The following is a 54,375-nucleotide window of genomic DNA, read 5'->3' as shown; positions in this document are numbered from 1 at the left end:
TGATCCTGATGGCGTTCGAGCGCGGGTCGCTCGACGACATCCGCCAGTTCCTGTCCCCCGATGTCTACGACAGCTTCGCCGAGGTCGTCGCCGCGCGCGAGGAGCAGGGCCTGACCATCGAGGCCGAGTTCATCGGCGTGCGCGAACTGACGCTGTCCAACGCGACCTTCGACACGACGAGCCGCGAGGCCGAGATCACCATGACCTATGTGGGCGAGCTGACCTCGGCCGTGCGCGACCGCGACGGCACGATCGTCGAGGGCAGCACCTCGCAGGTGAAGCGCCAGAAGGACACCTGGACCTTCGCACGCGTCATGGGCTCGGACGACCCGAACTGGCAGCTGGTCGCCACCGGGGAATGACACCCGGTCTGCGGGCGATCCTCCTCGCGGGGTGGACCATGGCGGCAACCTCCGCGAGTGGCGGCGAGGGCGGTTCCGACCCGATGCCCGTGCACCACACGATCATGCAGTTCGCCGATCTCGACGGCTGGGACCGGGACGACCACGAGGCCGCGCTCGAGACGTTCCTCGTGACCTGCCGCGACCTGAAAGATCCGGACTGGCGCGCGCTCTGCGCGGCCGCGACCGACCACGCTGGCAAAGCACGGCAGTTCTTCGAGCTGTTCTTTCGTCCCGTTCTCGTGACCGAAGGACCGCCGCAGGACGACGCCGCGCTCTTCACCGGCTATTTCGAGCCCGAGCTGACCGGCGCGCCCGAACCCGACGACCGCTTCCGCTACCCGCTCTACAGCCTGCCGCCCGAGCTTCCGGGCGTCGAGGGGCCGTGGCTCTCGCGTCGCGACATCCTGTCCGGGGACGCGCTGAACGGCCGCGGGCTCGAGATCGCGTGGGTCGACGATCCGGTCGAGCTGTTCTTTCTCCAGATCCAGGGATCGGGCCGCATCCGCTTTCCCGACGGGCGCATGATCCGCGTGGGCTACGGCGGCGCGAATGGCCACGAATACCGTTCGATCGGCAAGGAGCTGATCCGCCGCGGCACGTTCGAGCCGCACCAGGTTTCGGCGCAGGTCATCAAGAACTGGGTCCGCGACAATCCGCTCGAGGGCGAGGAGCTGCTGTTCCACAACCCCTCCTACGTCTTCTTTCGTGAAGTGAGCGAAGTGCCCGCCGACCGGGGGCCGCTCGGCGCGATGAACCGTTCCGTCACGCCCATGCGCAGCATCGCGGTCGACCCGGCATTCACCCCGCTCGGCGCGCCTGTCTGGATCGAGAAGGCGGGCGAGGCACCGCTCAACCGGCTGATGGTCGCGCAGGACACGGGCTCCGCCATCAAGGGGGCGCAGCGCGCCGACGTGTTCGTGGGTACGGGCGACGCCGCGGGCAAGCTCGCCGGGACCTTCCGTGACCCGGGCCGCATGGTCGTGCTCCTGCCGATCCAGCGCGCCTACGCCCTCTTGCCGGAACTCGTGCAATGAAGGGGCGTCGCCCCCGTCCGGAGGAACTCGAGCTCTGGTCCCAGGTCGCGCGCAGCACGAGCCGCCTGCCCGGCCGGCCCAAGTTCCGCGCCAGTGCGCCGCCGCCAAAGGCCGCGGTTCCGCGCATGCCGGAGGATGCGCCGCCCGCTGCCGAACCCCTGCCCGAGTTCCGCATCGGCGAGAAGGCCGGCGGCGGCGGCCAGAACGGGACCGCGATGCCGTCCTACCGCGCCGCGCCGCCCGCCATGGATGCCAAGGCCTATGGCCGCATGAAACGCGGCAAGCTGCATCCCGAGGCGCGCATCGACCTGCACGGCATGACCATCGAGCGCGCGCATCCCGCGCTCGTCGGGTTCATCCTCGGCGCGCAGGCGCAGGGCAAGCGGCTGGTTCTGGTCATCACCGGAAAGGGCGCCCCGCGCGAGCCGCACGACCCCGCGCCGCGGCGCCGGGGCGTGCTGAAACAGCAGGTGCCGCAATGGCTGCGCCTGCCACCCTTGGGTGGCGCCGTGCTGCAGGTGTCCGAGGCGCATCTGCGCCATGGCGGTGGCGGCGCCTATTATGTGTACCTGCGCCGGCTGCGCTGAGGGGTCAGGTGCGCGCTGCGGCCCGTTCGTTCCGCCTGAGGCGCGACAGGCCCGCGAGGATCCCGCCCGTCGCGGCGGCGAAATAGACGGCGATGCCCAGGTATTGCGCCTCGATCCCCACCTGCAGGTCGATCAGCGCCCCGGTCAGCCCGGGCCCGATGGCGGTGCCGAATACCATGATCGCGGTCCCCATGGACTTGATCGCGCCCAGGTGCCGCGTGCCGAAATATTCCGCCCAGAACGCGTTCGGCAGCACCGCCTGCGCGCCTTGCGTCAGCGCGAGGAAGGTCAGCCCCGCACCGGCCGACCAGAGCGCATCGCCCGCGCCGAACAGGGCGAAGGACGCGATGCAGGGCAAGAGGTAGAACGGCAGCACGCGCCCGAGCCCGAAACGGTCGATGGCGCCGCCTGACAGGAGCATCGCCGCGACGGTCACGAGGGTGAAGAGCGGCATGAATGCCACCAGCTCGATCAGGTCCCAGCCCTTCACCTCGGTGAAATGCACCTGCTGGAAGAAGAACGCGGTGCCAAAGGCGGGCGGGCCCAGAAGCGCCGGCACCATCGCCCAGAACAGCGGGTGCCGCAGCACCTCGCCACGGCGCCAATGGCGCCCGTCGAGGCCCGTGCTCTCGTCCTCGGAGGCCATGCTCTGCGGTGTCCGCTCCGCCGACAGGAGCCACAGCACCAGGGGGATGCCCGCAAGCGCGACGAGCGCCGAAAGGACCCAGAGCGTGCGCCAAGGAAGGATCGCCATCGCCGCGACGAAGATCACCGGCAGGACCGCCTGCCCCAGCGTGACGCCGAGCCCGGCGATTGACAGCGCGCGGCCCCGCGCGGCGATGAAACGGCGCGACATGGCGACCATGCCGATCAGCGACAGCATGCCCTGCCCGAAGAAGCGCAGCGCGAGGATCGCCACCGGCAGGAGCCATGTCGCGCGGTTGCCCGCCATGGCGCAGCATGCGATGGCGAGGCAGACCAGCGCCGCCGCGCCCAGGTGGCGCGAGCGGTAGCGGTCGGTCAGCGCGCCCGCGAAGACCATCAGCATCGCCGAGACGGTGGTGCCGAGCGAGTAGATCCCGCCCCACGCCGTGTGACTGAGCCCGTATTCCGCCCGGATCTCGCCCGCGAAGACCGAGATGAAGAACGTCTGCCCGAAGCTCGACAGGAATGTCAGGAGCGCGCCGGCGGCGAGCCAGCGGGCGTTGTCACGAAGAAAGACGAGTAGCGGCATGTGCCCATGACTCCGACGGCCCCGGGCCGTGCGCAAGGGGAATCGCCGCGGCTCAGGCCGCTGCGCGGCCGGCGAAGTCGCGCAGGTGGTGCGCCACGAGCTCCGGCGCCTCCTCGTGGGCGAGGTGTCCGAGCCCCGGCAGCATCGTGCAGGTCGCGTCGGGCATGCGGCGGGCGGCGTCCTCGGCCCCGCGGGCAGGCACGGTCCGGTCGTTGTCGCCCAGAAGGAAGAGGCTCGGCGCCCGGATGCCCGGAAGGTCGCCGATGAGCGCCTCGAGCGACCATTGCGACATCATGAGAAGCGCGCCCTCAACATGCGCGCGGTCGCCGAGGAGCCGCTGGTAGAGCCGGACGCCCTCGGCATCGAGGCGCGACCCGGTCCCGGCCAGCAGCGTTTCGGTGCGAGCGGGATTCACGAGACCCGCGCGCACGAGGTCGGTGGCGAAGGGGGTGAGCGCGATCATGCGCGCGGCCATGGGGAAGAGGACGCCCGCAAGCCCCCGGAAGGGTTCGAGCGCGGGGTTCACGGCGACGATCCGCGGGACCGGGTGCATGGTCGCCGCCATCCTGAGCGCGACCGCCGCCCCGGCGGAATGGGCAAGGATCACCTGCGGAGCCCAGCCCTCGTGGACGACGAGCCGGCGCAGGTCCTCGGCCATGAACGGCAGGGAGGACCGGAACCGGGTCGCGAGCCGCGAGAACCCGTGCCCGGGCAGGTCCACGGCGATGCAGCGATGGTCCCGCGCGAGAAGAGGCATCAGCCCGCGCCAGGAATGTGTGGCGCCGCCCGCGCCGTGGATCATCAGGAGGTCCGGACCCTCGCCCATGACCTGCACGTGCCAGCGGTGCGGCTTCACCGCGATCTGTCGTGACGCCTCTGCATGTGGCCAGCCGTCGAGGTCGCGCGGGAAATCCACGCTCAATCCCCGAGCGCGTCGGAGATCCCGGCCCGGACCGCGGCCGCATCCGAGCGCGGCAGCGCAAGTGCCGGGAGACCCATGCGCCCGGCGAGCGCCGCGAGATCCGGGTTGGGCCGCGTGCCGGTATCGATCACCGCGCCCGAAAGCTGCAACGCGCCGAGAAGCGCCGCCATGCGTTCTGAATCCGCGCGCGCGGCGGCGCGTCCCGAGCGGCCGTCGAGCGGCACGTTCGCCCGCCCGTCGGTCAGCAGCGCCACCGCCGGCGTCATGCCCTGCCGAGCCGCGCGGATCGCCAGCGCGTGCACGGCGGCGAGGCCCGCGGCGAGCGGCGTGCCGCCGCCCCCCGGCAGGCCTGCAAGGCGCCGCTTGGCCTGGACAAGCGACCGCGTGGGCGGCAGGGCAAGCTCGGCGCCGGTGCCGCGAAATGTGACGAGCGCCACGCGGTCGCGTTTCGCATATGCCTCCGCCAGCATCAGCTCGACGGCGCCCTTGGCCTCGGCCATCCGGGCCAGCGCGGCAGAACCCGAGGCGTCGACGCAGAAGATCACCAGCCGGTCGGCGCGGTCCTCGTACCGGCGCACGTGGATGTCGCCGCGCCGGACGATGACGCCCGGGCGGCCGGGCTGGCCTTCGCGCCGCAGTGCCTGCCAGGGCGCCGCCGCGCGCAGCGTCGCCACCAGGTCGATGCGCGCCTCGGACGAGGGCCGGCCGGGACGCGAGGGCAGGGGCCGCCCGCGTCGCGTGCCGCGCCGCCGCGCGCCTTGGCCCGATCCGGCGCCCTGCGCCGCCCGCGCCGCGCGCGCCTCGAGCACGCCGGGCGGCAGCAGGGCCCTGACCGCCTCGATCAGCAGCTCCTCGGGCAGGGCGTCGCCCGTCTCCTCCGGGGCGGCATCCTCCGGGCTTTCGGGCTCGGGCTGATCGTCGGCATCGTCCTCCTCGGGCTCCGGCAGCATGGTCGCGCGGGGTGCCAGCACCAGCTGCGCGGCGATCTGCAGGTCCTGTGCGCCGACGGCATCGCGCCGCGACAGCGCCGCATGCGCCCGCGCCGCCGCCGCGGCGAAAAGCACCGCGCGCAGGCCCGGCACGCCGAGCCGCGCGGCCGCGTGCACCAGGGCCTCGAGCGCGTCGTCCGCCAGCTCGACGTCCCGCAGGCGCCGCCGGGCCGATGCGATCTCTCCGTCCTCGAGCGCGATCTCGGTCAGCGCCGCCGCCCGCACGCCGCTCAGGTCCAGCGCGAAGGCCAGCCGGTCAGTCAGACCCTCGGGCGCAACCTCGGTGTCGATCCCCTCGTCGAGAAGGATCAGCGCATGGCCCGCGCGCGCGTCCAGCGCCTGCCCGAGGCGCGCGGCCAGTCCCCGGGGACAGCGTTCGGCCATCGACAGGACCAGCGTCGCGGGCCGGGCGAGCAGACCCGCCTGCGTGACACGCCGGCCGGCGGCGAGGCTTGCCGCGATGTCGATGCCGCCCGACAATTGCGCGTCGTCGATGCCGGGGGCGATGCGCCGTTCGGGGGGCAGGGCGGCGGGCAGTCCCGACAGCAGCCGCGCCCGCGTCTCGTCGGCCCGCGCCCGCACGTGCACCCCGCCGAGCCCGTCCGGGTCGATCGCGAGGAGTGCCAGCGCCAGCTGCCCGGCGACCCAGACCTCGAGCGCGTCCTGCCTCATGCGAAGACGTCGTCGACCGTGCGCGCGACGCGGGCACTCGATCCCGCCTCGTCCAGCGGATCGCGGCGCAGGCGGTGGCTGAGCGCCATGGGCGCGACGCGGCGCAGGTGGTCGCGATCGACGACGCGCGCGCCCTCGAACGCGGCCAGCGCCCGGCCTGCCCGCTGCAGCGTCAACTCGCCCCGGAGCCCGTCCGAACCGAGCGCCAGGCAGAGCTCGGCGCAGTCGCGCAGTGCCGCGTCCGGCGTCTCGACCTCCGGCAGGAGCCTGCGCGCGGCGAGGATCGCGTCGCGCACCTTGCCATCCTCGGTGCGCCACCGCTCGAGGAAGGCCTGCGTGTTCTGCTCGTAGGCGACGCGCCGGCGGATCACCTCGATCCGTTCCTCGATGTCCGTGGGCGAGGCGACCTCGACCGACAGGCCGAACCGGTCGAGAAGTTGCGGACGCAGTTCGCCCTCCTCGGGATTGCCCGAGCCCACGAGCACGAAGCGGGCGTCGTGGCGCACCGACAGGCCCTCGCGCTCGATCACGTTGCGCCCGGACTGCGCCACGTCGAGCAGCAGATCGACCACGTGGTCCTCGAGCAGGTTCACCTCGTCGATGTAGAGGTAGCCGCGGTTCGCGCGGGCCAGGAGGCCCGGCTCGAACGCCTTCTCGCCCCTCGACAGCGCACGCTCGATGTCGAGCGCCCCCACCACACGGTCCTCGGTGGCGCCGAGCGGCAGGTCGACGACCGGCGTCGGCACCTCGCGCAGCGCGCCCGTCACGGTTTCCCACTCGGCCTGGTCCTCGGGACGGGCGGCGTTCGTGGGGCTGCCCTCGACCACCGTGATCGGCGGCAGCAGCGCCGCGAGCGCGCGCACCGCCGTCGACTTGCCGGTGCCGCGGTCGCCGAAGACCAGCACCCCGCCGATGCCGGGATCGACCGCGGTCAGCAGCATCGCGCGCTTCATCGCGTCCTGTCCGACGATCGCCGAGAAGGGGAAAGGCTGTGTCATGCGCACTGCTCCTGTGGGAGAGGGGGAACGAGGATCCGCGGGCTCTGGCCTTCCCACGACCCGGTCTCGCCGTGGATTCGGAACCGGGCATAGAGCTCCTCGCGGAACCAGCCGCCCTCGCGGACGGCGCGGATGGCGCGCGCATGCGGTCCCGAGGACCGCGCGAACCGCGCCATGGAGTCGACATCCGGCCAGATCGAGAACGTCACCTGCTGCAGGAACGGCACCTCGCCGATGCCGATCTTGAACAGGACGTTGGGGTCGCTGCCGATGCGGCGCGAGATGTCGGGCTGGCGCCGCCAGAACCGCGCGGCGCGGGCCGGCCTCACCGTCGCGCGGGTGAGCGCCGCGATGGGCCCGGCCTGCGTGTCGGTCCCCGCGGCGAACGGCTCGGCGCCGGACCACCGGCCGCGGGCCGAGATCGGCGACAGGAACAGGGTCCAGTCCTCGGCCGCGCGCGCCCGGTAGCGCGCCCAGAGCGACGAGGCCGCAAGCTGCCGCTCGGCCGTCGCGGCATCCTGCCAGACGGCGAGGATCGCGTATACGCCGGTATTGGGGATGGGCGTGAAGCCCTCGCCGCTGCCCGACCCGCAGAGCTTCCAGAAGGTCAGGCCCTCGTGTCGGGGCAGCGACAGGCGTGCCGCGCCCATCATGCCGAGCGCCCAGAGGCGCGCGCTTGCCGTGTCGAAACGGAACAGGCTGAGACTTACGATCTGCATCCCGGACTCATGATCTGTAAACTAAGTCTGACACGATACGGCGCCAAAAGAAAGGGCAGGGGTTCACCTCACCGCGGATTGTCAGGTCATGTTGACAGGTGTACCGTCGGGACTCGATGACAAAGCTCGATCCGTCCCTTGCGACCTCGGTTCGCGACCAGGCCCGCCCCCACGCGGCGGTGATCGGTGCCGGCCTGGGCGGCCTGGCCTCGGCCATGCGGCTCGGCGCGATGGGCTACCGCGTCACGGTGGTCGACCGGCTCGACGTGCCGGGCGGCCGCGGCTCCGCGCTCTGGCGCGAGGGCCACAGGTTCGACCTCGGACCCACCATCGTCACCGTGCCGCAGGTCTTCGAGGATCTCTGGGCGGCCTGCGGGCGCACCTTCGCAGACGACGTTGACCTCCGTCCGCTTGATCCGTTCTACGAGATCCGCTGGCCCGACGGCTCGACCTTCGCCGCCCGTCAGGACACCGAGGCGATGCGCGCCGAGGTGGCGCGCCTGTCTCCGGACGATCTCGGGGGCTACGACCGGTTCCTCGCCGACAGCGCGGCGCGCTACTGGTTCGGCTTCGAGGACCTGGGCCGCCGGCCCATGCACCGCTTCCGCGACCTGCTGGCCGTGCTGCCGGACTTCGTGCGGCTGCGCGCCGACCGGTCGGTGCATGCCCATGTCGCCCGGCGGGTGCAGGATCCGCGCCTGCGCATGGCACTGTCGTTCCACCCGCTCTTCATCGGCGGCGATCCGTTCCGGGTCACCTCGATGTACATCCTCGTCAGCCACCTCGAGAAGGAATTCGGCGTCCATTACGCCATGGGGGGCGTCGCGGCGATCGCGCGCGCCATGGCCGACGTGATCGCGGGGCAGGGCGGTCTCCTGCGCATGGGGACCGATGTCGACGAGATCCTCGTCCGGGACGGCCGCGCCGCTGGCCTCAGGCTCGCCGGCGGAGAGATCCTGCGCGCCGACATCGTCGTGTCGAACGCCGATCCCGGCCACACCTACGATCAGCTCCTGCGCAAGGCGCCGCGCCGGCGCTGGACCACGCCCAGGCTGGCGCGCGCGCGCTGGTCCATGGGGCTGTTCGTCTGGTATTTCGGCACCCGCGGGACGCGCGGCATGTGGCGCGACGCGGGGCACCACACGATCCTGAACGGGCCGCGCTACGGCGATCTCGTGCGCGACATCTTCCGCCGCGGCGTGCTGGCCGACGACATGTCGCTCTACGTGCATCGGCCCTCCGTCACCGATCCCGGCGTCGCGCCCGAGGGCGACGACACCTTCTACGTGCTGTCCCCGGTGCCGCATCTCGGCCACGACGATCCCGTCGACTGGGACGCCATGCGCGACACCTACCGCACGAAGGTGGCGAAGGTGCTCGACGAGCAGCTTCTGCCGGGCTTTGCCGACCATCTCGGACCCGAGGAGGTCTTTACCCCGACCGAGTTCCGCGACCGCTACCTGTCGCCCCACGGGGCGGGGTTCTCGATCGAGCCCCGCATCCTGCAGAGCGCCTGGTTCCGTCCGCACAATGTCAGCGAGGAGCTGCCCGGCCTCTACCTGGCCGGCGCGGGCACGCATCCGGGGGCGGGGCTGCCCGGCGTCATCTCGTCGGCCGAAGTGCTGGCGAAACTCGTCCCGCATCCCGCCGAGGTGTCCCGATGATCGATCCCGACGACCTCGCCCGCTGCCACGAGATGATCCGTCACGGGTCGCTGTCCTTTCACGCGGCGTCGCGGCTCCTGCCCGCGCGGGTGCGCAACCCGGCGATGGCGCTCTACGCGTTCTGCCGTGTGGCCGACGACGCCGTCGACCTGCAGGCCGAGAAGGCCGCGGCGGTCCTGCGCCTGCAGGAACGGCTCGAACGGGTCTATGCGGGCCGGCCGGACAACGCGGCGCCCGACCGGGCCTTCGCTCAGGTGGTCGAGTCGTTCGACATGCCCCGCGCGCTTCCCGAGGCGCTGCTCGAGGGCCTGGCCTGGGACGCGATGGGCCGGCGCTACCGCACGCTGTCCGAACTGCACGCCTATTCCGCCCGCGTGGCCTCTGCGGTGGGGGCGATGATGTGCGTGCTGATGCGGGTGCGCGACCCGGACGCGCTGGCGCGGGCCTGCGACCTTGGTGTCGCGATGCAGCTCACCAACATCGCCCGCGACGTGGGCGAGGACGCGCTCGAGGGGCGGCTCTACCTGCCGCTCGACTGGCTCGACCGCGCGGGCATCGACCCCGAGGCGTTCCTGCGCGATCCTCGGCCCACGCGGGCGCTGCGCAAGATGGTGCGCGATCTCGTCCTGCAGGCCAACCGCCTCTACTACCGCGCCGAGGCGGGGATCGGGGCGCTGCCGCTCTCCTGCCGCCCGGGGATCTACGCGGCGCGGCACATCTACGCGGGCATCGGCGGCGCGGTGCTGGCGTCGGGATGCGATTCGATCTCGTCGCGGGCGCGGACCACGCGGGCGCAGAAGCTGTGGCTGCTCGGTGTCTCGGCGTTCCGCGCGGGCGTCACGACCTGCATGCCCCGCTCGGCGGTGCTGTATGCGCGTCCCCTGCCCGAGGTGGGGTTCCTGATCGACGCGGCGGCGGTGTCGTCGCCGGTCTGGCAGCGCGAGGACACGCTGTTCGAGGCGCTGAACGCGCTCGCCGCGCGACAGCGGGCGGAACGTGCGTCCTTGAACCGGGGATCCCTGCGCGCTAGCTGATCCCGCATGTTCTGGATCGTCTTCGCGATATTCCTCGGCGCCTGCTTCGCGGCAGGTTCGACCGGCGGCCTCTTCCCCCCGGGCGCGTGGTATCGCGGTCTCGACAAGCCTGCGTGGACGCCGCCCGACTGGGCATTCCCGGTGACGTGGACCACGCTCTACCTTTGCATGTCCTTCGCGGGCGCGCGGGTCGCGATGGCGGACGACAACGGCATCGCCATGGCGCTCTGGGCCCTGCAGGTCGCGCTGAACGGGCTCTGGACGCCGGTCTTCTTCGGGCTGCGGCGCATCCGGCTCGGCATGGTGGTGCTGGCCGCGCTCTGGTGTGCGGTGCTGGCCACGCTCGTCGCGCTCTGGCAGGTCGACGTCCTGGCGGGCGCGTTGTTCATCCCCTACCTCGTATGGGTCAGCATCGCGGGCGCGCTCAACTTCTCGGTCTGGCGTCGCAATCCGAACGAGGTCCCGGCGCCGGCCGAGTGACGCTCAGCGCGCCGGGTGGTCGTCGTTCCGGTCCGACAGGATCCGGTGCCGCGCGCCTTCCATGTCGTCGTATTGCGCGTGGCGCAGCGACCACATGAAGGCGCCGAGCCCCAGGAACCCGAGGAACAGCGACACCGGGATGAGGAAGACGAGGATGTTCATCGGCCGAGCCTCACGGCGTTGAGCGAGACGGTGATCGAGGATGTGGACATGGCGAGCGCGGCAAGGAGCGGTGTCGCCGCACCCATGAGCGCCACGGGAATCGCGACCACGTTGTAGGCGGCGGCAAGCCACAGGTTCTGCGCCATCCGACGGCGGGCGAGGCGTGCGAGCGCCAGCGCCTCGGGCACCACGGACAGGTCCTGACCCAGCAGGACGATGTCGGCGGCGCTGCGCGCGGCGTCGAGACCCGAATGCGGGGCGATGGAGGCATGGGCCGCGGCGAGAGCCGCGGTGTCGTTCAGCCCGTCGCCCACCATCAGCACGCGGTGCCCATCGGCAGCGAGCGAGTCGAGCGCAGCGACCTTGTCCGCGGGCAGGAGACCGCCGCGCGCATCCGCGATGCCCAACCGGGCGGCGATTTCCGCCACTGCGCCCGCGCCATCCCCGGAGAGGAGCATCACCCGGACACCCGCCGCCCTGAGCCCGGCCACGGCATCGGACGCGCCGTCGCGCAGGGTCTCGGCCAGCCGGATCCGGTGCGGGGCCTGCCCGTCGATCGCCAGCCACAGCGCGCTCGTGCCGTCGTCGCTGCCGCCGGTGAACGACGCACGGCCGAGCCGGACGCGGCGCCCCTGCCACGTGCCCTCGACGCCCTGGCCCGGCACCTCGCGCCGGTGTTCCACCGGCGCAGGCGACTCGCCCGCGCGCCGCGCATGCGCCGCAAGTGCGCGGGCGGCGGGGTGGTCCGATCCCTCGGCCAGCCCCAGCGCCACCCGCAGGTCGGTGCCCTGCGGCGCATCGGCGATGGCGGGCGTACCGGTGGTCAGCGTGCCGGTCTTGTCGAAGACCACGACGTCCACCTCGGCCAGCCGTTCGAGCGCGGTCGCCGACTTCACCAGCAGCCCGCGGCGGAACAGACGTCCGGACGCGGCCACGGACACCGCCGGCACGGCGAGGCCGAGCGCGCAGGGGCAGGTGATGATGAGGACGGCGATGGCGATGCCGAGCGCGTGCCACGCGTCGCCCGAGAGCGCCCACCACGCGACGAAGGCCGCCGCCGACAGGACGTGCACGAGCGGCGCGTAGATGCCGCCCGCCCGGTCGGCGAGGGAGACGTGGCGCGAGCGCGCGGTCTCGGCCGTGGCGACCAGTGCCGCCAGCCGGGCCAGCTGCGTGTCCTGTCCCGCGCGCGTCACCCGGACCACCAGTGCGCCTGTCAGATTGGTCTCGCCCGCGGCAACGGCATCACCCGGGGCCGCGGCGACGGGCAGCGTCTCGCCGGTCATGGCGGCGCGGTCGATGTCGGTCTCGCCCTCCACGATCTCGCCATCCGCGGGCAGGCGCTGGCCCGGCAGCACGCGGATCAGGTCGCCGGGCAAAAGCGCGTCGCTGCGCACGGCCTCGGGGCCTGCGGCACCGATCCGGGTCGCGGTGGCGACGTCGAGCGCCGAGAGCTCCGCCGCCGCCGACCGCGCCGCGCGCCGGCACGACAGGTCGAGGTAGCGCCCCGCCAGCAGGAAGAAGGTCAGCGACAGGGCCGCCTCGAACCAGGCATGCCCGCCCGCGCCGCTCAGCGCCTCGGCCGCGGACATGAGCGTGGCGAGCAGGATGGCGAGCGCGATCGGCACGTCCATCCCGAGCCGCCCCGCGCGCAGGGACCGCACCGCACCCGCGAGGAATGGCCGCGCGGAATAGGCGATCGCCGGCACCGCGATCGCGGCCGAGATCAGGTGGAAGAGGTCGCGCGTTGCGTCGCTCGCCCCGGACCAGACCGCCACCGACAGCAGCATCACGTTCATCATCGCGAAGCCGGCGACCCCGATCCGCAGCAGGAGGTCGCGCGCGCCCGCGTCCGGCCCCGTGGCGAGCCGACCGGTGTCGAGCGGGTGCGCAGGAAGCCCCGCGCGTTCGAGCGCGGTGCAGAGTTCGGTCGCGCCGATCGTGCCGTCGGTCGTCACCAGCGCGCGCTTGAGGCTCAGGTTCACGCGGGCCGACAGCACCCCGGGCTCCGCGCCAAGCGTGCGTTCGGCCGTGGCGATGCACGTCGCGCAGTGGATCGTCGGCAGGTGGATCAGGATGTCGGGCAGCACAGTCGCGCCCGTCTGGGGGCGCTGGGCGGCGATGCCGCCGCAGGCGCAGGCGGCGGCGGTCATGACGGCGCCCCGTTGTGCAGCGTGACGCGGTGCCGCCAGGGCGTCCCGTCGGCGGCCGTGGCCTCGAGCTGCAGCATCCAGGCGCCGGGGCCGGGCAGCGGGCCCGCGCGCCAGCCGGTCCCGTCCCGGGTGAGGGGCAGTGCGCGGTCCTCGGCGTCGGTGGTGGGCCGGCCGAGCGTCAGGTCCAGCGCGGCCCCCTGCACGGGGTCTCCTTGCGCGTCGGTCAGGGTCACGCGCAGCGTGCCGTCCGGGGCGATCTCGGCTCCCGCGCTCCAGCCCAGTCGTTCCTGCCGGGCGCGTTCGGCGTCGAAGCTCTGGCTCGCCACGTAGGAACTCGCCACTTCGAGGCCCGGGAACGTGTGCACGGCATTGACCGCCAGCGCGACGTTCACCGCGATGACCGTGCCGAAGCCCAGCCCGAACATCGCCAGCACCTTGGGTCCCGTGATCGTCGTCGGCATGTCAGTCCTCCCGTCCGTTGAAGACGCTGTCCTTGTGTGCGCGGTCGCCGGAGGCGAGGTCCTCGGCCCAGAACCGCAACGCCGTCTCGGCGCGCGCCGCGGCCGGACCCCCGGGCCGGGCGCTCACGTAGACGCGCTGCAGCTTCTGCGCGTTGGCGGGAATCTCGGTGACGAGGTCCTCGGTGCCCTCGAGCGCGATGGCGAGCACGGAGCCCGAGGTCAGCGACAGGCGGAATGCCCTGGGCTCTCCGTGCTTGTTGCGCAGGCGGATGTCGTAGGTGTTGCGGATGGTCCCGTCCGACAGCGTCACGAAGGTCGGGTTGCGCACCGGCGCCACGGTCATCTCGATCTCGGGCCGGATGAACAGCGCGAACACCAGCGCCATCCCGATCGCCGCCCAGAGCGAGAAATAGAGCACGTTGCGCGGGCGGAACACGTGGGCCCAGGCGCCTCTCGGTCTGCCGCCCGCCGCCTCGCGCGGGGCATCCGACAGCGCGAGGTAGCCGATCAGCCCGCGCGGCTTGCCGATCTTGGCCATCACCTCGTCGCAGGCGTCGATGCAGAGCGCGCAGGTGATGCAGGCCAGCTGCTGGCCGTCGCGGATGTCGATTCCCATGGGGCAGACGTTCACGCAGGCATTGCAGTCGATGCAGTCGCCGGGCCCGTCCTGCCGCGCCGCGCCGGAGCGGGCGCCCGACAGTCCAGGCATCGGGATCGCGGGGGCCCGGCCGCCGATCTGCGGGCCCGCGGCGCGGGTGATCGCGGCCTGTGCCTCCTCCGCCTGCCTGCGGCGCAGGCCCTTGCCGCGCGGCTCTCCGCGCCAGTCGCGGTAGGCGACGGTCAGCGTGTCCTCCTCCATCATCGCGCCCTGGATGCGGGGCCAAGGGCACATGTAGATGCAGACCTGTTCGCGCATGAAGCCGCCAAAGACGAAGGTGGTCGCGGTCAGGATGGCGATGGTCGTGTAGGCGGCCGGGTGGGCCGAGACCGTCAGCAGGTCGCGCAGGAGCGTCGGCGCGTCGGTGAAGTAGAACACCCAGGCGCCGCCCGTCGCGACCGAGATCAGGAGCCAGGCGGCCCATTTCGACGCCCGCAGCCGCAGCTTGCGTGCGGACCACGGCGCCTCGTGCAGGCGAAGGCGGGCGTTGCGGTCGCCCTCGATCCAGCGCTCCACCACGAGGAAGAGATCGGTCCAGACGGTCTGCGGGCAGGCATAGCCGCACCAGACGCGCCCGAGCGCCGAGGTGAACAGGAACAGCCCGAGCCCCGCCATGATCAGGAGCCCCGCGACGAAGTAGAACTCGTGGCTCCAGATCTCGATCCAGAAGAAGTAGAACCGCCGGTTGGCGAGATCGACGAGCACCGCCTGGTCGGGAAGCGCCGGACCGCGGTCCCAGCGGATCCACGGCGTGACGTAGTAGATCCCGAGCGTGACGATCATGATCGCCCATTTGAGCGTGCGGAAACGTCCCGACACGCGCCGCGGAAAGATCGGCACGCGGGCAGCGTAGAGCGAGGAATCGGTCATCATGGGTAGGCCCCGTCGGAGGGTGTCTGTTCGCGCATCCTCCTTACGCGCCGGGGAGTTGCGGCTCATTGACGTGGATCAAGGTGTGCGGCGCCCGGCCGCGCCGGACTGTCGCACCCCCCGGACGCAAGCGGGGCGCGCCGTTTCGGGCGCGCCCCTGACCGGGCACCGGAGACCAACAGCGCGAACAGAGATCCGGTGCCCGGACCCCTACTCGGCGGACGGCTCCTCTCCGCCGCCGAGCTGATGCACGTAGGTCGCGACCGCGCGGACCTCGGCCTCGTTCAGCCGGGCGCCCCACGCCGGCATCACGCCGAACCGTGCATTGGTGATGGTCTCGGTCAGCGCAGCCTCGTCGCCGCCGTAGAGCCAGATCGCGTCGGTGAGGTTCGGGGCGCCCATCTCGCGCATGCCGCGCCCGTCCTCGCCGTGGCAGGAGGCGCAGTTCGCCTCGAACAGCGCGCCACCCGCCCCGGCCAGCGGGTCGCCGCCCGACGCGAGGCCCTGCACGTGCGCCACGAGCAGCGCGATCTCGTCCGGGTCCAGCATCTCGCCGAAGGCGGGCATCTGCGACCAGCGCGCGTCGGGATCGTCCTCGTTGCGCACGCCGTGGCGCACGGTGTGGGCGATGTCGTCGAGCGTGCCGCCCCAGAGCCAGGCATCGTCGAGAAGGTTCGGGTAGCCCACGGCTCCCGCCGCGCCCGATCCGTGGCATTGCGAGCAGTTGGTGCGGAACACCGCCGCGCCCGCGTTCACCGCGTAGGAATAGAGCGCGTCGTCCTCGCGGATCGCCCCGAGATCGGCCGCCACCAGCTGCGCCTCGACCCCGGCATTTGCCTCCTCGACCGCGGCGATGTGCCGGGCCACCTGGTCCCGGGTGGACCAGCCGAGCATCCCCGCGGTGGCGGAGTTCACGAGCGGCCACGCCGGGAACAGGATCGTGTAGACGATCCCCCATCCGATCGTCGCGTAGAACGTCCAGAGCCACCAGCGGGGCAGGGGATTGTTCAGTTCCTCGATGCCGTCCCAGGTGTGGCCCGTGGTCTCGACCCCGGTGACGTCGTCTTTCTTCCTCGCGGTCATCTCTCGGACCTTTCGTCGGGCTGGGCGCGCCGGGGCGCGTCGTTGCGGAAGATCACGCTTGCGGCCTCCGCGTGGGCGGCGCGCATCCGGGGCAGGAAGGCCCGGATGCAGACGCCAATGAAGAACAGCAGCATCGCCAGCAGCATCCAGCTGTCGGCGAAGTGCCGAAGGACGGAATAGGTGTCCATGGCGGGCTCCTCAGCCGGCGTCGGCTTCGAAGGTCGAGAAATCGACCAGCGTGCCGAGCATCTGCAGGTAGGCGATCAGCGCGTCCATCTCGGTCAGCGCGGGGTCGCCGTCGAAGTTGCGGGTCTGCGCGCCGGGATAGCGTTCCACCAGCGCCTCCCAGTCGCCGTCCGGATCGGCCTGCACGGTGAAATCGGCGCGCGCCTGGGCGATCATGTCGTCGGTATAGGGCACCCCGACCGCCCGGTGCGTCGCCATCAGGTCGGCGATCCGCGCCCCGTCGATCGTCGCCCGCCCGAGGAAGTCATATTTGGGCATGATCGATTCCGGCACGACCGATTGCGGGTCGACCAGGTGGTCGACGTGCCATTCGTCGGAATACCGCCCGCCCACGCGGGCAAGGTCGGGCCCCGTCCGCTTCGAGCCCCACTGGAAGGGGTGGTCGTACATGGATTCCGCCGCCAGCGAGTAGTGACCGTAGCGTTCGACCTCGTCCCGCATCGGCCGGATCATCTGGCTGTGGCAGACATAGCAGCCCTCGCGGACGTATATCTCGCGGCCCGCGAGTTCGAGCGGCGAATAGGGACGCATGCCCTCCACCTTCTCGACCGTGTTCTCGATCCAAAACAGCGGCGCGATCTCGACGATGCCGCCGATGGTCACCACGAGGAACGAGAACACCAGCAGCAGGGTCGCGTTCTTCTCGAGAACCGCGTGCCTGTCGATCAGCCGGGTGTGGTGCGGCAGCTCGTTCGGGAGGCCGCCGTCACCCGGCCGGACCACCTCGGGGTCGTCCTTGGCGGAGGGAATCCTGTCGTTGTCCTTGGTCATGTCTTGTCACTCCGCGGGAACGGTGCGGGCGCTGGGCTGGGGCGCGCGGATGGTCATCCACATGTTCCAGGCCATCACCAGCGCGCCGGTGAGGTAGAGGACACCGCCGGTCCCGCGCACCACGTACATCGGGAACTTCGCGGCGACGGTGTCGGCGAACGAGTTGACGAGGAAGCCGTTGGCGTCGACCTCGCGCCACATCAGGCCTTCCATGATGCCGGTCACCCACATCGAGGCCGCGTAGAGCACGATCCCCACGGTCGCGAGCCAGAAGTGCAGGTTGATCGCGCGGACCGAGTGCATCTGCATCCGGCCCCACAGCTTGGGTGTCAGGAAGTAGAGGCAGCCGAAGGTGATGAGCCCGTTCCAGCCGAGCGCGCCGGAATGGACGTGCCCGATCGTCCAGTCGGTGTAGTGCGACAGCGAGTTGACCGCGCGGATCGACATCATCGGACCCTCGAAGGTTGACATGCCGTAGAAGGCGAGGCTGGCCACGAACATCCGGATGATCGGGTCGGTGCGGATCTTGTCCCACGCGCCCTCGAGGGTCATGAGCCCGTTGATCATGCCGCCCCAGGACGGCATCCACAGGATGACCGAGAACACCATGCCGAGCGTCGCGGCCCAGTCGGGCAGGGCGGTGTAGTGCAGATGGTGCGGGCCGGCCCAGATGTAGAGAAAGATCAGCGCCCAGAAGTGGATGATCGACAGCTTGTAGCTGTAGACCGGCCGTCCCGCCTGTTTCGGCACGAAGTAGTACATCATCCCGAGGAAGCCCGCGGTCAGGAAGAAGCCGACCGCGTTGTGCCCGTACCACCACTGGGTCATGGCGTCCTGCACGCCGGCGAAGACCTGCACCGACCGCGAGCCCCAGATCGACACCGGCAGCGACAGGTTGTTGACCACGTGCAGCATCGCGACCGTCACGATGAAGGCCAGGAAGAACCAGTTGGCGACGTAGATGTGCGGCTCTTTCCGGCGCATCAGCGTGCCGAGGTAGATCGCCAGGTAGACCAGCCAGACGATGGTCAGCCACAGGTCGACGTACCATTCGGGCTCGGCATATTCCTTGGACTGCGTCGCGCCGAGCAGGTAGCCTGTCGCCGCCAGCACGATGAAGAGCTGGTAGCCCCAGAACACGAACCACGCCGCGTTCCCGCCCCAGAGCCGCGCGCCCGAGGTGCGCTGCACCACGTAGAGCGACGTCGCCAGCAGCGCGTTGCCCCCGAAGGCGAAGATCACCGCCGAGGTGTGCAGGGGCCGGAGCCGGCCGAAGTTCAGGTAGCCCTCGGACCAGTCGAAGTTCAGCTCCGGAAAGGCCAGCTGGAAGGCGATGAAGGTGCCGACGAGGAAGCCCGCGATGCCCCAGAACGCCGTGGCGATGACGCCGGCGCGGATCGGGCCGTCGAGGTAGCCGGACATGTCCGGGACGGGTTTCGTCTCGTCGGTCTGGCGGAGCTGCCACAGGAACAGTCCGCCCGCGATGAGCAGGATCAGGATCGCGTGGACCTGATACGCGAGGTCGTGCGCCCAGTTCGCCGCCATGGCGGCGAAGAGCGCCACGAGCCCCAGCACGATAAGCTTTAGGTAATCCATACCGGTCTCCGATTCGGGCGTGCCGGCCGCGTGGGCCGTTCTTCCGAAGTCCGGATCACATGGTCTGGGGGGTGCGGTCCTTGACGTGGATCAAGGCCGCGGACGGGCCTCCGCGTGCGGCTGCGGCAGGGCGCCGCAGGCGGTTTCTCAGGTCAGGCCGGTGCCGTCGTCGTCGTCCTGCGCCTCTTCCTGCAGGCGCGCGAGGTCGGGCACGATCACCGTGGACCTGCCTTCGGTCTCGATCACGCCGTCGCGGCGCAGCGCCGACATCTGCCGGCTCGCGGTCTCGAGCGTGAGCCCGAGGAGGTCCGCGATCGCCTCGCGCGTCAGCGGCAGCGAGAATGTCACGCGCGACGGGTCGTGCCGGTCGGTGCGGCCGAGCCTGCGCGCGAGGATCAGCAGGAAGGCCGAGATGCGCTCGCGCGCGGCCATCCGCCCCAGCACCACGGCCCAGTCCCGCGCGGCGTCGAGATCGTCGAGCGTCATCGACAGGAGCCGTTCGGACACGTGCGGCGTGTCGCCCAGGATCTTCTCGAAGGCGATGCGCTCGAACCGGCAGAGCCGCACCGGGGACGCCGCGGTCACGTCGAAGGGGATCGTCTCGCGCCAGGGCCGGCCGATGAAATCCGAGGGCAGCATCAGGCCGTTGATCTGGCGGCGGCCGTCCTCGAGCGTGCGCGACAGGATGGCCGCGCCGGACACGACCGACGCCACGTGGCGCATCGGCTCGCCGGCAAAGAAGATCGGCGCGCCGGCGGCGATGTCCGCATAGGACTTTATGCGCTCGAGACGCTCCAGTTCCTGCGGCTCGCAGTGGGCGCAGACGGCACGATGCCGGATGGGGCAGCCCGCGCAGGTCTCTTGGACGGGGGCAAGCGGCATGACGATTCCAGAATTGTTCTGTCCCATTACAATTCTGATGTTGATCTGCGTCAATGCGAAAGAGATCCGGGATGGTCACCCTTCGCGTCATGACCAGATCGCCATCTCCCGCCGACTCGCTGCTCGCCCGCGCCTCCGTGCCGCGGTACACGAGTTACCCGCCTGCCAACCACTTCACCCCGGAGGTCGGACCCGACCGGCACGCGCGCTGGATCGCCTCGGTCGATCCTGACCGCCCGGTGTCGATCTACCTGCACATCCCGTTCTGCCGGCGGCTCTGCCATTTCTGCGCCTGCCGCACGCAGGGCACGCGCACCGACGCGCCGCTCGATGCCTACGTGAAGCGCCTCGTGACCGAGATCCGGCGCGTCGCGGCGCTGCTGCGGCACCCGCAGCCGGCCTCGGCCGTGCATTTCGGGGGCGGCACGCCCACGATCCTGCCGCCGCACCTGCTGCGCGCCATCGACGCGGCGCTCCGGTCGTCCTTCGACGTGCTGCCCGACGCCGAGGTCTCGGTCGAGGTCGATCCGATGGAGCTCGACGAACGCCGGCTCGACGCGCTGGCGTCGATCGGCCTCACGCGGGCCTCGATCGGGGTGCAGGATTTCGCGGACGCGGTGCAATCCGCGATCGGGCGGCCGCAGAGCTTCGAGGCGACGCGCGCCGCCGCCGAGGGTCTTCGCGCGCGAGGGGCGCGGTCGCTGAACGTCGACCTGATCTACGGCCTGCCGCACCAGGATGCCGCGTCGCTGCGCGCGACCCTCGCGCATGTCGACGAGCTGGTCCCGGACCGCGTGGCGATCTACGGCTACGCGCACGTGCCGCAGATGGCGCGGCGCCAGCGGCTGATCCCGCAGGATGCGCTGCCGGGCCCCGCGGAACGGCTGGCGCTGTTCGAGCTGGCCCGGCGGCTCCTGCTCTGGGCCGGCTATGTGCCGGCAGGCATCGACCATTTCGCGCGGCCGGGCGACACGCTCGCGCTGGCGGCGCAGGCCGGCAGGCTGCGCCGGAACTTCCAGGGCTACACCACCGACGACGCACGCGTGCTGCTCGGCTTCGGGGCATCCGCGATCTCGCGTTTTCCCCAGGGTCACGTGCAGAACGCGCCGGCAAGCGGCGCCTGGGCCGCGCGGATCGACGAGGGACGCTTGGCCTCGGTGCGGGGTTACGCGCTCTCCTCCGAGGACCGCTGCCGGGGCGAGATCATCGACCGCCTGATGTGCGACTTCGCCGCCGACGTGGGCGGGATCGCGGCGGCGCACGGCATGACGCTCGCCGCCTTCCACGCCACGCTCGAGCGGATCCTCGAGAGGTTCGGGCCGGAGGTCGCAGTCGAGGCCGGGCACCTGCGGCTGACCGCGTCGGACGGGCGGTTCGCGCGGCTCGTTTGCGCCGAGTTCGACACCTTCCTGGCGCAGAAGGAGGCGGCCTACAGCCGGGCGATCTGAAACGGGCGCATCAGGCGAGGAGCGCCGCGCCCCCGAGCACGAGCGTCGCGAGGAACAGCGTCTCGGCCACCAGCATCAGGATCGCCGTGCGCCCGACCTTCAGCAGGTTCGGGATCGAGGTCTTCATGCCCACGGCGGCGATCGCGGTCAGCAGCGCCCAGCGGGACACCGCGTTCGCCGCGTCGATCAGCGCGGCCGGGATCAGGTGCATCGAATTGAGCGCGGCGAGGACGAGGAAGCCCACCACGAAACCCGGAAGGAGCGGCGGGCGCTGCGCGCCGGTCGCCCCCTGTGCCCGCAGCACCATGGCGGCGATCAGCACCACGGGCGCGAGCAGGCTGACGCGGATCAGCTTGACCAGGGTCGCCACGTCGCCGGTTTCCTCGGACACCGAATAGCCGGCGCCGACCACCTGCGCCACGTCGTGGATGGTGCCGCCGAGGAAGACCCCGGTCACCACCGGGTCGAGCCCGGCCTGCGCGGCGACGATGGGGTAGACGATCATTGCCGCGGTCGACAGCACCGTGACCCCCACCACTGTGAACACGAGGTCCTGTTCCGAGCGGTCGTTGCGCGGCAGCACCGCCGAGATCGCCATGGCCGCCGACGCGCCGCAGATGGCGACCGAGCCGCCGGTGAGAAAGGCGAAGCGGCGTCCGCGGCCGAACAGCGGCGAGACCAGCAGCGCGACCCCGATGGTCGCGGCGACGCCCAGCACCGTCAGCGCGACGAAGGCCGGCCCGAGCCCCGCCAGCAGCTCGAGCGAAATGCGCACGCCGAGCAGCGCCACGCCGATGCGCAGGATCTTCTTGGCCGACACGTCGATTCCCTCGACGCAGCGTCCCTCCTCGGACAGGAAGTGCAGCGCGATGCCGAGCAGGATCGCCATGAGCATCGCCGGCGCGCCGTAATGTTCCGACAGGAACTGCGCGCAGACCGCGACGAGCCCCGCGACCGCGATCCCGGGAAACAGCCGGTCGGCGGCGGCGCGCAGCGCGGCGGGGTGCAGCAGGTCGGTCATCGGCAAGACTCCGTCGTCCGGTCGGTCCGGCGAGGTGGGCGTTCGAAAGTGGAAGGGGACCCGGGGAGGGCGCCGCGGCGACGGGTGCCGCCGCGGCGCGAACGGCTTACTGGATGTCGGCCGCGATGTCGGCGTCGATGGTCTCCTCGACCTGAGCGACCGCGTCACGCAGCGCCTGAAGCACCTCCTCGCCGTTGTCGACGTTCGATGCGAACCAGTCGTAGACCGGCGCCGCGGCGTCCTGGAACGCCTGCCGTTCCTCGGGCGTGGGCACGTAGACCTCGCCGCCCGCGGCCGCGAATTCCTCGTAGGCCGCGATCGACTTGCGCTTGGGCGAAGCGAAGGTGGCCTGCTGCAGCTCCTTGAAGCCGTTGACGACCACGCGGCGCATGTCCTCGGGCATCGACATGAACTTCTCGTTGTTCATGACCCAGATGGCGGCCATGTAGGCGTGCCCGTCGAGCGTCAGGTATTTCAGCCCGGCATCGGGGAACTTCATGTTCATGATGTCGGTGATGCCGTTCTTGGTGCCGTCCACCACGCCGGTCTGCAGCGAGGTGAAGAGCTCGGGCCACGGAATCGGCGTCGGCGAGCCGCCGAGCGTCTTGACCAGCTCCTGCGGCAGGTCGGCGACCACGGTGCGCATCTTCATGCCCTCGAGGTCGGCGGGACCGGCGATGCGCTTCTGCGTGTTGGCGAAGTTGCGCCAGCCGCCGGTATTGCCGATGGTCATGATGCGGATCGTGTCGCCCGAGGCCTCGAGCGCGAGGTCGCGCAGCGTGCGGGTGAAGTCGGTATCGGTCAGCACCGCCTCGGCCACGCGGTCGGACCGCATCAGGTAGGGCAGGTCGAACACCTGCACGTAGGGAAAGATGCCGGCGGCGCCGCCCGAGGTGGTCACGAACACGTCGATCGACCCGTCGGCGATGCCCTGCAGGCATTCCGCCCCGTTCGAGCAGAGCTGCGTGCCGATGAAGAGCTCGACCTCGATCGCGCCGTTCGACGCCTGTTCGACGTAGTTCTTGAAGACCACGAGCCCGTCGTAGTCCTCGTCGCTCTCGTTCGAGTTGGCGGTGGCGCGGATGGTGTATTCCTGCGCCAGCGCGGCCCCCGGTGCGGCGAGCAGCGCCGCGGCAGTCAGGGCCGTGAGGGTTCGTTTCAGCATCAGATACCTCCCTGTGGTGCTGAGATCAGTTCGCGAAGCCCGCGAGCCGCGGGATCGTCAAGGAAATCGCGGGGAAATAGGTGATCAGGAAGATCACCAGCACCTCCACCGCGAGGAACGGCAGGATCGCCTTGCTGATCGTCTCGACCCGCTCCCCCGAGACCGAGGAGGCCACGAACAGCACGAGCCCCATGGGCGGCGTCGCGAGCCCGACGGTCAGGTTCACCGACATGATGATGGCGAAGTGCACGGGATCGACGCCGAGCCCGGTGAAGACCGGCCCGAGGATCGGCCCGAGGATGATGATCGCCGGCCCCGCATCGAGGAACATGCCCACGATGAAGAGCAGGACGTTGATGAGGAAGAGCAGGATCAGCGGGTTCTCGGACAGCCCGAGGATGAACTCGGCCAGCATCTCGGGCGCGTGGCTGAGCGACACCACGGTCTTGAAGCTGACGGCGGCGCCGACGAGCAGCAGAACCGTCGCCGACGCGATGGCCGAGCGGCGCAGGACCTCGGCCAGGTCCGCGACCGTGATGACCCGCAGCACGCCGAAGGACACGATCAGCGCGTAGAGCACGGCGATGGCCGCGGCCTCGGTCGGGGTGAAGACGCCGATCAGGATGCCGCCCAGGATGATGATGGGCGTCTGCAGGGGCGCCACGGCCTTCTTGCAGACCACGCGGAAATCGGCGCTGACGCGACCGCGGTACCAGATCAGCAGGAAATGCGCCGGGACCAGCATGCCGAGATAGACGGCGAGCCCGCCCGTGCCTGCGGCCCAGGCGATCAGATAGAACAGGCCCGCGAGGTTCATCCGGAGCAGGACGAAGCTGACCCAGTGCTCGACGTCGCTGATGGCCGCGCCCTTCTCGATGATGCGCTCGGCCTTGGGCAGGTCGTAGCGGTCGGCGAGGAAGCGCACCATGAGCATGAGCCCGATGCCCACGAGGATGCCCGGCACGATGCCGGCGAGGAACAGGGCCGCGACCGACTGGCCCATCACGTAGGCGTAGATGATCATGATCCCCGAGGGCGGGATGATCGGCCCGATCACCGACGAGGCCGCGGTGATCGCGGCGGCGAAGCGGCGGGTATAGCCCTGCTTCTCCATCGCGGGAATCAGGGTCGAGCCGAGCGCCGAGGTGTCCGCCACCGCGGAGCCCGAGAGGCCGGCGAAGAGGATCGAGGACAGGATGTTCACGTGGGCGAGCCCGCCCCGCAGGTGGCCCATGAAGGCCTGGCTGAACTCCACGAGCCGCGTGGTGATGCCGCCGCGGTTCATGATCTCGCCCGCGAGCAGGAAGAACGGCAGCGCCATCAGCGGGAAGCTGTCCATCCCGTTGTAGAGGTTGCGGTAGAGAAGCGCGAGGTCGCGCTCCTGACCGTTCAGCCACAGCAGCGCGCCGGGCGCGAAGAGCAGCGCGAAGAAGACCGGCATGCCGATCATCAGGAACACGAGGAAGACGGGCAGGAACCAGACGAGCATCTATTCGGCCTCCGGCAGGTCGGTGGCGCCGACGGACCTGAGCGTGTCGCCCTGGCCCGCGATCCGGACGATCTGGCGCAGGATGAGCTCGATGTTGACGATGAGCAGGAGCCCCATGCCGACCCAGAGCGACATGTACATCCACGCGAGCTTGATCCGCACGCTTTCGCCCCCGAAAAGGTCGAGGGGCAGGCGCAGCGAGGACGAGTTGAAGAGCCAGCCGGAATTCACGTGCTTGAGCCCCAGCTGCACGCCGATCACCAGCACGGTGAGGCAGAGCCCCAGCAGAACGAGCGTCAGGATGCGCGCGACCTGGCGCGACAGGAACTGTTCCACCGTGTCGATGGCGACAAAGCCGCCGCGGCGGAACGCGGTGGGCGCGGCAAGGCCGGTCATCCACAGCATGAGGAACCGTGCTGCCTCGTCCGGCCAGGGCAGCGCGTTGTTCAGCACGTAGCGGAAGAACACCTGCGCCAGCGTCACGATCACCATCAGGGCCAGCGCGAGGAGCGCCAGCCACCGACCGAGCGCGAGCACCCAGTCGTTCCAGAATTCGAGAGGCACGAGCAGCCCCCGGACAAGTCCCATCTTCTCCTCCCATCCCGCATGGCGCGGGCCCCGCGGCGCCGGTGCCGCTCCTCCCCGCCCGCGCGTCTGTCGGCGCGGGTCTCCGGCGCGTCAACCGAGCGCGCGGAACGCGCCGTAGCGCCCCTGAAGGAACAGCAGCGGATCGCCGTCGCGCATCCGGACACGCTCCACCCGACCGACGACGATGACGTGGTCGCCGCCATCGTGCACCGCCTCGCGCGCGCATTCGAAATGGGCCAGCGCCGAGCCGATCAGCGGCACGCCCTTGTCGTTCTCGGTCAGGTCGCCCGGCCGGAATCGCCGCCCGTCCCGGGCGACCTCGCCGCAGAGCTGCGCCTGGTCCGTGCCGAGGACGTGGATGGCGAAATGGTCCGCCTCCGCGAAGTAGGAGAAGCGGCTCGACGCCTTGGCCGGCGACCACAGCACCAGCGGCGGGTCGAGCGACAGCGACGCGAAGCTGTTCGCGGTGATCGCGATCGGTCCGTCCGCGGTCTGGGTGGTGACGATCGTGACGCCCGTCGCGAAACGTCCCAGCGCGTCGCGGAAGGCGCGCTGGGTCTCGGGACCGGGTTCAAAGGTGTCTTGGCTCATGCTCATCGCACCGTCCATGTCAGGGTACCTCGTGCCCGAGCGCAAGGGTGTAAAGTTCGAACCACGTCTGCCGGTCGATCTTGACCCGCTCCGCGGCTCCGAGCGCCCGGATGCGGTCGATGGTGTTGGTGCCCATCACCGGCAGGATCGCGGCCGGGTGGGCAAGGAGCCACGCCACCGCGACGGCGGCCGTGTCGACGCCGTGGTCCGCCGCGATCTGGTCCATGCGGTTGCGCAGTGCCGCCGCCTCGGGCTGGAACAGCGCGCCGCCGCCGAGCGGCGACCATGCCATGGGCCGGATGCCGCGCTCCTGCAGGAACGCCACGTCGCCGTTCACGAATCCCTCGGGCGCCAGCAGCGACAGCTCGATCTGGTTTGTGACGAGCGGCGTCTTCATCGCCGATTGCAGGAGCGTCCAGTCGTGCAGCTTGAAGTTCGACACGCCCACGTGGCGGACCTTGCCGCTCGCCACCGCGGCATCGAGCGCCGCGCCGGTCTCGTGGTGGTCCATCATCGGGTCGGGCCGGTGGATCAGCAGGAGGTCGATGTGCTCGATCTCCATGAGCCGCAGCGAATGGTCGATCGACGCCTCGATGTGCGCGCGCGAGGTGTCGTAGTGCTTCACCCGGCGGTCGGCGTAGCGGCCGGCCGGCGCGACGATGTCGCACTTGGTGACGATCTCGATCCGGTCGCGCAGGTCGGTGCCCTTCAGCGCGCGGCCCAAGACCTCCTCGGCCTCGTAGCCGCCGTAGATGTCGGCCTGGTCCATGGTCGTGATGCCCTGCTCGAGGCAGGCCTCGATCTTGGCGCGCACATGTTCGGGGCTCGTGTCGGTGTCGTCCGACAGGCGCCACATGCCGTAGACGATGCGGCTGAACTCGAGGTCTTGGGCAAGCGTGATGCGGGAAACGGTCACGTGCGCTCTCCTTCTCCGAGGGGGGTCGCAGGGGGATCGGCCGGCACGCGGCCGTATTCGTGCGGAAGCGAGCAGGTCTTGAGGTTCGGCAGCACCTTCTCGCCGAAATGGCGGCACTCGTCGAGATGCGGATAGCCCGAGAAGATGAAGGCGCGGATGCCCATCTCGCGGTACTTCTCGATCTTCGTCATCACCTGGTCCACCGAGCCGACCAGCGCCGCGCCGCAGCCCGACCGCGCGCGGCCGATGCCGGTCCAGAGGCCCGGCTCCACGTATCCGAACTGGTCCGCAAGCTCCCGCGCCCGAGCCTGGTGGCTCACGCCCAGGGAGGAGGCGTCGTGCGCGCGCTCTCGGATCAGCTGCCCGAGCTCGTCATCGAGCTTCGAGACGATGTAGTCGGCGTATTCCCGTGCCTCGGCCTCGGTGTCGCGCACGATCATGTGCACGCGCAGGCCGTAGTCGAGCGTCCGCCCGTAGCGTTCGGCGACCGCGTTCACGTCGCGCATCCGCTGGGCGATCTGCTCCTCGGGTTCCGGCCACATGAGGTAGACGTCGCAGTGCTGGCCGCAGAGCTCCAGCGCGTCGGGCGAGTAGCCGCCGAAATAGAGCAGCGGCCCGCCGTTCTGCTGGTAGGGCTTCGCGGGATCGGTCCAGAGGTTCTTGAAGCTGTAGACCTCGCCCTCGTAATCGATCCGGTCCCGCGTCCACGCCTGCTTGAGGATCTCGACCACCTCGCGCGAGCGCTGGTAGCGGAACCGGCTCTCGGCCTTCTCGCCGGGGAAGTCCGACGAGATGACGTTCAGCGTCAGCCGGCCCTTCATCATGTGGTCGATGGTCGCGACCGTGCGCGCCAGCATGATCGGGTGCAGCTCGCCGCAGCGGATCGCCGCCAGCATGTTGATGTCCGATGTCACCTGCGCGCCCGCCGCCACGAAGGACAGGACGTCCTGCCCGACCTGGTAGGACGAGGGGCACAGGATGTTGCGAAAGCCCTGCGCCTCCGCCTCCTTCAGGATCGCCGAGCAATGCTCCCAGCTCGACTTGAGCCGCGCCTCGGGCACGCCGAGGAACTGGTAGTCGTCGGAACACAGCGCCGCGAACCAGGACACCTCGTAGGCGTCGAGATCGGCGGATGTCACGGGAACGATGGTCATGCGAATCTCTTTCCACGGTCGGATTGCCCCTTGCGTAGCATCGTCCTTGATGTGCATCAATGCTGTATCAATTCTTTCGAGTCGGGGCCGGACCGCCGCACCCCGCCAGAACCGAGGAGCCCGAGAGGCATGATCAACTACGGCATCATCGGCGCCGGGATGATGGGGCAGGAGCACATCCGGAACATCCGCCTGCTGGGCGACGCACGGGTCGAGGCGATCCTCGAACCCGACCCGCTCATGGCAGGCGCGGCGTCGCGGCTTGCCCCCGAGGCGGCGATGGTCGGGTCCGTCGACGAGATGCTGAAGCGCAACGCGCTCGACTGCCTGCTGATCGCCTCGCCCAACCACGTCCACGTGGACCAGATGGAACAGGTCGCCGGCCAGCGTCCGCTGCCGCTCCTCGTGGAAAAGCCGCTGTTCACCGCGCCCGACCAGGCCGACCGGCTGAAGCGGCTGTCGTCGGACTATCCCGCGCCGATCTGGGTCGCGATGGAATACCGCTACATGCCGCCCATCGCGATGATGATCGACCGCGCCGAGGACACGACCGGCGGCATCCGGATGCTGACGGTGCGCGAGCACCGTTTCCCCTTCCTCGACAAGGTGGGCGCCTGGAACCGGTTCAACGCGCAGTCGGGCGGCACGCTGGTCGAGAAGTGCTGCCACTTCTTCGACCTCATGCGCCTGATCCTGAAATCGGAACCCGTGCGCATCATGGCCTCGGCCGCCCAGGACGTGAACCACCAGGCCGAGGAATACGACGGCAAGCGGCCCGACATCTGGGACAACGGCTATGTCATCGTGGATTTCGCCTCGGGCGCGCGGGCGATGCTCGAATTGTGCATGTTCGCCGAGGGCGCGCGCTATCAGGAACACCTGAGCGCCATGGGTCCCAAGGGCAAGATCGAGGCGCTCGTGCCGGGGCCCGGCCGCTTCTGGCCCGAGTCGCTCGGCCCCGCGCCGGTGCCGAAGATCGTGGTCAGCCCGCGCAATCCCAGGGGCGAGCAGGAACTGGACGTCCCGGTCGACCCGGACCTTCTCGAGGCAGGCGACCACAACGGCTCGACCTTCTACCAGCACCAGCGCTTCCTCGAGGTGGTGCGCGGCAAGGGCCGGGTCGAGGTCACCCTCGATGACGGTGCGCGGGCGGTGGCCATGGGCCTCGCCGCGCAGCAATCGGCGCTGACCGGCGAGGTCGTGCGGCTCTGACGCCGCGATCCGGGGCCGCTTCGGGCCGCCCCGGATCGCGCGGGCTCAGCCGCAGGTCGCGATGGTGTCGGCGATCTTCTCGATGAGCGCGGGATAGAAGCCCGGCCCGGGCTCGATCCTGGCGCCGAGCGGGTCGATCACGGCGCTGGACAGCCCGTCGCCCGCGATGGCCGTCACGAGCCCCGGGTTGAACTGCGGCTCGGCGAAGACGCAGGTGATGCCGCGATCGACCACCGCGTCGCGGATCTCGGCCACGCGCCGCGGGCTCGGATCGCTCGCGTCGCTGACCGAGATGGCGCCCGCCGCGGGAAGGCCGAAATGCGCCTCGAAGTACTGGTAGGCATCGTGGAAGACCACGAAGGGCCGGTCGGTCGCGCCGGACAGTGCCTCGGCAGCGCGGTCCTCGGCCGCGTCGATCTCCGCCACGCCGGCCTCGGCATTGGCGCGGTAGGTGTCGGCATTCTCGGGATCGAGATCCGACAGCGATGCGGCGATCACCGAGAGCCAGGTCCTGGCGTTGTCGGGGTCGAGCCAGGCATGCGGATCGGTGCCGCCGTGGGCATGGCCGTGATCCTCGTGCCCGTGCCCGGCATGCGCCTCGTGATCGTGTTCCGCGTGCGCCTCGTGGTCATGGTCGCCGTGGTCATGCTCGGCGTGATCCTCGTGATCGTGCGCGTCCTCGGCCGCACCGGCCTCGAACACGGCCTCCTCGCGGCTGTCGAGCACGGCCGTCTCGGGCAGCGCCAGCAGCTCCACCGACCGCGCGTCGCGCGCGATGGTCCCGAGCGGATCGGCCAGCCACGGCGTCAGCGCCTCGCCCACCCAGAACACGATGTCGGCATCGTCGAGGGACTGCGCCTCGGAGGCGCGCATCGCGTATCCATGCGGCGATGCGCCCTGCGGCACCACCAGCTCGGGCGTGCCCAGCCCCTGCATGACCCGCGCCACGAGCCCGTGCACGGGGGCGATGTCGGTCGCCACGCGCGGCACCTCGGCCATCGCGGCGGTTCCGGCGAGCAGCAGCGCGCCGGCGCTCAGTTTCCCGATCATCCTGACCTCTTGTAATAGTATAACATAGACCGCTTGATAGAGGTAACGCGATAACATATCAAGAGACACTCGACCGAAGGAGCGCAGCATGCGGACGACCGGCTTCGAACGACACGACCACGCCGCCTGCATCGCGACGGGGGTCGCCACAGCCGAGCGGCACTGCGCGGCGGCGGGCCTGCAGCTGACCCCGGTGCGCCGGCGCGTGCTCGAGATCCTGCTCGAACGCCACCGCGCCATGGGGGCCTACGACATCCTCGACGTGCTGCGCGAGGAGGGGCTGGGCTCGCAGCCGCCCGTGGCCTACCGCGCGCTCGATTTCCTCGTGACGCACGGTTTCGCGCACCGGATCGAGCACCTGAACGCGTTCGTCGCCTGCACCCACCCGCAGCGGCGGGACCACACGCCCGCCTTCCTGATCTGCCGCGTCTGCGACCGCGTGGCCGAGGCCGAGACCGACCTCGCCGACGGACGGCTCGCGCGGTCCGCCGATGCCGCGGGTTTCGTCATCGAACGCGCGGTGCTCGAGGCCGAGGGCATCTGCCCGGCCTGCCGCGAGGACCGGACCGCGAAGGCGCAGGCATGACCCTCCTCACGATTCGCGGGCTGCACGTGAAGCTCGGCGGGCGCACCGTGCTCGACGGTGTGGACCTCGACCTCGCGCCGGGCGAGATCGTGACCATCGTCGGCCCGAACGGGTCGGGCAAGTCCACGCTCCTGCGCGCGATCATCGGGGCCCTCGCCCCGTCCTCGGGCCGGATCGACCGCAAGGGCGGGCTCCGCATCGGCTACGTGCCACAGCGGCTGCACATCGACCCCACCCTGCCCATGAGCGTCTCGCGATTCCTGAGCCTGCCGCGCCGCGTCGACCCCGGGACGGCCGAGGCCGCGCTCGCGCGTGCCGGCGCGGCGGGGCTCGGCCCGCGGCAGATGACCGACCTTTCGGGCGGCCAGTTCCAGCGCGTCCTCCTCGCCCGCGCGCTCATCGGAACCCCCGAGCTCCTGATCCTCGACGAGGCGACGCAGGGCCTCGACCAGCCGGGATCGGCGGCGTTCTACCGGCTCATCGCCGCGCTCAGGGCCGAGATCGGCTGCGCTGTCCTCATGGTCAGCCACGAGCTGCACGTGGTGATGGCGGCCTCGGACCGGGTGATCTGCCTCAACGGGCACATCTGCTGCGACGGCACGCCGGAGGTGGTGGCGCAGGCCGCGGAATACCGCGCGCTTTTTGGAACCGGGACTGAGGGTGCGCTGGCGCTCTACCGCCACGATCACGACCACCGGCACGACCACGACCATCCCCACCGTCACGAGGCTGCCGAATGACCTTCCTCGACGACTTCATCGTGCGCGCGGCGCTCGCGGGTGTCGGCGTGGCGCTGGCGGCGGCGCCGCTCGGCTGCTTCGTCGTCTGGCGGCGGATGGCCTATTTCGGCGACGCGACCGCGCACGCGGCGATCCTGGGGGTCGCGGTCGCGCTGGCCCTCTCGGTATCGGTCTTCGCCGGCGCGCTCGCCATGGCGCTCGTCATGGCTCTGACGGTATCGGCGCTGACCGGCCGCGGCTTCGCCATGGACACGCTTCTCGGCGTCCTCGCGCATTCTGCGCTCGCCTTCGGCCTCGTGGCGGTGTCCTTCCTCCCCGGCGTGCGCGTGGACCTGATGGCTTACCTCTTCGGCGACATCCTCGCGGTGTCGCGCGGCGACCTCGCGGTGATCTGGGGCGGCGCGGCAGTGGTTACGGGGCTCGTGGCATGGCGCTGGTCGGCGCTCCTGACGGCGACGCTGAACCCCGATCTCGCCGCGGCCTCGGGCATCGACCCGCGGCGGGAACAGCTGGTGCTGACGCTGGCGCTCGCCACGGTGGTCGCGGTCGCGATCAAGGTGGTGGGCGTGCTGCTGATCGCGGCGCTGCTGATCGTGCCGGCCGCGGCCGCCCGGACCTTTGCCGGAACGCCGGAGCGCATGGCGGTTGCGGCGGCCATCCTCGGAGCGCTCTCGGCGCTGGGCGGGCTCGCCGCGGCATGGCACCTCGACACGCCGGCGGGGCCCACCATCGTCTGCGTGGCGGCGCTGCTGTTCGGGGCGGCGATGGCGGCCGACCTCCTGCGCCGGGGCGTACGGGCTTGAGGCGGTCCGGAGGGCCCGGAAAAGAAAAACGGCCGCGAGGCGGCCGGCGAAGACATCCCTGGGACTGGCGGGTGCTGCGCGGCCTCATCCTCCCCTGTCGGGGCCGCGCAGCGGTCAGGCGTCCTGATCCGCGGTCTGGAGCCAGCGGCACTGCCAGCGGGCGATGGTGTAGCGCGGATGGGTGTCCACCCACTTGGCAAGCTCGGGCTGCGCGCCCATCATGCAGGCCATCGGGGTGAGGTCGGTATAGACGAGGCTGCGTTCCTCGCATTGCGCCGGAGCGCTTCCGAGGCACGCGACGAAGAAGAGTTCGATCATTGTGCACCTGTGTCAATTCAGTCCTAAGTCGCAGGTGAAACCGTAGCTCGGGGTCGTAAAAAATCTCGTAGCGGTGCGTCGCCGGAATGCTGCGATGCAGCGAAACGCGGAAAGTTTGCACGTTCTGATGGCAAGTGCTGAAAGGGTGGTCGCGGCGGAATCGCGGACCGGGGCAGAACCGTGCGTCTGAAGGTCAAGCTGGGCCTCGGCGCTGCGCTCCTGGGTCTCGCGGCGCTGGTGACCGCGGCGATCCTCTATTTCGGGATGGAACGCGTGTCGCTGCGCATCGAGGCGTCGCTGGCGGCCGAGCGGCGGATCGAGCGCTACGCGGCCCTGTCGACGCAGGTCTCGACCTTCATCGTGGTGGCGGCGGAATCGGTGCAGACAGGTCTCGACGCGACCGAACGGGCCGCGCGGCTCGACGGTGTGGTGCAGACGGTGCAGCGCACCTTCGTTCAACTGCGCGCCGACCTGCAGGACGCGGTGGCGGAGGCGCGGAGACTCGGCATCGACGAGCAGTCCCGCCGCGCCACCCAGTCGATCGGCATCGCCCGGATGGAGGCGCTCTTTGCCTCCGCCCATCGCGGCTTCCTGTCCGACACGCAGGATCCGGAACGCCTGCGCGGCTTTCTCGACATCTTCGCCACCGGGTTCGACCCGCTCCTGAACGAGGTCGTGCAGAACGAGGTGCGCGCGCGCGAGGCGATCCTCGCCGGCATCGACGACCTGCGCGAACGGCTGGTGGCGGTGTCCTTCGTCATCGCGGCGCTGACGGTCGCGGCCTTCGCCGGGTTCTACCTGGGGCTCGTCCGACCGCAGTTCCGGCGGCTCGACCGGCTGCGCGAGGCGGCGCAGCGCATGGGGCGCGAGGATTTCGCGGTCACGCTGCCCGTGGACCGGCGGGACGAGATCGGCGGGCTCTACGCCGAGACGAACCGCATGGCGCATGCGCTGGGCGAGAGACAGCGGCAGGTCGCCGCCGAATGGGCGCGGCTCAACGACACCATCGCCGCCCGCACCGAGGAGCTGCGCGCGGCGAATGCAAGGCTCGCCCAGACCGACGAGGACCGGCGCCGGTTCTTCGCGGACATCAGCCACGAGCTGCGCACGCCGCTGACGGTGATCCTGATGGAGGCGCAGCTCGGCCGCGCCGGCGGCAGCGATCCCGCCGCGGCCTTCGCCACGATCGAGGCGCGCTCGGAACGGCTGAACCGGCGCATCGACGACCTGCTGCGGATCGCGCGGTCCGAAAGCGGCAAGCTCGCGCTGTCCGCGGAAGAATTCGACCTGGCGCAGGTGGCGCGCGACGCGCTCGAGGAGACCGCGGCGGAAACCGCCAATGCCGGGCTCACCGTCGATGACCGCATCGCCGGGCCGTTGCGGGTCACCGGCGACCGCAACTGGATGCGGCAGGTCCTCGCCGGGCTTGTCCGCAACGCTGTGCGCCACGCGCGGGCGGGCGGGCACCTCGCCGTCGCGGCCGGCCTGCGGAACGGGCGCGTCCGGGTCGACGTGATCGACAACGGGCCGGGCATCCCGCCCGAGGCGCAGGGGGCGGTGTTCGAACGCTTCCGGCAGGCGGGCACGGCGCGCAGCGAGGGCTTCGGCATCGGCCTCGCGCTCGCGCACTGGGTGATCGAGGCGCAGGGCGGTGCCATCTCCGTCACGAGCCCCGTGGCGCCCGACGAGGCGCTGGGCGGCGAACCCGGGACAAAGGTCACGGTGGAGATGCCCCTGACCGCGGACTAGTGTCGCCCGCATGACCGGCACCGCGCGCATCCTCATCGTCGACGACGATCCCGAGATCACCTCGGCGCTGGCGCGCGGCCTGCGCCTGCACGGCTACGACTCCGTGGCCGAGAACAGCGCCGCCCGCGCGCTCGCACGGGTCATGCGGGAGCCGCTCAGCGCCGCCATCGTCGACGTGATGCTCGGCGCCGACAGCGGGCTCGACCTCGTGCGCGACCTGCGCGCGGCCGGCCACGACCTGCCCGTGGTCATGCTCTCGGCGCTCTCGGAGGTCGAGGACCGGGCGGCCGGGCTCGAGGCCGGCGCCGACGACTACATCGTCAAGCCGTTCTCCTTCGACGAGCTCGTGGCGCGCCTCAAGGTGCAGGAGCGGCGGGCCGAGGCGGTGCGGCCGCGGCCCGCGCGGCTCGACCCGGCCGGGCGGCGGGTGCTTTCGGCCAGCCGCGAGGTGACGCTGACCGAGCGCGAGTTCGGCCTTCTGGAGCTCTTCTGCGCCCATCCCGGCGAGGTGCTGTCGCGGGGCCGCATCTTCGACGCGCTCTGGGCGGCCGAGGGGTCGAGTTCGGAGAATGTGGTCGACGTCTACCTTGGCTACCTGCGGCGCAAGCTCGATCCCTCGGCGGATTTCGGATTCGAGATCAAGACGTTGCGCAACCGGGGCTTCGTGCTCGACGGACGCGTGCCGGACCGGGGTTAAGACCAATGTCTGAACCGCTCTTAAACAATAAGACTCGCATGACGGACCCGGCCCGCGCATCCTCGGCCACGTCTGGAAACATACATGCGAGGAGGAGACCCCATGGCCTGGACGAAGCCTGTCATCCGCGAGATCGAGTGCGGAATGGAAATCAACATGTACGGCCCGGAAGAGGACGGCGTCCTGTTCTGAAGCCGGTGCGCGCGGGAGGCACGTGATGGCGTTCCGCGCGCGAATCCTCGGGGCTGCGGCCGGTGGCGGCCTGCCCCAGTGGAACTGCGGCTGCGACAATTGCCGCCTCGCGCGGCAGGGAGCGATCCCCGCGCAGACGCAGTCCTCGCTTGCGGTGACCGCGAACGGTCGCGACTGGGCGATCCTCAACGCCTCGCCCGACATCCGCCAGCAGCTGGCAGACGCGCCGCCGCTCCATCCGACCGGCCTGCGCGAGATGCCGCTGCGCTCGGTCCTTCTGACGAACGGCGACATCGACCACGTGGCAGGGCTCCTGACCCTGCGCGAGGTGCAGCCCTTCACGCTCTACGCGACGCCCGGCATCCACGACGTGCTGGCACAAAACCCGATCTTCGACGCGCTCCGCCCGGAGGTCGTGACACGGGCCTCCGTCGCGCTCGGGGAACCCGCCGAGATCGCGCCCGGCCTGACCGCGACGCTCTTCCCGGTGCCGGGCAAGGTCCCGCTCTACATGGAGGGCGAGGTGGTCGAGACCGAGATGCTGGGCGAACAGACCGTGGGTGTCGAGCTGACCGCCGAGGGCCGCAGCGCGTTCTACGTTCCCGGCTGCGCCGCGCTCACCGACGACCTGCGCGCGCGGCTGTCCGGCGCCTCGACGCTCTTCTTCGACGGCACGCTCTGGCAGGACGACGAGATGGTGCGCGCGGGCCTCGGGCAGAAGACCGGCCGCCGCATGGGCCACATGTCCATGAGCGGCCCGGACGGATCGATCGCCGCCTTTGCCGGCCTCGACGTCGCGCGGCGCATCTACGTGCACATGAACAACACCAACCCGGTCCTGCGACCCGAGTCGGACGAACGCGCCGAGGCGGAACGGGCGGGCTGGATCATCGGACAGGACGGCATGGAGACACCGCTATGACACCCGACGTCCCCGCATCCCGCGTGGCCTTCGAGGCCCGCCTGCGCCAGATCGGCGCCGAGCGCTACCACGACCTGCACCCGTTCCACGACCTCCTGCACGGGGGCGGCTGCACGCCCGATCAGGTGCGGGCCTGGGTCATCAACCGCTACTACTACCAGCACTCGATCCCGATGAAGGACGCGGCTTTCATGTCCCGGGTCGAGGATCCGGACCTGCGCCGCCAGTGGCGGTCGCGGATCGAGGATCACGACGGCACCGACACCAACGAGGGGGGTATCCGACGCTGGCTGCGGCTTGCCCGCGCGGTCGGTCTCGATCCCGACTACGTGGCCTCGTGCGAGGGCGTGCTGCCCGCGACCAGGTTCGCGGTCGACGCCTATGTGCGCTTCGTGCGGGAAAAGACCCTGCTCGAGGCGGTCGCCGCGTCGCTGACCGAGCTCTTCGCGCCCAAGATCCACGCCAACCGGATCGAGGGACTGCTGAAAAACTACGAGTTCGCCGACGACAGCGCGCTGTCCTATTTCCGCAACCGCCTGAAGGAGGCGCCCAAGGACGTGGCCTTCGGGCTTGCCTGGGTGCTCGACCGAGCCGACACGGCGGAAAAGCAGGACCAGGCCGCGAAGGCGCTGACCTTCAAGACCGACGTGCTCTGGTCGCAGCTCGACGCGCTCTGGGGCGCCTACGTGCAACCCGGTCGCATTCCCCCGGGCGCCTGGCAGCCGGGGCAGGGACTGGTGGACGCGAGGGCGGCCTGATGGACCGCGACGAGGTTCCCTACCTGCCGCGCGGGGTGCGCATCCACCGCGACCGGGTGCGCGACGCCTGGGTGCTGCTCGCCCCCGAGCGCGCGATCACGCTCGATCCGGTGGGCCATGCCATCCTGTCCGAACTCGACGGCACCCGCAGCTTCGGCCAGATCGTCACCGCCCTGGCCGAGAAATACGACGCAAGCGCGGAGCAGATCGCGCAGGACAGCGCCGGCTTCCTCCGGGCGCTCCGCGACCGCCGATTCCTGGAGGTCCAGCCATGACCGCACCGACCGTCCGCCCTCCCATCGCGATGCTGGCCGAACTGACGCATCGCTGCCCGCTCTCCTGCCCCTATTGCTCGAACCCCGTCGAACTCGCACGGGTGGACAGCGAGCTGTCCACCGAGACCTGGACGGACGTGTTCCGGCAGGCCGCGGATCTCGGGGTGCTGCAGCTCCACCTGTCAGGTGGCGAGCCCGCCTCGCGGCGCGATCTCGAGACGCTCGTGGCCGCGGCGCGCGAGGCCGGGCTCTACACCAATCTCATCACCTCGGGCATCGGGTTGACCGAACGCCGCCTCGGCGCGCTCGACGCGGCGGGGCTCGACCATGTCCAGCTGTCGCTGCAGGGCACCGACTCGGCCATGGCCGACGAGATCGGCGGCTATCGCGGCGGGTTCGACCGCAAGATGCAGGTCGTGAAGTGGATCGGTGCCGTGGGCTTCCCGCTGACGCTGAACGCGGTCCTGCACCGGCGCAACCTGCACCAATTGCCCCGCGCGATCGAGATGGCAGTCGAGATGGGCGCCCGCCGCATCGAGGTCGCGACCGTCCAGTTCCACGGCTGGGCGCTCCGGAACCGCGACGCGCTGATGCCGACCGAGGCGCAGGCGCGCGAGGCGGACCGGATCGTGGCCGAGGCGCGCGCGCGGCTCAAGGGCACGCTCGTCATCGACTACGTGCCGGCCGACTACCATTCCGACTATCCCAAGCGCTGCATGGGGGGCTGGGGGACGACCGGGCTCAATGTCACGCCGGACGGCAAGGTGCTGCCCTGCCACGCGGCCGAATCGATCCCGCACCTTCGCTTCGACACCGTCGCGGAGCGGCCGCTCGCGGACATCTGGTATCGCGGCGCGGCCTTCGAGGCCTATCGCGGCACCGACTGGATGCAGGAGCCCTGCCGGTCCTGCGAGCGCAAGACCGTGGATTTCGGCGGCTGCCGCTGCCAGGCCATGGCGCTGGTGGGCGACGCCGCGGCGACCGACCCGGTCTGCGTGAAGTCGCCCCATCACGGCGCGCTGCAGGCCCGCGCGGCGGGCCATGCGAGCGCCGAGGACGCGGCCCTGACCTACCGCGAGGCCCCGCTGCGCAGCGTCGAGCCCGCGGAATAGCGCGACCGGTCGTGATTGGACCGGATGCGGCGCGCGACCTAGCTTGACCCGACGTGATCGTGCACGGGCAGGAGGGGCCGTCCGCATGAAGTTCCGGATGCTGGGTATGCTGGCGGCGCTGGTCGTTGCGGCGCTGCCCGCGCGCGCCGACCGCGCCGCCTATCTCGACCTCGCCCGCAAGGGATGGGTCTACGAGTTGCGGACCACCATGGTCGGCCGCGACATGACGATCCCCGTCCGGATCCACGGCCGCTCGCTCGCCGGTGCCGCGCTCTGCATCGTGGGGGAGGCGCCGCATCCGGGCGCGCAGGAGGTGCTCGACGCCTTCGCGGATCTCATGCGCACGGTGCACGGCAAGCCGCTGCCGATGCGCTATGCCGGGTCCAGCGCGCGCCGCTGCGGCACCGGGCGCACGGTGGTGCTGCGGCTCTATTCCGGGCGTCCGCCGAACCTCGCCTTGACCGACGACCTCGCCTGGATGAACAAGACTCTGGCGCTCGGCCTGCCGCCCGGGCGCAGCTACATGGCGACCTCGCCCGCGATGGCGCAGACATTCTTCGGCCGGCGAGGCGCGGGCACGCACCTCATGGTCAAGCAGCCGGGCCCCGGTCGGCTGACCGATCTCGAACGGGCCTTCTACCGCTCGATCCTGATCGAGGAGCTGTTCCAGTCCTTCACCTTCGGCATGGACATCCTGCACTTCGATTCCGACGCGCCCTACCTCTCGAAGCTCGAGGAGTTCCCCGTCAACCTCATGAACCTGCCCTGGGACAGCGCGGCCTTCATGGAGGGTCTGCTCGGCTCGAATCCGACCGGGCTCTGCGAGTTCGACATCCTCATGCTGCACGCAGTGGCGACGGCGCCCATGGAGCGCACGAACGACGCGGCCTTCCTCGACTACGTGGACGACCATTACGACGCTTTCCTGCAGCAGGCCCGGTCCACGCTGGCCGATCTCCGCTTCGACGCGATCACCGATCCAGATTGCCGGGGGCCCGTTGGCGACTGAGACATTGGGCGGTGTTTGAGCGCCGCCCGGCTGGCGCTAAGGTGACCCGAGGGCCCCGCGAACGGGGCAGGGAGGACATCGCCATGGACCAGGCAGCCATTGAGCCGCCGGCACGCGCCGTCGGCGCCCTGACCGCGCATCTCGAATCCGGGCTCGTGGGACACGGGCGGCTGATCGAGCGCCTGCTGATCGGTGTACTCGCGGGCGGCCACCTGCTGGTCGAGGGCGCGCCGGGCCTCGCCAAGACCCGCGCGGTCAAGTGGCTGGCGCAGGCGGTCGACGGCAGCTTCGCCCGCATCCAGTGCACGCCCGACCTGATGCCCTCGGACCTGACCGGCACGCCGGTCTGGCGCCCGCAGGACGGTGTCTTCGAGTTCGTGCCGGGTCCGGTGTTCCACAACCTCGTGCTGGTGGACGAGGTCAACCGCGCGCCCCCCAAGGTGCAGTCCGCCTTGCTCGAGGCGATGGCCGAACGCCAGGTGACCTCGGGCAACGCCACGCATGCGCTGCCCGACCCCTTCCTCGTCGTCGCGACGCAGAACCCGATCGAACACGACGGCACCTTCCCGCTGCCCGAGGCGCAGCTCGACCGGTTCCTGCTGCACGTGATGCTCGAGATGCCGGATCCGGCGACCGAGCGGCGCATCCTCGACCTCGTCGAGGCGGAGACGCAGGGCACGCCCCCGCGTCCCGCCCGGCTGTCGCTCGGCGAACTCGCCACCGCCCGGTCGGAGGCCATGGCGGTGCACCTCTCGCCGCCGCTGCGGGACTACATCGTGCGGCTCGTCACCGCGACGCGCGCCGCGCCCTTCGCCGACGAGGTCGAGCACGCGGTGAGCCCGCGGGGCTCGCTCGCGCTCGCCGCCGCCGCCAAGGCGCGGGCCTGGCTCAAGGGCCGCGACTATGCCCTGCCCGAGGACGTGGCCGACCTCGCGCCCGACGCGCTGGCCCACAGGCTCGTCCTGACATGGCGCGCGGTGGCCGAGGGGCGCACGCCGCGCGCGCTCGTGGCCGACGTGCTGGCGCGGGTCGAGGCGCTGTGACCGACGCGCTTGCGGTGCCGGGCGTCGCGCTTCGTGCCGAGGCGCTGATCGGCCTGCGCCGTGTTGCGCTGGCGCAGGCCGGATCGCCCGCGCTGGCGGCGCTGCCCGGCGGCTTCGTCACCCGCCGGCGCGGCCACGGGCAGGAGGTCGCGGACGTGAGGGAATACGTCCCGGGCGACGACATCCGCCATCTCGACCGCGGCTCGACGGCGCGGACCGGCCGGCTGCACGTGCGGCAGTTCCAGGAGGAGCGCGACCGCGTGACGCTGCTCGTGGCCGACATGCGGCCGTCGATGCTCTGGGGGACCGCGCGCGCGTTCCGATCGGTCGCCGCGGCCGAGGCGCTGGCGCTCGTCGGCTGGCGCACGGTGACCGAGGGCGGGCGCGTCGGGCTCCTCGCCCTGTCGGCGGGCGACCCGGTGGCGGTTCCGGTGCGCGGGCGCAGCCGCGGCATGCTCGACGTGATCGGCGGGCTGGTGCGCGCGCACGAGGCCGCGCTGGCGCTGGCGCTTGCCGGCACCGACCGCGACCCGACGCTGGAACAGGGTCTGACGCGCGTCGAACGCATCGCGCCGCGGGGCGCCGAGGTCGTCATCGCCTCGGGCTTCGACGTGCCCGGACCGGGGCTGTCGGACCGGCTCGCGGCGCTGGCGCAGGGGCGGGTGTCGCGGCTCCTGTCGATCGTCGACGGCGGCGTGCGGCGGCTGCCGCGCGGCATCTACCCGATGCGCCTGCCTGACGGGACCCGCGTCCGGGTGCGTTCGGCGGGTGACCCGGTCCGGCCCGGCACGGCCGAGCCGGTGGCGGGCCTTCCGGTCATCGAGATCGATGCGGCCGAGGCGCCCGACCGCACCGCGCAGACCATCGCGGCGGCCTTTCCCGCCGACCGGGAGCCCTGAGTCCATGGAGCCGCAGGCACGCGCCCTGTCGGAGGAGGCGATGCTCGCCGGCCTGCGCGACATCCGCCTGCCTGCCTCTGCCGCCGGGGGCGCCCCGGCCGAGATGCTGGCGGCGCTCGCCGTCGGGCTCGCGCTCGCGCTCCTCGCGGGGCTCGCCCTGCGCGCGGTGACGGCCCGCCGGCCCGTCGCGCGCGGCACCGGCCTGCGGCAGGCGGTTGCCGAGGCCGCCGCCCTGCCGGACGAGACGCGCCGCCTCGCGCTCCTGCACCTCCTGCGCGACCACGCGCCCGGGCGGCACGCCGAGCTGCGCGCCGCGCTCTACCGGCCCGGCGGCCTGCCCGACGCGGCGACGCTCGAGCGGGAGCTCCTGCGATGATCGACCTCGCGCAGCCCCTAGTCCTCCTGCTCCTGCCGTTGCCATGGCTCGCCGCGCGGTTCCTTCCGGTCCGCGGCGACCGCGGCGGCGCGCTTGCGGTCCCGGACCGCATCGGCCGCGCGCTGATGCAGGGTGCGGGCGCCGCCCCGCGCACCGACCGGCTGGGCCGCTCGGCGCCGTGGGCGGTCTGGGTGCTGATCCTCGTCGCGCTCGCGGGCCCGAGGCAGGTCGCCCCGGTGCCCGCGCTCGAGGTGTCGGGCCGCGACCTCGCCATCGCGCTCGACCTGTCCGGCAGCATGGTGCGCGACGATTTCTGGCTCGACGGGCGCCAGGTCACGCGGATGGAGGCGGTGCAGACCGTCGGCGCGGCCTTCGCGCGCCGCCGCGCCGGCGACCGTGTGGCGCTGATCGTCTTCGGGTCCGAGGCCTATTACGCCGCGCCGTTCTCGTTCGACACCGAGGGCATCGCCCGCCGGATCGAGGAGGCGCAGATCGGCATCTCGGGGCGTGCCACCAACATCTCGGACGCGCTCGGGCTGGCGCTCAAGCGCATGCAGCGCTCGGACGCGGCGACCAAGGTGGTGATCCTCCTGTCGGACGGGGTGAACAACGCGGGCGCCACCAATCCCCGCGGCGTCGCGGGCCTCGCCGCCGAGATGGGCGTGCGGGTGCACACGATCGCGCTCGGGCCGCGCGACCTCCAGACAGCGGAGGAGGGCGAGAACGGCGTCGTCGACGCCGAGACGCTGCGCGCGATCTCCGAGATCTCGGGGGGCGAGAGCTTCCGGGTGCGCACGACCGAGGACCTCGTCGCCGTGGCCGAGGCGCTCGACCGGCTCGAGGCGACCGACAGCGCCGGGCTCGCCGCCGAGATCTACCGCGAGTTCTGGATCTGGCCCGCCGCGCTCGCCGCCTGCCTCTGCCTCGGGCTCGCCTACAGGGAAATCGCATGACCCTGCCCGACCTCACGCTCCTGCGGCCGCTCTGGCTGCTCCTGCTGCCAGCGCTCGCGGTCGCTGCATGGATGCTGCGGCGGCGCGCGGTCGGGATCGGCGACTGGGCGCGGGCGGTCGACCCGGCGCTCCTGCAGGCGATGCGCGCGCTCGGCCGCGTCAGCCCGGGACAGGGCGGCATGGCGGGCGGCGCGGCCCTGTGCGCGGCGGCGCTGATCGCGGTGGCGCTGTCCGGGCCGGCGGTCGAGCGGCGAAACGCCACGGCGTTCCGCAACCTCGATGGCGTCGTCTTCGTGATCGACGTCTCGCGCTCGGCGGCCGAGGACGCGCGCTGGCCGCAGGTGGTGACCATGGGCCGGTTCGGCATCGCGGCGCTGGGCAGCCGTCCCGCGGGGCTCGTGGTCTACGCGGGCGACGCCTATGTGGCGACAGACATGACCGCGGACACCGCGCAGCTTGGCCAGACGGTCTCGCTCCTCGGCGCGGAGACGGTGCCCGATCCCGGCTCGCGCCCGGAGCGCGCGCTGGCGCTCGCACGGCAGATGCTCGACGAGGCCGACGTGCTGGCCGGCGACGTGGTGATGCTGACCGATGGCGGCGGGCTCGGCCCCGCCGCGCTTCAGGAGGCTGCCGCCATGGCCGGCCGCGGCGCGCGCCTCTCGGTCGTCGCGCCGGATGCCGGTCCGGAAGTACAGACGCTGGCCGCGACCGGGGGCGGGCGGGTCTTCACGCTCGCGGACACCGACGCGCTGGCCGGATGGATCGGCGGCGAGGGCCGCGACCGGCTGGAGCTGCAGGACTGGCCGCTCCTTTTCTGGTCCGACCTCGGGCGCTGGCTCCTCGCGCTCGCGCTGGTGCCCGCGTTCCTCCTGTTCCGCAGGACCGCCCGGTGATCCGCGCGCTCGCCCTCGCCCTCGTGGCGACCGCCGCCGCGGCGTCGGCGCTGGGCGGGCCCGCACCGTTCGGGCGGCTCCTGCTCGCCGCGGGGCTGCCGGGTCTCGCCGCGCCGCTGCTCTCTGACCCGGCGTGGAAGGGCGTCGCGCTCTACCGCGCGGGCGACATGGATGAGGCGGCGCGCGCCTTCCGTGCTGCGCGTGCCTACCACAATCTCGGCAATGCCGAGGCGCAGGCCGGCCGCCATGCCGCCGCGCTCGAGGCTTTCGACGTGGGCCGCCGCGCGGGCGACGCGGACTCGGCCGCGAACTTCGACCTCGTCGCGGCGTATTACGCGGGCCTCGGTCTCGAGGCGGGCGAGGCGGTCGCCTGGTTCAGCGAGAGGGACGAGGGCCCCGAGATGGACGCGCCCACCGGCAAGGGATCGGGTCGTGCCGCGGGCACCGGGTCGGAAAGCACCAATGCCGGCGCGCTTCTCGGCCTGCCCGAGCTCGAGAGCCGCGGCCGGCTGGGCGTGCGGCGGGTCTTCGACGACACCTTCATGGTGGCGAACGAGCGCTGGCTGCAGCACCTCGCCGACGTGCCCGGCGAATACCTGGCCGAGCGCATCGCCTTCGAGCGCAAGCGCCGCGAGGCGCTGGGCCTCACCCTGCCCGACCCGGAGGATCCGCGATGATCGCCCGTCTCGCCACGTTCCTCCTCCTCGTGCTGCTGGCCCTGCCCACGCACCTGCACGCGCAGTCGCGAGAGGTCCACCCGGGCGAGCTGGAGCTGACGGTGACGCTCGCGAACGGGGCCGCCACCCGCTACACGCAGGAGATGGTGCTCATCACCATCCACGGGGTCTATCGCCGCCACATCACCCGCGAGACGCTCGAGCAGCCCGACCTCGACGGTTTCAACTGGACCCAGCTTGGCCCCGACACGTGGTACGAGACGCTCGAGAACGGCAAGCGGGTCAAGAACTTCAAGCGGGTGATGGCGCTCTACCCGGACCGGCCGGGCGCGCTGACCATCGGGCCCTTCACCCACCGGCTGACGCTGATCGACGAGGGTGACGACTGGTTCGACCACGCGATCGAGAGTGCCCCGATCACGGTCGACGTCGAGCCCGCGCCGCTTCTGCCCGAGGGCGAGTGGTGGTTCCCGGTCCGGCGGCTGCAGGTCTCGGACGACTGGTCGAACGCGCCCGACCAGCTCAAGCCCGGCGAGGGCGTGCTGCGTGTCATCCGCATCGAGGCGGTCGGCGCCACGCCCGAGATGATCCCGCCGATGCCGGAGCTCGTCTCGCCCTCCGCCATGATCTTTCCACATCCCGAGAAGCGGTTCGTGGAGCTGTCGCCCGAGGGGCCGGTGACCTATGCCTTCTGGCGCTGGACCGTGCGGCCGACCGATACGGCATCGACGATCCTCGAGCCCATCCGTGTCGCCTATTTCGACACCCGTGCGCGCGCGCAGCGCACGGTCACGATCGGCGCGCAGCGCGTGGCCTACGACGACAGCGTGGCCGAGATCGCGGCCATCGCGCCGCCGGGCACGCCCGTGCGGCTTGCCGCGCTGCCCATGGCGGCCGCTTCCCTCCTAGGCTTCGGCGCTGGGCTTGCGCTGCTGTTGTCCGGGCGGCGCTACGCGGGGTTTGCCGCCGCGCTGCGCAACGGTCCCCTCGACCCGCTCGCGCGCCAGGCCCGGCGGGCCGCGCGGCGGGGCGATGCGGCGGGCCTGCGCCGTGCGGCGGTCGCGCTCCTGCGCCGGGACGGGCCGGACCCGGGCCGGCAAGCGGCGCTCGCGGCGCTCGATCAAGCGCTTTTTGCACCGGGCGGCGGCGGGATCGACTTGCGCGCGCTGGCCGCACGGGTTGTCCGTCGGAGCCCATAGGCCGATACTTATTGCGGCCTTGTCCGAATCCGCGCCCGCCCGCACCGTCGTTGCGGCCGGGCGCATCACGTCATTGTGCGCACCCCGGCCCAAGAGGGAGGAAGAAATGGGATTGTTCTCGAGCCTTTTCGGTGGGGGATCCACCAAGACGGAACCGTCTAAGCCGGCCGCGCCCGAGGCGCCGACCGGCACGTCGATCCATCCCGCGGTCGATCACGGCGTGAAGCCGGGCTCGTCCGCCTTTGCCGGCGGCACGCTCCGCTGCCACTGCAAGTCCGAGCCGGTCGAGGTCGCGGTGGGCGGCCAGACCGCCCACAACCATGTCTGCGGCTGCACGAAGTGCTGGAAACCCGCGGGCGCGACCTTCAGCCAGGTGGCCGTGGTCGGCAGCGACAAGGTCAGCGTCGTCCGCAACGGCGAGAAGCTCGACCGCGTCGATCCCTATGCGACGATCCAGCGCTATGCCTGCAAGGGCTGCGGCGTGCACATGTTCGGTCGGATCGAGAATACCGAGCACCCGTTCTACGGGCTCGATTTCGTGCACACCGAACTGTCCGACGAGGACGGCTGGTCGCCCGCGGAATTCGCGGCCTTCGTGTCCTCGATCATCGAGTCGGGCGTCCGCCCGGAAAAGATGGACGGCATCCGCGCGCGGCTGACGGAACTGGGGCTCGAACCCTACGACTGCCTGTCCCCGCCGCTGATGGACGCGATCTCGACCCACGTGGCGAAACGCAGCGGCGCGCTGTCCTGAACCGCTTCGCGCGGGGCGGCACGCGCACCCTGCCGCCCATGCTGCGCCGCCGCGAGCGGCGCAGTTGCGCCTGTCGGATCAACCGCGCTACGCTTCGCGCGGGAGGACTTGCCGAATGAAACACGACATCCCGACTCAGCCGGTCGGACGTATCCGGTCGGTGGTGATCGTCGACGATCATCCGCTCTATTCCGATGCCCTGTCCGCCACGCTGAAGCTCGCGTTCCCGTCCTGCGAGGTCGAGACCGCGAACACGCTGGCCGCCGCGCTCGACCTCATCGACCGCGGCATCTCGCCGGACCTCGTGATGTTCGACCTCAAGCTGCCGGACGTTCACGGGATCTCGGGCTTCCAGACCCTGCGCGACCGCGTTCCGGACACGCCGATCCTCGTGATCTCGTCGCTGACCTCGGTCGAGGTGGTGCGCGCGCTCATGGCCGAGGGGGCCGCGGGCTACCTGCCCAAGGACGCCTCGGCCTCGGTGCTGCGCGCGGTGCTGCGCGACGTGAGCGCGGGGCGCAAATACGTGCCCAAGGACTATCGCGGCGCCGAGGGCCGCGCGCCCGCGGACGCGATCTGTTCCAGCGTGCATCCGAAACTCGCCGAGCTCACGCCGCAGCAGGCCCGCATCATGAAGCTCATCTGCGCCGGCAAGCCCAACAAGCAGATCGCCTACGAGCTCAATCTCGCCGAGGCGACGGTCAAGGCGCACATCACCGCGCTCCTGCGCCGGCTCGGCGTGCAGAACCGCACGCAGGCCGCGGTCATGGTCGAGGCGGCACAGCTCGAGGGCGCGGCGGGCGATCCGGATGCCCGCGCCTTCCTCAGCCAGTAGGCGCGCCATGACCGACAGCGCGGGCCACCCGTCCCACGTGCGCGTGGGCCTGTCGCACGACGCCGATCCGGCACGGGCGGTGGCCGAGGCGGCGGGCCAGTTCGATGCCTCCGAGGCGTGCTTCGTGCTCGCCTTCGTGCCCGAGGGCCCGGCGCATGACGAGCTGGCCGAGGCGCTCGCGCGGCACCTGCCGGGCATCCCGGTCTTCGGCTGCACGACCGCCGGCCAGATCACGACCCACGGCTACGACACCGACGCGCTTCTCCTCCTCGCGTTCCCGCGGCGGCATTTCCGCTGCGCGTCGCTGCTGATCGAGCCGCTCAAGCCCCTGTCGATCAAGTCCATCGCCGAGGAGGCGCGGCGCCACGACGCACGGTTCCAGCACACCGCCGGATGGTCCCGGCTCGGCCTCATCTTCGCCGACGGGCTGTCCAAGCAGGAGGACGTGCTCGTCTCGACCCTGCAGACCGCGCTCGAGGAGGTGCCGATCTTCGGCGGCTCGGCCGGCAACGGGCTCGATTTCCGCGAGACGTTCGTGCTGCACGGCAATGTCTTCCGCACCAACGCGGCGCTTCTCGTGCTGCTCGAGACCGATCTCGGCTTCAAGGGCCTGGGTTTCGACCACTTCCTGCCGACCGACACGCAGATGGTCGTGACCGACGCGGTACCCGAGGAACGGCTGGTGCTGGAGCTGAACGGCGCGCCGGCGGCGCCGGAATATGCCCGGCTGATCGGTTGTCCGGTCGATCGGCTGTCGCCGCAGGTCTTTGCCGAGAACCCGATCCTCGTGCGGCAGAACATGGCCTACCACGTACGCGCGATCCAGGGCGCGCCGGACGGTCTCGCGCTGTCCTTCCTGTCGGCGATCGACGACGGGCTCCTGCTGACGCTCGGGCGGGGCAAGGCGATCCTCGAGACGCTCGACGCGGGGCTCGACGTGACCGGCGAGGGCGGACGCACTCCCGACTTCATCCTCGGCTTCGACTGCGTGCTGCGCAAGCTCGAGATCGAGCAGAAACAGCTGACCCAGCCCGTCTCCGAGATTTTCCGGCGACGGCGCGTCCTCGGCTTCAACACCTATGGCGAGCAGCACCGCGGCGTGCACGTGAACCAGACCTTCGTGGGCGTCGCCTTCTTCGAGCCGCGGCAGCGGCAGATCGCATGATCGACCCCGACGCCCCGCTCCAGGAACAGCTCGAGCGCCAGGCCCGGATCATCGACGCGCTGGTGCGCCGCGCCAACCGCCAGCACGAGATCGGCACCTCGGCCTACAGTGCCTTCCAGTCGGCCATCGCCCTGCAGGGCCAGGTCTGGGCCAAGACCCGCGACCTCGAACGCGCCGCGAACGAGCTCGAGAGCGTCCGCCACGAGCGCGAGCGCACGCGCAAGAACCTGAGCGACGCGCTGTCGGCGATGGAGGGGGGCTTCGCGCTCTTCACCAACGGGCGGCTCGAGGTCTGCAACGACCTGTTCCAGTCGCTCCTGCCCGACGTGCAGCCGCACGTGGTGCCGGGGCTCGGGATCGAGGACTATTTCGACGCCCTGACGCAAAGCGTGCATGTCCGAAGCACCGAGGGCCGGCTGCGGTCGTCGGTGTCGAAGGCGCGCGGCGGCCCGGTCGGCGCGTCCGTCTTGTCGTTCGTGATCGAACTGTCCGGCGACCGCTGGTTCCAGTTCAGCCTGCAGCGCACCTCGGACGAGAACGTGGTGATCCTGCAGGCCGAGATCACCGGCATCGTGCGCCAGAACCGGCTGGAGAAGGAAAGCCTGATCGACCGTCAGGCGCACTACCTGCAGGCGGCGTTCGAGACCATGTCCTCGGGCATCTGCACCTTCAGCGAGGCGGGCGAGGTCATCCTGCACAACACGCGGTTCCGCGAGTTGCTGGGCCTGCCCTTCACGCTGGTGCAGAAGGGCACGCAGCTGTCGCAGATCCTCGACTACATGCGTCAGAAGGCGCTGATCCGCGACGCGGCCGATGTGGACTTCGACGCCTGGGCCGACCGGATCGGGCGGCAGGACAGTTTCCGCAAGCGCATCCGGCACGCGGGCGGCCGCGTGCTCGACCTGCACGCGCATGCCATGCCCGACCAGGGCTTCATGATCGACGTGAAGGACGTGACGCTCGAAAGCCGCGCGACCGAGATGCTGGAAAAGCGCGTCGAGGAACGCACCGCCGAGCTGACCCGCGCCAACCGCCGCCTGACCGCGCAATACGAGGCCCAGGCGCGGGTGGAGGAGGAATTGCGGCTCGCCAAGGAACGTGCCGAGGCGGCGGTGTCGTCCAAGACGCGCTTCCTCGCCGCGGCGAGCCATGACCTGCTGCAGCCGATCAACGCGGCGAAGCTCCTGATCTCGACGCTGCGCGACGGGCTCGAGGGCTCGCCGCTGGCGCGGACCGGCGAACGGCTCGACGGCTGCTTCATGTCGATCGAGCACCTTCTGCACGCGCTGCTCGACATCTCGCGGCTCGACAGCACCGATGCGGCGCTGACCCCGTCGGATGTCTGCCTCGGCACGCTGATCCAGGGCGTGATCGAGGACCAGGAACCCGTCGCCGCGAAGAAGGGCGTGCGGCTCGACTGGGTGCCCTGTTCGGCCTTCGTGCGCTCGGACCAGCGCTACCTGATGCGGTCGATCCAGAACCTCGTGGTGAACGCCATCCAGTACACCGATCCCGGCGGCCGCGTGCTGGTGGGCTGCCGGCGTCGCGGGTCGACCGTGGTGCTCGAGGTCTGGGATACCGGGCTCGGCATCGGGCTCGAGGACCAGAAGCGCATCTTCGAGGAATTCGCCCGCGCCCGGAACGTTCCCTTCGGGTCGGGCATGGGGCTCGGGCTTTCCATCGTCGAACGGACCTGCCGGCACATGGGCCACAAGGTGCGCGTGCGCTCCAAGCCCGGCGTGGGCTCGGTCTTCTCGATCGAGATGGCGATGGTCCCGGGCACCCGTTCCGCCTCGCCCGAGGAAGGGGCGCTGGTGCGCGCGGGCGGCGACAGCGCCGCGGACCTCATCGCGCTCGTGGTCGAGAATGACGCCGACGTCCTCTTCGCCACGACCCAGAAGCTCGAATCGTGGGGGGCGAGCGTGCTCGGGGCGTCATCGACCGAGGAGGCGCTGGGCCTCGTGCACGACATCGGCATGCCGCCCGACATCGTCCTGGCCGATTACCAGCTCGACGGCGACGATACCGGCATCCGCACGATCGAGGCGATCCGCGCGGCCACCGGCGTCAAGGTGCCGGCGATCATGATCACCGCCGACCGCAGCGACGCGCTCCTGCGCCGCGGCGCCGAGATCGGCTTTGCCGTGCTGACGAAGCCCGTGCAGCTGTCGCGCCTGCGGCCCCTGATCGACTGGAAGACGCGCTGGCAGGCGCCCGATCCGCCGGCCGCCGCAACCGCCACCGACAAAAGTCGGCCCTGACAGCCGCCGCGCGGCGGCTAGGCTGCAGCCCTGGGAGGAACCATCATGCGACACATACTGGCCCTGATCGGTGCCGTCGTGCTGCTGGCCGGACCGCTTGTCGGTGCCGCCGCCGCGCAGAACGCCGGCACCGCCACCTACGACCTGCTGTTCCGCAACGGCACGCTCGACGATCTCGCGCGCGACACGGCGCTGGTCTACGACCGCACGGTGGCGAACCGCGCCAAGCCCGAGGCGGCCACCCGCGACACCGGCACCATCGCGCTGTCCTTTTCCGAGACGGACGGCAAGGAGGTGGCGACCCTGCAGTTCCGGCAGGACGGCAAGCACCGCAACCTCGGATCGTTCCCGGCGAGCGTCGGCAACCCGATGATCATGTTCTTCTACGAGACCGTGGTGCGCGACATGGCCGAGGCCGCGGGCGGCAGCCCGTTCTACATCCGCAACCGGGTCAAGGATTCGCTGATCCAGCCTGCTGAGGTCACCCGCGGCACCGCGACCTTCGAGGGCGCGGAGGTCGAGACCGTGACCGTGACGCTGCGGCCCTTCGCCGAGGATCCGAACCGCGCGCAGATGTCGGGCTTCGGCGATCTCGCGCTGGCGGTGACCATGTCCGAGGCGGTGCCGGGCTGGTACCTGACGCTCGCCGCCGAGGCACCGCATCCCGAGGGGGGCGACCCGATCTACCGCTCGGTCATCGCCTTCGACGGGCTGGAGGACACGCAATGACCCGCCGCATCGCGCCCCTCCTCGCCGGTCTCCTCGCGCTCGCCGGCGGCGCGCAGGCGCAGTCGGTTGCCGACCGGCTGAACGACTATCCGACCGTCGCCCGCGCCGACTACGTCTTTGCCTGCATGGCGACGAACGGCCAGACCCGCCGGGTGCTCGAGCAATGCGCCTGCTCGATCGACGAGATCGCCAACATCCTGCCCTACGAGGCCTACGTCGCGGCCGAGACGGTGCTGGAGATGCGGCAGGTGGGCGGCGAACGCACCTCGATCTTCCGCAGCGCTGCCAGCGCCACCGAACAGGTCGCGGACCTGCGCCGCGCGCAGGCCGAGGCCGAGATCGTCTGTTTCTGATCCGCGGGGCCGGGCGGCGCACCGGCCGGCCGGGTCAGCTGGCGGCGTCCTTGGGCAGGTCGTGTTCGAACACGTTGCCCTCGGTATCCGTGGCGCGCACGCTCAGCGACGTCGCGCCGTTGTCCGCATAGGAGAAGCGGAAGACCGGGTTCTCGCTGATCGAGATGCCGCCGGTCATCGAGAACAGCAGTTCCTCGCCCTGCCGGACTTCCAGCGTGTCGATGAAATGCGCCGGGATGAAAAGCTGCGTGATCTGGTCGCGCTGCAGCCCCGAATAGTTCGGGTGCCGGATCATCACCTGCGCCTCGCGCCGCGGTGTCGACAGCGCGGCCGTCTCGCCGAAGAGCTTGAGCTTCATCTGGCCCATCGCGGCCAGCGCCACCTCCGGGTCCCGGCTCGCCGGCGCCGAGCATCCGCCCGAGGCCTTCACGAACCGGCCGTCCATGAACAGCCCGTCCTCGGTCTCGGCGATGACGCGGACGTTCGAGTACTGGTTCACCCGCACGCGCAGCTCGAAATCGAGCGGCGCCATCGCGGGCCCGAAGGTGAACGTGCCCGCCACGGGGGCGGGGTTCTCGTCGACGATCACGGTCGCGCCGGTGATGGTGGCACCGGGATCCGTCTGCGTGATCGTCAGCGGCACGGTGGCCGCGTCGTGCGCGCGGTAGGGCGCGTCGACGGCGAAGAGCGCGTCGCCCGGCGCGATCTCCGCGTCGCCCACGACGTCGCCGCGCAGCTCTTCCCAGGTGGGGCCGTCTTCCAGCGGATTGGCGGCGGTGTCTGCCGCCGCGCCGCCTGCCCCCGCGCCGATCAGTGCCGACGCCAGGGCCGCGATCAGGGTTCTGTGTGCCATGCGCCTCCTCCGAGCATGGATTATCCGGCGAACATGCCACATCATGGGTGGGATTGATACGCCGCCCTTGGTCGGGGGGCGGCATCGCCCGTGCGAGGTCCCATGTACGAAGCGATCCTCACCCTCTGTCTCGCCGCCGCCGGCCAGGAGGTCTGCCGCGACACGCTCCTGCCCGGATACGAGGCCGAGACCGAGGACGCCTGCACCGCGCAACTCGCCGCCCGCCCGCCCGCCGCGGACCGCGCGCCGCTCGTCGCCCGCGGCGCCCCCCGCTGCGCGCCCGCGGGGCCCGCGCTCGCGGTGACCGAGATCGCGCCGGGCGTCTTCGTGCACGTGGGCGCGATCGCCGAGCCCGACGCGGCGAATGGCGGCGATGTCGCGAATCTGGGCTTCGTCATCGGCGAGGCGGGCGTCGCCGCGATCGACGCCGGCAGCACCCGGGCGGTCGCAGAGGGCCTCTGGCGCGCGATCCGGGCGCGGACCGACCTGCCGGTCAGTCATCTCGTGCTGACCCACATGCATCCCGATCACGTCCTCGGCGCGCCGCTCTTCACCGAGGCGGGGGCACAGGTCGCGGGCCATGCGGGGCTCGACCGCGCGCTCGCGGACCGTGGCGCCACCTATCTGGAAAGCCTCGCGCGGCTCGTCGGGCCGCAGGCGGCGCTCGGATCGGGGGTCGTGGCAGTCGATTTGCCGGTCGAAGGGATGGGCGAGATCGACCTCGGCGGTCGCGTCCTCGCGCTCCGCGCCTGGCCGCCCGCCCATACCGGCACCGACCTGACGGCGACCGACCCGCAGACCGGCACGGTCTTTGCCGGCGACCTGGTGTTCGACCGGCATGCGCCGGCGCTCGACGGCAGCCTGCGCGGCTGGCAGGCGGTCCTCGAGACGATGAGGGCCGAGCCGCACGACCGTGTCGTGCCCGGCCACGGCGCCGCTACGCTCGACTGGCCGGACGGGGCCGCGCCGCTCGTGCGCTATCTCGACCGCCTCGCCGCCGACACGCGCGCGGCGCTCGACGCAGGTGAACGGCTGTCCGAGGCGGTCGATCACGTGGCGGCGGACGAGGCGCCGCACTGGCAGCTCTTCGAGGCCTACAACCCCCGCAACGCCACCGTCGCCTTCACCGAGCTCGAATGGGAATGAGCCGCGGCCTCAGTCGGTGGCCGCGGTCTGCAGCATCTGCGCCAGCGCGTAGAGCCGCTTTTCCAACAGGACCGGCGTCTCGCATACGTAGGTGAGCGTCCTCTGGCGGTCGGTGTAGATGCGCTCGTCCCAGGCGAGCTGTTCCTCGATCTCGTCCACGCGGTCGTAATCGGGCTCGTCGGCCTGCATCAGCGTGTCCATCTCGGCCCGCGCCGCGTCGATGCGCTTGGACAGGGCGATCTGGCTCAGCGAGAACTCGGCGATGCCGTCCATCACGCGGGTCCGCCGCGTCGACAGGTGGTCGAAGACGCGCAGGAAGGTCTGCCCCAGCAGCACGGGATCCCCGCCATGCGCCTCGGCGAAGGCCGCAACCCGCGTCCCGGCCTCCTCGAGGTCGATGCGCCGCAGCGCCAGCGTGTCGGCAAGCTCGGCGACCGCGTCGTCCTCGGCCTCGGACAGCTCGCGCTCGGCGGCGGCAGGATCCATCGGCCACATCAGCGCGGGCGACAGCGACTCGACCTTGCGCTGGATGCAGGGCCAGGTCGGGTCCGAGAAATCGGCGCCGAATGCGGGCCCGGCGAGCGTCAGCGCGAGAAGCCCGCAGGCGATCTTTCGGCTCATGTCTGTGCTCCTCTCTCCCTGCCCGGAACTATGGTCCGGCACCGCCCCCAAGTCCATCGGACCCAATACCCACCATTGTCTGAGTTGTTTGGAAAACCGGGCTGCCCGCATAGTTCGCGAGGATGCCGCGAAGAGCATCAGGCCCGCAGTGGCCGGACGAAAGCCCTTGGGAGGATGCCTGCATGAAAACCCGTGCGGCGGTTG

At 71.0% G+C, this 54,375-nt stretch carries 58 protein-coding genes (1 of these 58 only partly in view); 33 read left to right on the top strand and 25 right to left on the bottom strand.

The window, feature by feature from the left end; translation table 11 throughout:
• The 3 genes in view from RISW2_RS11700 to RISW2_RS11690 are tightly spaced (each overlapping or abutting the next) and all read left to right on the top strand, a layout consistent with a single transcriptional unit that may run on beyond the window.
• Positions 1-362, top strand: partial view of a Tim44/TimA family putative adaptor protein gene (locus RISW2_RS11700; RefSeq protein WP_043771122.1) — the 3' portion only. Its footprint begins 298 nt before the window's first position; only the last 362 of its 660 coding nucleotides appear in the window; its start codon lies off the left edge, out of view; the stop codon is at positions 360-362.
• Complete coding sequence (mltA, locus tag RISW2_RS11695) at positions 359-1,438, top strand: murein transglycosylase A (protein WP_043771118.1); 1,080 nt, start codon at positions 359-361, stop codon at positions 1,436-1,438. The genes RISW2_RS11700 and mltA overlap by 4 nt, the downstream gene beginning before the upstream one ends.
• The gene (locus tag RISW2_RS11690) at positions 1,435-2,025 is read left to right on the top strand and encodes a Smr/MutS family protein (protein ID WP_043771116.1); all 591 of its coding nucleotides are present in this window, start codon (positions 1,435-1,437) and stop codon (positions 2,023-2,025) included. The genes mltA and RISW2_RS11690 overlap by 4 nt, the downstream gene beginning before the upstream one ends.
• Positions 2,026-2,029: 4 nt before the next feature.
• Here RISW2_RS11690 and RISW2_RS11685 read toward each other — a convergent pair whose 3' ends face one another.
• Genes RISW2_RS11685 through crtA form a run of 5 tightly spaced genes read right to left on the bottom strand, consistent with a single transcriptional unit; the run spans position 2,030 to position 7,559 of the window.
• Positions 2,030-3,259 carry an MFS transporter gene (locus tag RISW2_RS11685; RefSeq protein WP_043771112.1) on the bottom strand — a complete coding sequence of 410 codons (1,230 nt, stop codon included), beginning with the start codon at positions 3,257-3,259 and terminating at the stop codon, positions 2,030-2,032.
• A 52-nt stretch (positions 3,260-3,311) separates the two neighbouring features.
• Positions 3,312-4,175: an alpha/beta fold hydrolase BchO gene (gene bchO, locus RISW2_RS11680; protein WP_043771109.1), complete on the bottom strand. Its 864-nt coding sequence runs from the start codon at positions 4,173-4,175 to the stop codon at positions 3,312-3,314.
• 2 nt (positions 4,176-4,177) lie between these two features.
• Positions 4,178-5,842 (bottom strand): magnesium chelatase subunit D, encoded by a 1,665-nt coding sequence (locus RISW2_RS11675; protein ID WP_084615363.1) that lies wholly within the window; start codon positions 5,840-5,842, stop codon positions 4,178-4,180.
• On the bottom strand, positions 5,839-6,840 hold the full coding sequence (bchI, locus tag RISW2_RS11670; protein ID WP_043771106.1) for a magnesium chelatase ATPase subunit I: 1,002 nt from the start codon (positions 6,838-6,840) through the stop codon (positions 5,839-5,841). The genes RISW2_RS11675 and bchI overlap by 4 nt, the downstream gene beginning before the upstream one ends.
• The gene (crtA, locus tag RISW2_RS11665; protein WP_051491966.1) at positions 6,837-7,559 is read right to left on the bottom strand and encodes a spheroidene monooxygenase; all 723 of its coding nucleotides are present in this window, start codon (positions 7,557-7,559) and stop codon (positions 6,837-6,839) included. The genes bchI and crtA overlap by 4 nt, the downstream gene beginning before the upstream one ends.
• A gap of 116 nt (positions 7,560-7,675) precedes the next feature.
• On the opposite strand from crtA, the gene RISW2_RS11660 reads away from it, so the two are divergent.
• The 3 genes from RISW2_RS11660 to tspO are packed head-to-tail and all read left to right on the top strand — an operon-like array spanning position 7,676 to position 10,737.
• On the top strand, positions 7,676-9,223 hold the full coding sequence (locus tag RISW2_RS11660; RefSeq protein WP_043771103.1) for a phytoene desaturase: 1,548 nt from the start codon (positions 7,676-7,678) through the stop codon (positions 9,221-9,223).
• A complete protein-coding gene (crtB, locus tag RISW2_RS11655) occupies positions 9,220-10,257 on the top strand; it encodes a 15-cis-phytoene synthase (protein WP_043771100.1) in 1,038 nt (345 codons plus the stop codon). Before RISW2_RS11660 ends, crtB begins: the two co-directional genes overlap by 4 nt.
• Positions 10,258-10,263: 6 nt before the next feature.
• Positions 10,264-10,737, top strand: coding sequence for a tryptophan-rich sensory protein TspO (gene tspO / locus RISW2_RS11650; RefSeq protein WP_043771097.1), 474 nt, complete (start codon positions 10,264-10,266; stop codon positions 10,735-10,737).
• Positions 10,738-10,740: 3 nt separating this feature from the next.
• On the opposite strand, the gene ccoS is transcribed toward tspO, so the two are convergent.
• The 9 genes from ccoS to fnrL form a co-directional block, all read right to left on the bottom strand.
• Positions 10,741-10,899 carry a cbb3-type cytochrome oxidase assembly protein CcoS gene (gene ccoS / locus RISW2_RS23980; protein WP_084615362.1) on the bottom strand — a complete coding sequence of 53 codons (159 nt, stop codon included), beginning with the start codon at positions 10,897-10,899 and terminating at the stop codon, positions 10,741-10,743.
• Positions 10,896-13,052: a heavy metal translocating P-type ATPase gene (locus tag RISW2_RS11645; protein WP_043771093.1), complete on the bottom strand. Its 2,157-nt coding sequence runs from the start codon at positions 13,050-13,052 to the stop codon at positions 10,896-10,898. The genes ccoS and RISW2_RS11645 overlap by 4 nt, the downstream gene beginning before the upstream one ends.
• The gene (locus RISW2_RS11640) at positions 13,049-13,513 is read right to left on the bottom strand and encodes a FixH family protein (protein ID WP_043771090.1); all 465 of its coding nucleotides are present in this window, start codon (positions 13,511-13,513) and stop codon (positions 13,049-13,051) included. Before RISW2_RS11640 ends, RISW2_RS11645 begins: the two co-directional genes overlap by 4 nt.
• A 1-nt stretch (position 13,514) precedes the next feature.
• Complete coding sequence (gene ccoG, locus RISW2_RS11635; RefSeq protein WP_043771271.1) at positions 13,515-15,041, bottom strand: cytochrome c oxidase accessory protein CcoG; 1,527 nt, start codon at positions 15,039-15,041, stop codon at positions 13,515-13,517.
• Between the two features lie 210 nt (positions 15,042-15,251).
• Complete coding sequence (ccoP, locus tag RISW2_RS11630; RefSeq protein ID WP_043771088.1) at positions 15,252-16,124, bottom strand: cytochrome-c oxidase, cbb3-type subunit III; 873 nt, start codon at positions 16,122-16,124, stop codon at positions 15,252-15,254.
• Positions 16,121-16,312: a CcoQ/FixQ family Cbb3-type cytochrome c oxidase assembly chaperone gene (locus tag RISW2_RS11625; RefSeq protein WP_043771086.1), complete on the bottom strand. Its 192-nt coding sequence runs from the start codon at positions 16,310-16,312 to the stop codon at positions 16,121-16,123. Before RISW2_RS11625 ends, ccoP begins: the two co-directional genes overlap by 4 nt.
• A gap of 10 nt (positions 16,313-16,322) precedes the next feature.
• Complete coding sequence (gene ccoO / locus RISW2_RS11620) at positions 16,323-17,141, bottom strand: cytochrome-c oxidase, cbb3-type subunit II (RefSeq protein ID WP_084615361.1); 819 nt, start codon at positions 17,139-17,141, stop codon at positions 16,323-16,325.
• Positions 17,142-17,147: 6 nt separating this feature from the next.
• Complete coding sequence (ccoN, locus tag RISW2_RS11615) at positions 17,148-18,737, bottom strand: cytochrome-c oxidase, cbb3-type subunit I (protein ID WP_043771082.1); 1,590 nt, start codon at positions 18,735-18,737, stop codon at positions 17,148-17,150.
• A gap of 147 nt (positions 18,738-18,884) precedes the next feature.
• Entirely contained in the window at positions 18,885-19,619 is a 735-nt protein-coding gene (fnrL, locus tag RISW2_RS11610) for a transcriptional regulator FnrL (protein ID WP_043771079.1), read from the bottom strand.
• Between the two features lie 89 nt (positions 19,620-19,708).
• Here fnrL and hemN point away from each other — a divergent pair, with 89 nt between their 5' ends.
• Complete coding sequence (gene hemN / locus RISW2_RS11605; protein ID WP_051491974.1) at positions 19,709-21,067, top strand: oxygen-independent coproporphyrinogen III oxidase; 1,359 nt, start codon at positions 19,709-19,711, stop codon at positions 21,065-21,067.
• A gap of 10 nt (positions 21,068-21,077) precedes the next feature.
• Here the strand turns inward: hemN and RISW2_RS11600 are convergent, their stop codons facing one another.
• The 7 genes from RISW2_RS11600 to RISW2_RS11570 form a co-directional block, all read right to left on the bottom strand.
• Positions 21,078-22,088, bottom strand: coding sequence for a YeiH family protein (locus RISW2_RS11600; protein ID WP_043771076.1), 1,011 nt, complete (start codon positions 22,086-22,088; stop codon positions 21,078-21,080).
• A 106-nt stretch (positions 22,089-22,194) separates the two neighbouring features.
• Complete coding sequence (locus tag RISW2_RS11595; RefSeq protein ID WP_043771073.1) at positions 22,195-23,253, bottom strand: TRAP transporter substrate-binding protein; 1,059 nt, start codon at positions 23,251-23,253, stop codon at positions 22,195-22,197.
• 25 nt (positions 23,254-23,278) lie between these two features.
• The gene (locus RISW2_RS11590; RefSeq protein WP_043771070.1) at positions 23,279-24,742 is read right to left on the bottom strand and encodes a TRAP transporter large permease; all 1,464 of its coding nucleotides are present in this window, start codon (positions 24,740-24,742) and stop codon (positions 23,279-23,281) included.
• Positions 24,743-25,330, bottom strand: coding sequence for a TRAP transporter small permease (locus RISW2_RS11585; RefSeq protein ID WP_043771064.1), 588 nt, complete (start codon positions 25,328-25,330; stop codon positions 24,743-24,745). It lies immediately after the preceding gene.
• A gap of 90 nt (positions 25,331-25,420) precedes the next feature.
• Complete coding sequence (locus tag RISW2_RS11580; protein WP_211238695.1) at positions 25,421-25,921, bottom strand: flavin reductase family protein; 501 nt, start codon at positions 25,919-25,921, stop codon at positions 25,421-25,423.
• A gap of 19 nt (positions 25,922-25,940) precedes the next feature.
• Entirely contained in the window at positions 25,941-26,837 is an 897-nt protein-coding gene (locus RISW2_RS11575; protein WP_043771060.1) for an aldo/keto reductase, read from the bottom strand.
• Entirely contained in the window at positions 26,834-27,991 is a 1,158-nt protein-coding gene (locus tag RISW2_RS11570) for an LLM class flavin-dependent oxidoreductase (RefSeq protein ID WP_043771058.1), read from the bottom strand. Before RISW2_RS11570 ends, RISW2_RS11575 begins: the two co-directional genes overlap by 4 nt.
• Before the next feature lie 129 nt (positions 27,992-28,120).
• Here RISW2_RS11570 and RISW2_RS11565 point away from each other — a divergent pair, with 129 nt between their 5' ends.
• Positions 28,121-29,203, top strand: a complete 1,083-nt coding sequence (locus RISW2_RS11565) for a Gfo/Idh/MocA family protein (RefSeq protein WP_043771056.1) — start codon at positions 28,121-28,123, stop codon at positions 29,201-29,203.
• Positions 29,204-29,248: 45 nt separating this feature from the next.
• Here RISW2_RS11565 and RISW2_RS11560 read toward each other — a convergent pair whose 3' ends face one another.
• Positions 29,249-30,253 (bottom strand): zinc ABC transporter substrate-binding protein, encoded by a 1,005-nt coding sequence (locus tag RISW2_RS11560; protein WP_043771054.1) that lies wholly within the window; start codon positions 30,251-30,253, stop codon positions 29,249-29,251.
• 88 nt (positions 30,254-30,341) lie between these two features.
• Between RISW2_RS11560 and RISW2_RS11555 the strand changes: the two genes are divergently transcribed.
• Genes RISW2_RS11555 through RISW2_RS11545 form a run of 3 tightly spaced genes read left to right on the top strand, consistent with a single transcriptional unit; the run spans position 30,342 to position 32,382 of the window.
• A complete protein-coding gene (locus tag RISW2_RS11555) occupies positions 30,342-30,839 on the top strand; it encodes a transcriptional repressor (RefSeq protein ID WP_043771048.1) in 498 nt (165 codons plus the stop codon).
• Positions 30,836-31,579 carry an ATP-binding cassette domain-containing protein gene (locus tag RISW2_RS11550; protein ID WP_043771045.1) on the top strand — a complete coding sequence of 248 codons (744 nt, stop codon included), beginning with the start codon at positions 30,836-30,838 and terminating at the stop codon, positions 31,577-31,579. Before RISW2_RS11555 ends, RISW2_RS11550 begins: the two co-directional genes overlap by 4 nt.
• Complete coding sequence (locus RISW2_RS11545; RefSeq protein WP_043771042.1) at positions 31,576-32,382, top strand: iron chelate uptake ABC transporter family permease subunit; 807 nt, start codon at positions 31,576-31,578, stop codon at positions 32,380-32,382. Before RISW2_RS11550 ends, RISW2_RS11545 begins: the two co-directional genes overlap by 4 nt.
• Before the next feature lie 114 nt (positions 32,383-32,496).
• On the opposite strand, the gene RISW2_RS11540 is transcribed toward RISW2_RS11545, so the two are convergent.
• Complete coding sequence (locus RISW2_RS11540) at positions 32,497-32,700, bottom strand: hypothetical protein (RefSeq protein ID WP_043771039.1); 204 nt, start codon at positions 32,698-32,700, stop codon at positions 32,497-32,499.
• Between the two features lie 180 nt (positions 32,701-32,880).
• Between RISW2_RS11540 and RISW2_RS11535 the strand changes: the two genes are divergently transcribed.
• From RISW2_RS11535 to RISW2_RS11435, 21 genes are all read left to right on the top strand, one after another.
• Positions 32,881-34,449, top strand: a complete 1,569-nt coding sequence (locus RISW2_RS11535) for a sensor histidine kinase (RefSeq protein ID WP_244437552.1) — start codon at positions 32,881-32,883, stop codon at positions 34,447-34,449.
• A gap of 10 nt (positions 34,450-34,459) precedes the next feature.
• Positions 34,460-35,146 carry a response regulator transcription factor gene (locus tag RISW2_RS11530; protein WP_043771033.1) on the top strand — a complete coding sequence of 229 codons (687 nt, stop codon included), beginning with the start codon at positions 34,460-34,462 and terminating at the stop codon, positions 35,144-35,146.
• A 102-nt stretch (positions 35,147-35,248) separates the two neighbouring features.
• Complete coding sequence (gene pqqA, locus RISW2_RS11525; RefSeq protein ID WP_037266221.1) at positions 35,249-35,338, top strand: pyrroloquinoline quinone precursor peptide PqqA; 90 nt, start codon at positions 35,249-35,251, stop codon at positions 35,336-35,338.
• Between the two features lie 25 nt (positions 35,339-35,363).
• Positions 35,364-36,260 (top strand): pyrroloquinoline quinone biosynthesis protein PqqB, encoded by an 897-nt coding sequence (gene pqqB / locus RISW2_RS11520; RefSeq protein ID WP_043771025.1) that lies wholly within the window; start codon positions 35,364-35,366, stop codon positions 36,258-36,260.
• Positions 36,257-37,018 carry a pyrroloquinoline-quinone synthase PqqC gene (gene pqqC, locus RISW2_RS11515; protein ID WP_043771022.1) on the top strand — a complete coding sequence of 254 codons (762 nt, stop codon included), beginning with the start codon at positions 36,257-36,259 and terminating at the stop codon, positions 37,016-37,018. The genes pqqB and pqqC overlap by 4 nt, the downstream gene beginning before the upstream one ends.
• Positions 37,018-37,293, top strand: coding sequence for a pyrroloquinoline quinone biosynthesis peptide chaperone PqqD (gene pqqD, locus RISW2_RS11510; RefSeq protein WP_043771016.1), 276 nt, complete (start codon positions 37,018-37,020; stop codon positions 37,291-37,293). Before pqqC ends, pqqD begins: the two co-directional genes overlap by 1 nt.
• Complete coding sequence (gene pqqE, locus RISW2_RS11505) at positions 37,290-38,405, top strand: pyrroloquinoline quinone biosynthesis protein PqqE (protein ID WP_043771011.1); 1,116 nt, start codon at positions 37,290-37,292, stop codon at positions 38,403-38,405. Before pqqD ends, pqqE begins: the two co-directional genes overlap by 4 nt.
• A gap of 85 nt (positions 38,406-38,490) precedes the next feature.
• Positions 38,491-39,414, top strand: a complete 924-nt coding sequence (locus RISW2_RS11500) for a hypothetical protein (RefSeq protein WP_043771007.1) — start codon at positions 38,491-38,493, stop codon at positions 39,412-39,414.
• Positions 39,415-39,497: 83 nt separating this feature from the next.
• Entirely contained in the window at positions 39,498-40,457 is a 960-nt protein-coding gene (locus RISW2_RS11495; protein ID WP_043771003.1) for an AAA family ATPase, read from the top strand.
• On the top strand, positions 40,454-41,356 hold the full coding sequence (locus RISW2_RS11490) for a DUF58 domain-containing protein (protein WP_043771000.1): 903 nt from the start codon (positions 40,454-40,456) through the stop codon (positions 41,354-41,356). The genes RISW2_RS11495 and RISW2_RS11490 overlap by 4 nt, the downstream gene beginning before the upstream one ends.
• A gap of 4 nt (positions 41,357-41,360) precedes the next feature.
• Entirely contained in the window at positions 41,361-41,732 is a 372-nt protein-coding gene (locus RISW2_RS11485) for a hypothetical protein (protein WP_043770995.1), read from the top strand.
• Positions 41,729-42,685, top strand: coding sequence for a VWA domain-containing protein (locus tag RISW2_RS11480; RefSeq protein ID WP_043770990.1), 957 nt, complete (start codon positions 41,729-41,731; stop codon positions 42,683-42,685). Before RISW2_RS11485 ends, RISW2_RS11480 begins: the two co-directional genes overlap by 4 nt.
• On the top strand, positions 42,682-43,578 hold the full coding sequence (locus RISW2_RS11475) for a VWA domain-containing protein (RefSeq protein ID WP_043770987.1): 897 nt from the start codon (positions 42,682-42,684) through the stop codon (positions 43,576-43,578). Before RISW2_RS11480 ends, RISW2_RS11475 begins: the two co-directional genes overlap by 4 nt.
• Positions 43,575-44,255 (top strand): hypothetical protein, encoded by a 681-nt coding sequence (locus RISW2_RS11470; RefSeq protein ID WP_244437551.1) that lies wholly within the window; start codon positions 43,575-43,577, stop codon positions 44,253-44,255. The genes RISW2_RS11475 and RISW2_RS11470 overlap by 4 nt, the downstream gene beginning before the upstream one ends.
• The gene (locus RISW2_RS11465; RefSeq protein WP_043770984.1) at positions 44,252-45,454 is read left to right on the top strand and encodes a BatD family protein; all 1,203 of its coding nucleotides are present in this window, start codon (positions 44,252-44,254) and stop codon (positions 45,452-45,454) included. Before RISW2_RS11470 ends, RISW2_RS11465 begins: the two co-directional genes overlap by 4 nt.
• 106 nt (positions 45,455-45,560) lie before the next feature.
• Positions 45,561-46,208 (top strand): S-(hydroxymethyl)glutathione synthase, encoded by a 648-nt coding sequence (gfa, locus tag RISW2_RS11460; RefSeq protein ID WP_084615359.1) that lies wholly within the window; start codon positions 45,561-45,563, stop codon positions 46,206-46,208.
• Positions 46,209-46,323: 115 nt separating this feature from the next.
• Positions 46,324-47,043 (top strand): LuxR C-terminal-related transcriptional regulator, encoded by a 720-nt coding sequence (locus RISW2_RS11455; protein WP_051491965.1) that lies wholly within the window; start codon positions 46,324-46,326, stop codon positions 47,041-47,043.
• A 7-nt stretch (positions 47,044-47,050) separates the two neighbouring features.
• Positions 47,051-48,208: an FIST N-terminal domain-containing protein gene (locus RISW2_RS11450; RefSeq protein ID WP_043770980.1), complete on the top strand. Its 1,158-nt coding sequence runs from the start codon at positions 47,051-47,053 to the stop codon at positions 48,206-48,208.
• The gene (locus RISW2_RS11445; protein ID WP_051491964.1) at positions 48,205-50,469 is read left to right on the top strand and encodes a hybrid sensor histidine kinase/response regulator; all 2,265 of its coding nucleotides are present in this window, start codon (positions 48,205-48,207) and stop codon (positions 50,467-50,469) included. Before RISW2_RS11450 ends, RISW2_RS11445 begins: the two co-directional genes overlap by 4 nt.
• Positions 50,470-50,514: 45 nt before the next feature.
• Entirely contained in the window at positions 50,515-51,198 is a 684-nt protein-coding gene (locus tag RISW2_RS11440) for a hypothetical protein (protein WP_043770976.1), read from the top strand.
• The gene (locus tag RISW2_RS11435; protein WP_043770974.1) at positions 51,195-51,551 is read left to right on the top strand and encodes a hypothetical protein; all 357 of its coding nucleotides are present in this window, start codon (positions 51,195-51,197) and stop codon (positions 51,549-51,551) included. The genes RISW2_RS11440 and RISW2_RS11435 overlap by 4 nt, the downstream gene beginning before the upstream one ends.
• Before the next feature lie 34 nt (positions 51,552-51,585).
• Here the strand turns inward: RISW2_RS11435 and RISW2_RS11430 are convergent, their stop codons facing one another.
• Positions 51,586-52,404, bottom strand: a complete 819-nt coding sequence (locus RISW2_RS11430) for a quinoprotein dehydrogenase-associated SoxYZ-like carrier (RefSeq protein WP_043770971.1) — start codon at positions 52,402-52,404, stop codon at positions 51,586-51,588.
• A gap of 102 nt (positions 52,405-52,506) precedes the next feature.
• Between RISW2_RS11430 and RISW2_RS11425 the strand changes: the two genes are divergently transcribed.
• Positions 52,507-53,550 (top strand): quinoprotein relay system zinc metallohydrolase 2, encoded by a 1,044-nt coding sequence (locus RISW2_RS11425; RefSeq protein WP_043770965.1) that lies wholly within the window; start codon positions 52,507-52,509, stop codon positions 53,548-53,550.
• Positions 53,551-53,559: 9 nt separating this feature from the next.
• Here RISW2_RS11425 and RISW2_RS11420 read toward each other — a convergent pair whose 3' ends face one another.
• Positions 53,560-54,171: a hypothetical protein gene (locus RISW2_RS11420; RefSeq protein WP_043770963.1), complete on the bottom strand. Its 612-nt coding sequence runs from the start codon at positions 54,169-54,171 to the stop codon at positions 53,560-53,562.
• Positions 54,172-54,375 lie beyond the last annotated feature (204 nt).

This window comes from Roseivivax isoporae LMG 25204, assembly GCF_000521865.1.
Taxonomy (GTDB): domain Bacteria; phylum Pseudomonadota; class Alphaproteobacteria; order Rhodobacterales; family Rhodobacteraceae; genus Roseivivax; species Roseivivax isoporae.
This window is presented reverse-complemented; position numbering and strand designations above follow the sequence as displayed.

Coding starts and splice junctions, on each gene's coding strand:
- mltA (WP_043771118.1), top strand. CDS start 359: ATGACACCCGGTCTGCGGGCGATCCTCCTCGCGGGGTGGACCATGGCG.
- RISW2_RS11690 (WP_043771116.1), top strand. CDS start 1,435: ATGAAGGGGCGTCGCCCCCGTCCGGAGGAACTCGAGCTCTGGTCCCAG.
- RISW2_RS11685 (WP_043771112.1), bottom strand. CDS start 3,259: ATGCCGCTACTCGTCTTTCTTCGTGACAACGCCCGCTGGCTCGCCGCC.
- RISW2_RS11675 (WP_084615363.1), bottom strand. CDS start 5,842: ATGAGGCAGGACGCGCTCGAGGTCTGGGTCGCCGGGCAGCTGGCGCTG.
- bchI (WP_043771106.1), bottom strand. CDS start 6,840: ATGACACAGCCTTTCCCCTTCTCGGCGATCGTCGGACAGGACGCGATG.
- crtA (WP_051491966.1), bottom strand. CDS start 7,559: ATGCAGATCGTAAGTCTCAGCCTGTTCCGTTTCGACACGGCAAGCGCG.
- RISW2_RS11660 (WP_043771103.1), top strand. CDS start 7,676: ATGACAAAGCTCGATCCGTCCCTTGCGACCTCGGTTCGCGACCAGGCC.
- crtB (WP_043771100.1), top strand. CDS start 9,220: ATGATCGATCCCGACGACCTCGCCCGCTGCCACGAGATGATCCGTCAC.
- tspO (WP_043771097.1), top strand. CDS start 10,264: ATGTTCTGGATCGTCTTCGCGATATTCCTCGGCGCCTGCTTCGCGGCA.
- ccoS (WP_084615362.1), bottom strand. CDS start 10,899: ATGAACATCCTCGTCTTCCTCATCCCGGTGTCGCTGTTCCTCGGGTTC.
- RISW2_RS11645 (WP_043771093.1), bottom strand. CDS start 13,052: ATGACCGCCGCCGCCTGCGCCTGCGGCGGCATCGCCGCCCAGCGCCCC.
- RISW2_RS11640 (WP_043771090.1), bottom strand. CDS start 13,513: ATGCCGACGACGATCACGGGACCCAAGGTGCTGGCGATGTTCGGGCTG.
- ccoG (WP_043771271.1), bottom strand. CDS start 15,041: ATGACCGATTCCTCGCTCTACGCTGCCCGCGTGCCGATCTTTCCGCGG.
- ccoP (WP_043771088.1), bottom strand. CDS start 16,124: ATGACCGCGAGGAAGAAAGACGACGTCACCGGGGTCGAGACCACGGGC.
- RISW2_RS11625 (WP_043771086.1), bottom strand. CDS start 16,312: ATGGACACCTATTCCGTCCTTCGGCACTTCGCCGACAGCTGGATGCTG.
- ccoO (WP_084615361.1), bottom strand. CDS start 17,141: ATGACCAAGGACAACGACAGGATTCCCTCCGCCAAGGACGACCCCGAG.
- ccoN (WP_043771082.1), bottom strand. CDS start 18,737: ATGGATTACCTAAAGCTTATCGTGCTGGGGCTCGTGGCGCTCTTCGCC.
- fnrL (WP_043771079.1), bottom strand. CDS start 19,619: ATGCCGCTTGCCCCCGTCCAAGAGACCTGCGCGGGCTGCCCCATCCGG.
- hemN (WP_051491974.1), top strand. CDS start 19,709: ATGACCAGATCGCCATCTCCCGCCGACTCGCTGCTCGCCCGCGCCTCC.
- RISW2_RS11600 (WP_043771076.1), bottom strand. CDS start 22,088: ATGACCGACCTGCTGCACCCCGCCGCGCTGCGCGCCGCCGCCGACCGG.
- RISW2_RS11595 (WP_043771073.1), bottom strand. CDS start 23,253: ATGCTGAAACGAACCCTCACGGCCCTGACTGCCGCGGCGCTGCTCGCC.
- RISW2_RS11590 (WP_043771070.1), bottom strand. CDS start 24,742: ATGCTCGTCTGGTTCCTGCCCGTCTTCCTCGTGTTCCTGATGATCGGC.
- RISW2_RS11585 (WP_043771064.1), bottom strand. CDS start 25,330: ATGGGACTTGTCCGGGGGCTGCTCGTGCCTCTCGAATTCTGGAACGAC.
- RISW2_RS11580 (WP_211238695.1), bottom strand. CDS start 25,921: ATGAGCCAAGACACCTTTGAACCCGGTCCCGAGACCCAGCGCGCCTTC.
- RISW2_RS11570 (WP_043771058.1), bottom strand. CDS start 27,991: ATGACCATCGTTCCCGTGACATCCGCCGATCTCGACGCCTACGAGGTG.
- RISW2_RS11565 (WP_043771056.1), top strand. CDS start 28,121: ATGATCAACTACGGCATCATCGGCGCCGGGATGATGGGGCAGGAGCAC.
- RISW2_RS11560 (WP_043771054.1), bottom strand. CDS start 30,253: ATGATCGGGAAACTGAGCGCCGGCGCGCTGCTGCTCGCCGGAACCGCC.
- RISW2_RS11555 (WP_043771048.1), top strand. CDS start 30,342: ATGCGGACGACCGGCTTCGAACGACACGACCACGCCGCCTGCATCGCG.
- RISW2_RS11550 (WP_043771045.1), top strand. CDS start 30,836: ATGACCCTCCTCACGATTCGCGGGCTGCACGTGAAGCTCGGCGGGCGC.
- RISW2_RS11545 (WP_043771042.1), top strand. CDS start 31,576: ATGACCTTCCTCGACGACTTCATCGTGCGCGCGGCGCTCGCGGGTGTC.
- RISW2_RS11540 (WP_043771039.1), bottom strand. CDS start 32,700: ATGATCGAACTCTTCTTCGTCGCGTGCCTCGGAAGCGCTCCGGCGCAA.
- RISW2_RS11530 (WP_043771033.1), top strand. CDS start 34,460: ATGACCGGCACCGCGCGCATCCTCATCGTCGACGACGATCCCGAGATC.
- pqqA (WP_037266221.1), top strand. CDS start 35,249: ATGGCCTGGACGAAGCCTGTCATCCGCGAGATCGAGTGCGGAATGGAA.
- pqqB (WP_043771025.1), top strand. CDS start 35,364: ATGGCGTTCCGCGCGCGAATCCTCGGGGCTGCGGCCGGTGGCGGCCTG.
- pqqC (WP_043771022.1), top strand. CDS start 36,257: ATGACACCCGACGTCCCCGCATCCCGCGTGGCCTTCGAGGCCCGCCTG.
- pqqD (WP_043771016.1), top strand. CDS start 37,018: ATGGACCGCGACGAGGTTCCCTACCTGCCGCGCGGGGTGCGCATCCAC.
- pqqE (WP_043771011.1), top strand. CDS start 37,290: ATGACCGCACCGACCGTCCGCCCTCCCATCGCGATGCTGGCCGAACTG.
- RISW2_RS11500 (WP_043771007.1), top strand. CDS start 38,491: ATGAAGTTCCGGATGCTGGGTATGCTGGCGGCGCTGGTCGTTGCGGCG.
- RISW2_RS11495 (WP_043771003.1), top strand. CDS start 39,498: ATGGACCAGGCAGCCATTGAGCCGCCGGCACGCGCCGTCGGCGCCCTG.
- RISW2_RS11485 (WP_043770995.1), top strand. CDS start 41,361: ATGGAGCCGCAGGCACGCGCCCTGTCGGAGGAGGCGATGCTCGCCGGC.
- RISW2_RS11480 (WP_043770990.1), top strand. CDS start 41,729: ATGATCGACCTCGCGCAGCCCCTAGTCCTCCTGCTCCTGCCGTTGCCA.
- RISW2_RS11475 (WP_043770987.1), top strand. CDS start 42,682: ATGACCCTGCCCGACCTCACGCTCCTGCGGCCGCTCTGGCTGCTCCTG.
- RISW2_RS11465 (WP_043770984.1), top strand. CDS start 44,252: ATGATCGCCCGTCTCGCCACGTTCCTCCTCCTCGTGCTGCTGGCCCTG.
- gfa (WP_084615359.1), top strand. CDS start 45,561: ATGGGATTGTTCTCGAGCCTTTTCGGTGGGGGATCCACCAAGACGGAA.
- RISW2_RS11455 (WP_051491965.1), top strand. CDS start 46,324: ATGAAACACGACATCCCGACTCAGCCGGTCGGACGTATCCGGTCGGTG.
- RISW2_RS11450 (WP_043770980.1), top strand. CDS start 47,051: ATGACCGACAGCGCGGGCCACCCGTCCCACGTGCGCGTGGGCCTGTCG.
- RISW2_RS11445 (WP_051491964.1), top strand. CDS start 48,205: ATGATCGACCCCGACGCCCCGCTCCAGGAACAGCTCGAGCGCCAGGCC.
- RISW2_RS11440 (WP_043770976.1), top strand. CDS start 50,515: ATGCGACACATACTGGCCCTGATCGGTGCCGTCGTGCTGCTGGCCGGA.
- RISW2_RS11435 (WP_043770974.1), top strand. CDS start 51,195: ATGACCCGCCGCATCGCGCCCCTCCTCGCCGGTCTCCTCGCGCTCGCC.
- RISW2_RS11430 (WP_043770971.1), bottom strand. CDS start 52,404: ATGGCACACAGAACCCTGATCGCGGCCCTGGCGTCGGCACTGATCGGC.
- RISW2_RS11425 (WP_043770965.1), top strand. CDS start 52,507: ATGTACGAAGCGATCCTCACCCTCTGTCTCGCCGCCGCCGGCCAGGAG.
- RISW2_RS11420 (WP_043770963.1), bottom strand. CDS start 54,171: ATGAGCCGAAAGATCGCCTGCGGGCTTCTCGCGCTGACGCTCGCCGGG.